Origin of the sequence: Streptomyces sp. NPDC090499, from assembly GCF_044769305.1 — a bacterium.
Taxonomy (GTDB): Bacteria; Actinomycetota; Actinomycetes; order Streptomycetales; family Streptomycetaceae; genus Streptomyces.
Window position 1 is genome coordinate 223,300 of the sequence record NZ_JBIVXP010000002.1, and the last position, 54,817, is coordinate 278,116.

Below are 54,817 nucleotides of genomic sequence, written 5' to 3' on the forward strand. Positions count from 1 at the left end.
AGCTAGGAGCCTGTGGCGGAAGTGATGACCGCGCCGCACCATCAACCGCCGCATACTCATGGCCGGTGCAACCGCCACGGCACCACTGACCCTCGGCGTCTTCTCCAACAGCGCAGGCGCGTCCGCCGCCCTCGCCACCACCGCGCCGGCCTCGGCCATGGACTCCGGTTCCCGGTCCGCCACCGATGTCGTCGCTCATCCGTTCCGTTCTCCGCGGGCAGGTGATCGTGTCGTAGGTGGTCCGCTGCGGATCTCCGGCACCGCGATCAGAGGCCGTGCTGAAAACGCTCCGTCCACCGGCCGAGTTCGGTCACGGTTTCGTGGATCGCGGTCAGCGCGTCGTGCCGGGCGTACTCCGCCACCAGCTCCGCGGCACGCTCTCGACAGGACGTCTCCGTCAGCACCCTCTCGACCGCCGCCCGCACGTCCTGCGCCTCCGGGCGCTGTGTGGCCGGATTGATCGCAGCGCCCACCCACGCGGCACGCGCCGTCACCTCGGCCCTGTCCTCCGCCCGGCCGGCCAGGACCATCGGCACGCCGTCGCCGAGTGCCTGCTGCACCCCGCCGAATCCGCCGTTGCTCACCAGGACGTCGGTATGCGGCAGCAGATCGTCGAAGGGGAAGAACTCAGCGACTCGGGCGTTCGTCGGCACCCTCTCCGGCTCGGCGTCACGCCCCGGCGTCGCGACCACCAGCACGTCCAGACCGGCCAGGGGATCGAGTGTCGGCTGGACCAGCTCGGTGAAGTCGACGTTCGCCGCGGTCCCTTGAGACACCACGACCACGCGGCGCGCTGACGCGACCTCGTCCCACCACGTCGGAAGGTCCGCCTTCCGGCCCGCCCCGGCAGGCAACGCGCCGATGTAGCGGATCGAGTCCGGCAGGTTGCCGTGCGGACAGTCCAGCCGCGCGATCGACAGCTGCAGGAACCGGTCCGGCAGGCGTGACATCCCGTGCATGACGAGCGGCGCCTGCTCCGTCGCCCCGCAGGAGGCGAGCACCTTCACCAGGTGGCGGGACGCCGGCCGGCGTCCCCGACGGCCTCTGTCTCGACGCCGATGCCCCCGCCTCGGGAATCGAGGAAAGCCATCGCCCAAGGCGGCTACGGCACCGCCGACGTCCTGGAGTCACGGGAGGTCGAGTGCCTGATCCCCGCGACGACGAAGTGCTCCTGCGGGCGCACGCGGCGGGCGTCGACCCGAGTGTCTGGCACCTCATGACCGGCCTGCCCTGTCTGGCCCGCCTCGGCTTCGGACTCCGCAAGCCCGGGACTCCGCTGCGGGGCTGCAATGGCGCTGGGCGCGAAGGTGACCCGCTTCAAGCGCGGCGACGAGTCCTCGGCACCTGCGACAGCTCCTTTGCCACATACACGCGCGCCAAGGCCGACCGGATCGTACCCAAGCCCGCCGGCTCCGGCTTCCCCCAGGCCGCTGACCTGGGGTTGCGATCTGGAGCGGGTGACGAGGTCCGAACTCGTCCTCTCAGCTTGGGAAGCGACGGCGCTCGGGGACGCGGACTGCTCTCCGCCGACGGCAGGTACCCCGTCCGCGGTGGTCGGAACGCCGTGTCATCTCCGGCGTTCTTCGGCGAGCCACTCGGCGAGGGCGGTGAGGGTGGTCTCGACGCTGACCGTCATGTGCCGACGGAGCGCATCCAGGTCCGCGCGGGTGGTGCCAAGCACCCGATCGAGGCGGAGCAGTCGCCAGGACTGCTGGACGACGGTTCCTCGGCCCTGCGGGGTGAGGGTCCATTCCCAGTGCACGATGCCGTTCTCCGCACCGCCGACGACGAAGCCGAAAGCTGCTCCGGGGTCGGCTCGCACGATCTGGGAGCGGCTGGTCCATACCCGGGCTTCCCTGCGGTTGCGGCCGCTGAACCATGCGCCGGTCCAGGGGCCGGAGTCCGGGTCGAAAGCGACGTCGCCGGCGTCGGGGCTGCAGCGGCTGATCGCGGACACGTCGCTGACGAATTCGTAGACGCGGGCGGGCGCGGCGTCGACCCAAGTGCGCCTGGTGAAGGCGAAGTCGGCCGCGTCCAGGGCCTCGATGGGGTCGTTTCCGGTGGTGGTGGTCATGACGGTCTCCTGGTGAGGGCGGGGTGCCGGATCCGGTGCCTCCCACTTCATCGGGGACACGGGCCGCGCAACCAGACCCGCCGTCGCCTATCCACGGCTGGGTCAGGCTCGGCCTCGCGAGGCGGCCCATACTCGGAGCCATGGACGGAAAGACGCAGCTCGGAGACTTCCTGCAGGCGCGGCGCTCCCAGCTGCGACCGGAGGACATCGGGGTGCCCACCTACGGGGAGCGCCGGCGGGTGCCGGGGCTTCGCCGCGAGGAGCTTGCGCTGCTGGCGGGGGTGAGTACCTCCTACTACACGCGGCTGGAGCAGGGACAGTCGCTCAGCGCGTCGCCCGAGGTTCTGGATGCGATCGCCGGGGCTCTTCGGCTGGACGAGTCCGAGCGGCGGTACCTGCACGACCTCGCCCGAGTCGACAGGCAACGCACCCGGGGCCGACGGCCGGCGCCGGAACGGGTACCGGAGGCGACATGTCAGTTCCTCGGCGTGCTGGGCGAGGTTCCCGCGATCGTGGTCGGCCGGCGTAGCGACGTGCTTGCGTGGAATCGTCTGGGCCATGCGCTGTTCGCCGGGCATCTGGACTTCGATGCCCCTGGACGGCCGACGCAGCGTCCCAACATGGCCCGGCTGGTCTTCCTCGACGGCCATGTCCGAGACCTGTACGCGGACTGGCCGAGCAAGGCCAGGGCCGTGGTCGGCAATCTGCGCCTGGTGGCGGCCCAGTACCCGCAGGACGCGGCACTGCACGCGCTCCTGGGCGAACTGTCCGCGAAAAGTGCCGAGTTCGCCTTGATGTGGGCCGACCACCGGGTCAAAGCCTGCGCCGTCGCCGACTACGAGATGCACCATCCGCTGGTCGGGCCGCTGACCGTCATCCAGCAGACCATGAGCAGCGGGCAGGGCCCCGCCGTCGTGGTCGCCACCACCGAGGCGGGCTCGCCTTCCCGGGCCGCTCTCGCCCTGCTCGCCCAGGCCACCGGCGAGGCCACCGTGCGGACCGACCTGTCCTCCGACACGGTGCGGCCACGACCCGGCACCGACAGGAGCTGACACCCACGCCGTCACCGGGCGTTGCGTCGACAAGCCGAAGCCCGTCCGCTCCCCGGCCTTGACCCGCATTACCTCAAGGCTCCCGCGGGACACCACCCCCGCAGGCACAACCCACGTACCCAGGCTCATGCGTCGGCATGTCGCTGCCCCATGCCTGAAAACAACCCGAAGACGAGAAAGAAGCCATGTTCAAGAAGCTCTTCATGTCCGCTGCGGAGGTCGGCGCTCTGGTCGCCGCCACTGCGACAGTGCTCAGCCCCGCTCCCGCCTCCGCCGCCTCCGCGCCGCTGAGCGACGCGCGGATCGCCGCGCACTTCGACCTGGCCCAGGGCCAGACCCCGGAGAACGTCGCCCTGGCCCCGGGCGGCCGCGCGTACGTCACCTTCGCCAAGGCCCGCCAGATCGCCGAGGTCTCCCCCGAGGGCACCGTCCGGATCCTGGCCACCCTGCCCAAGCCCGCCGACGGCGGCGTCCACACGCCCGCTCTGGGCTTCCCGCTGACCGTCGGCATCACCCGGGCCCACGACGGAACCCTGTACTTCCTGTACGCCACCGGCACCGCCGACCTCACCGGCGTGTGGAGGATGCGCCCCGGCGGCCGACCCGAGCGGATCGCCGCGCTGCCCACGGACGGCCTGCCCAACGGACTGGGCCTGGACGCGCACACTCACACCCTCTACGTCGCCGACTCCGTGCTCGGCACCATCTGGAAGGTACCCACCACCGGCGGCACCGCGACCGCCTGGTCCACCGCCCCCGAACTCGCCTCCAACGGCTTTCTCGGTGCCAACGGACTGAAGGTCCACAACGGCGCGGTCTGGGCCACCAACCTCGACCGGGGCACCGTCCTGCGCATCCCCGTCCTCCGCAATGGACGCGCCGGACAGGCACAGATCCGGGCCGACGGCATGCCGGGAATCGACGACTTCGCCTTCACCGGCCGAGGCGACCAGCTTCTGGCCGCCCTGGACGGGCCGAACGAGGTCACGCTCGTCCAGGGCGACGGCAGCCACGCCACCGTGCTGAGCCCGGCGGACGGTCTGCAGAGCCCCACGTCCATCGCCCTGCGCGGCGGCACCGTCTACGTACTGAGCGCCGCCTGGAACACCGCCAAGGACCCCAACCTGGTGCTCGCCCGCCTGGCCAGGTAGGGCAGCAGTACCAGGAGAGCCCGGGTGCACTGGCCTGCGCAGGGTGGCGGGGGCGGCGCAGTACAGCCCCTTGCTGGATGGGGCCCACGAGCGCGGCGTACCGGCCGAGCCGGCCTCGTTCGGTCTGGGGGTCGCCAGCGGTGACCGGAGCTCCGTTTCGCGGGGCGTCGGTGTCGAGCAGCCGTGCGTCGAGGTCGACGGAGATCCGGTCGCCGTCCCGCGCGCCGGCGAGCGGCCCGCCGTCCGCCACCTCGGCCATGACCCGACCGACGACCGGTCCGTGGGTGCGGCCGGAGAGCTCGCCGTCGGTGACGACGTGGCCTGCCCGCCCGGCCCGGCGCCGTTGAGGGCTGCCGCGAAACTGGCCGCGAACACGGTGCCCCGGCCACCGCGCGGCCCCATGCCGCGCAGCACGATCACGTCGCCGGGGCCGAGCGAACTCGCTCAGGGCGGCGATCGCCTCGTCCTCCCCGGCGAAGACGCGGGCCGGTCCCGAGAACTGCCTGCGGGCGGTGCCGACTCCGGCCACCCTGGCGGTGGCGCCGTCGGGCGCGAGGGTGCCCCGCAGGATCAGCAGACCCGGCTCCGGGTTCACCGGGTCCATGAAGGGACGCAACACCTCTCCGTCCGGGGCGGGTGCCTGTTCGGCGAGGTCGGCCACCGTATGCCCGGAGACGGTCAGGGCGTCACCGTTCAGGCGGTGCGTGCCTCTCCCCCGTGCGCCCAGGCGGGCGAAGAGGTCCCGCAGCCCAGTCCCGGTGCAACCCGCCCCGCTCGTTGTGACCCAGCTCTCATCTCCCCCGTGCAGCAGATGGAGGGGATTCCCCGTCGAGGAGGGGTGACAGGAAGGGAGGAGCGTGTGGATCTGGCAACCGAGTGGAAGCTGGGCGCCGAGCGCGGCGGGACGGAGTCGCTGGACATGGACTTTCCCGCTTTCGTCGCCGCCCGGTCCGCCGCCCTGTTCCGTGGCGCCCTCGTCTTGACGGGAAACCGCGAAGCCGCGGAGGACCTGCTCCAGGAAACCCTGGAACGGACCTGCCGCAAGTGGCGCACGATCGCCGCCAAGGACGCCCCCGACGCCTATGTGCGGCGGATCATGGTGAACCTGGCGAACGACCGCTGGCGAAGATTCCGCCGCACGACCCCGCACCCCGACAGCGGCGGCGACCGGGCCGCTCCTGGGGACGAGTACGGGCAGATAGACAGCAGGGACCAGCTCGTTCGCGCTCTTCAGCAGTTGCCGATGCGTATGCGCACGGTCGTGGTCCTGCGGTACTTCCACGACCTGTCGGACGCGGAGATCGCGGCCGATCTGAACATCTCGGCGAGTACCGTACGGTCCCAGCTCGCTCGTGGGATCGAGAAGCTGAGAAGCCAGTTCCCCGCGCTCTCCGGCCCTTCACCGCAGCGGCCCACGGAAGGAAACCGATGACTTCACACGATGCACGGCCTTCCGGCCGCCCCGGTTACACATCCTTCGAGGAAGAACTGGTGAACGCCATGAACGAATTCGCGAACTCCGCCGACGCGCCGTCCGTCGACACCGTCGGCATCGTGCGCAAGACCCGCCGCAGGCGCGTCACGGCCATCGCGGGTCTCGCCGCTGCCCTGATCGTGGCCGGCGGCGGCACCGCCCTGGCCACCGCCGTTACCAGCGGTTCCCACGCCGTGAAGCCCGCCGCCGCGACCACCGCGACCACCGCGGCCGGCAACGACGCCACCAACGTGCTGCTGAAGGACAGCAAGTTCCCTCTGGAGTTCGCGGGCCTCGACCTGGACTTCGCCAAGCAACTGCTGCTGAAGAGCCGGCTCAAGCTCGGCACGGTCAGCAAAGTGGACTGCGGCAAGGACGGCAAGCCGGGCTCGGTCCACGCGGTCGACCCGCACAGCCCGAAGACCGTGTCCATCGGCGCCACCATAAACCTGACCCTCTGCGCCGGCTGATCCCAGATACCCCGACTGTTCTCGCTCCGGTCGTGGGAGATCTCCGGAGATCTCCCACGACCGGAGCGGACACCGAACGGCCGCCCGAAGCCAGCCCACCTCGGTGGCCGTCGGCTTCGGTACGTCCTTCGCCGATCCGTCGGCCCGTTCGGGTACGAACGCGATCCCCCGGTGCGTCAGTGCTCTCTACGTGACCGTCATGGGCCGGATGACAGCGGTCTCCTCCGGGATATCCGCGCCCCTGGCCCATTCCGTGCCGGGTTCCTGGCACACCGCCCTGGCCTGGGGCGTCGCCTTCACCGTCGCGGCTCGCCTGGCAGGTCACCCTCTTCATGGGCCTGCGGTCCCTGGCCTTCTGCACCGCCGTCGCGTGGCTGCCCAGCATCCATCCGACCGCGGCACGAGCAGCACCGCGGCCGGATGGATGCTCTTCTACTACCAGGTGGTCTCGCCGGCCGCCGGCAGCCTGCTGCCCCTGCCCACCCGGGGCCGGTACGACCAGCGCTGGACCGCGGCCGGGGCTTCGGTCCTCGCGGCGGGTGGCATCACCCTTCTCGTCACCGCGCCCGCGCTGTCCGTCCTGGCATGCACCCTGCCCGGACTCGGCGGCGGCGCCTGCCTCGTCCTCGCGCCGGCCTTCCAGAGCCAGCGCGCCGGCAGCTCCGGCGAGGCCGCCGCGCTGGCAGGGATGGCACAGTTCCCGGCGCGGCCTTGACCGGTCGCGATGCGCGTTCGACGCCGCCGCGGCCCCGGACGGCGCGGCCGTACGATGTGCCAGGACGACCGTACGGCCCCGAAAGTGAGACCTCCGCATGGCGGCACCCTCCGCATCCGGCGAAGCCGGCGGTTCCGGTGGGGCGCGTGCGCCCAGGCCGCGGCGCGACCGCGAACTGAACCGCGGCAGGCTGCTGGCCGCCGCACGCGAGGTGTTCCGCGAGCACGGGCTGAAGGCGACCCTGGACGACGTCGCCCGCCATGCCGGGCTCGGGGTGGGGACGGCCTACCGCCACTTCCCCAACAAGCAGGCCCTGATCGACGAGTTGGTCGACGACATGTTCGCGCGCGTCGAGGAAGCCACCCGGGAGGGGGCCGAGGACGCCGACGCCTGGCGCGGGCTGACGGTCAGCCTGGAGCGGGTGGCCGAACTGCAGGCGCTCGACCGCGGCCTGCGCGAGGTCGTGCTCCACAGCGACCGCACGGTGCCGGCGGGGCTGCGCCACCGGGAGCGGATCAGGCGCAACGTCGATCTCGTGGTCGAGCGGGCCAAGGAGCAGGGCGTCCTGCGCCCGGACGCGGAGCCCTGGGACCTGGTCGTGATGCAGCAGATGCTGGCCGCGGTGACCGAGCGGAGCGGACGGCCGGACCTGTGGCGGCGCTATCTGAGGCTGTTGCTGGACGGGCTGCGGGTCGGTCCCGAGCCCACGGAGCCGCTTCCCTGCGGGGACTACAGCGAGCGGTTCGACGCGCCCGGACCGGACTGGATCGGCCCGCCGCCACCGGGTACGGACGCACCGGACGGACCGCGCGACCGAGGGTAGGTCCCCGGGTCCGACGCCGTGCGGCCGGCCGTCGGCCCTGCGGGCTGTGGCGGCGGCTGCGGCTGCGGCTGCGGCTGCGGTGAGCGGCGGCTTCCGAACGGGGTTCGGCAGCTGAGCGTCGGCCAAGCGCCGTGGACGGTCGTCAGCGCTTGCCCGGCGAGGTCGTGCAGTTCCGTGTCGGGGTTCTCGGATGTCGTGACCAGCATCTCCCACGCCGGGTGGCCGTGAGGGCCCCGCGCGCCGGGTCGATGTCCGGACGGGTGCGCATCGCACGGCGAAGGCGGACCGCCTCGGCCCGCGGACGCCCGTCGTCCGCCGCGGGCGGACCGGTGCCGTCGGATGCGGCCGGTCCGTCGGGGGCGGCGGAGAACAGTGCGTAGGTGTCCGTCAAGGTCAGCAGGCGCCGCACGGCGGGACTGACGGCGGTGACGGTGATCGTCTTCCCCGCGGCGACCGCCTGAGCACGGGCGTCCAGCAGTACGTTGAGTGCGCTGCAGTCCGCGAACGTCAGCTTGCCGAGGTCCAGGTCCACGCCCTCGGCGGACCTCGCAAGGGCGTCGAGCAGGGTGCCCCGCAGCTCGTGGCTGTTGTCGAGACAGAACTCGCCGCTCACGCCGACGGTCACACGGCCGCCGCCTTCGCTCGCGAACGGCACTTCCTCCGACGGTTCCAGCATGATCGCCTCCTCTGCACATGCCCCCTCAAGCGTCGTACGCTCCCCCTGACCCGTCAAGGTGTACGTGAACTTCAGTTCGTGTTTTTGCCTGCACGAAAACACGGTCGTACGATTTGGGCCATGGTGGCAGCCGACGGAGTTCCTGAGCCGCACAGCGGCTGGACGTTCGTGACGAGTCACGCGCGCGTCCTGGCGAGCATCGCCGACAATCACAGCGCGCGGATCCGGGACATCGCGGCCCGTTGCCGGCTCACCGAGCGAGCGGTCCAGAAGATCATCTCGGACCTGGAACGGGACGGCTATCTCTCCCACACCCGCAGCGGCCGCTCCAACCGTTACCGGATCGACCCGAGCAAGGTGCTGCGCCATCCCGCCGAGGCGGGCCTGACGGTGGCCTCCCTGCTGTCGATGCTGGTCAGGGACGAGGCCGAACGCCAGGGCGGGCCCGTACAGCCCGGGGCCGGACGTGCACAGCCGGGGCCGTCCGGGGTGGTCCAGTACGAGTCGCACGGCACCCGGGTGTTCGTGGTCCAGGGCGCCTACGACGCCGCCACGATCGCGCCGCTCACGGACGCGCTGCAGGCGGCCGCCGACACGTGCTCCCGGGTGGTGGTGGACACCCGCGGCGTCGGCTTCGCCGACTCGACCTTCTTGAATCTGCTGATCAGCACCCATCACACGACCGACCTGCGCGTGGTCGCGCCGCCGGCACAGCTGCGGCGCCTGCTGGAACTCACCGGCGCCGACAAGGCCCTCAAGGTGCAGGCGAGCCTGGCGGAGGCCATGGCGTGACCCGTTCCGCCACGGCCCGAACCAGCGCCCACGCCGAGGCGACCCGGCCCGTCGGACAACGCGGCCCCGCCAGAGAGCCGGTCGCCCTCGGCCCGTCCGCCGTGACGCTCCGGGATCAGGGAGTTGTCCGTCCGCCGCCGGACCGCGCCTACCCCAGGTCGAAGGTGTTGGGCAGGCCCAGCCGATAGCGCACCTCGTCGACCCGCTTCAGGGGCTCCAGCTCCGGTGGCCGGAACAGCTCCCAGACGCGACACCGTTCGGCGCCCGAACCGTCGGCGTCCAGGAGTGCGTTGACGGCGCGCCGGGCGGACTCGTTGGCGCCCTCCATGGTCGCGAGGTCCACGTCGGTGCGGATGTAGTCGCCCGCCAGGAAGAGGTTCGGCACCGCTGTCCTCGCCGACGGGCGGTGGTAGAGCGTGCCGGTGGGGTGGATGAGGAGTTGTTCGCGGTTGCGCGGGTCGGGGCCGCCCAGGCCCGTCACCGCCGGGTCCATGAACCAGCCGAGCCGGTCCTCGTCCCTGAGCGTCGTCCTGCCCGAGTCGTTCAGCCCGTCCTTCAGCTGGGCCCACAGTTCGGCGACGATCTCGTCCTTGGTGCACTCACGGGCGGTCTTGCCGTACAGGATGCCGGGCTTGTCCCACTCGGAGACGATCGTGGACAGGCACTCGTGGACCTGCCCGTCTCCGTAGTCGCGCGAGAAGTCCCGTACGTCCCAGAACTGCGCCTGGCCGATGCCGGTGACCGCCCAGGGCGAGTCGAGGCAGTTGATGTGGCCGTGCACGACCGGGGTGGGTGTGCGCAGGTAGAACATCACGCCGGTCATCCAGTCCGTCTTCAGCGCGTCGCACCGGCCGAGCTGCGGGTCGGCGGCGCGCAGGGCCGCGCCCCAGGTCGCGCGCGCGTGCTCGACCGGGAGGGCGCAGACGTAGTGGTCGGCGGTGACGGTGCGCTGCCGGCTGCCGTCGCGGGCCGCCACCCGTACGCCTGTCACCCGGCCGCCGTCGTACAGGATCTCCCGGACCTCGGTGCCGAGCACGAACTCGACGCCCAGGGAGCGCAGATGGGTCTCCCAGGGGTCGATCCAGGCCTCGCTGGTCGGGGCGTTCAGCACCCGGTCGACGTCCGCGTCGCCGTCCATGCCGCGGCCGAGCAGGCCCCACAGGATGAGGGCCTCGATGATGACGCGGCCGACGGTGCGGGTGGAGGCGACCTCGGCGCGGGTGGCGACGAGGTTGCGGGTCTGGCCGATGCCGAGGAGCACCTGGTACTCGCGGCTCATCTCGCCGGCCCGGATGAAGTCCCACCACGCGACCTTCTCCCACTGGTCCTCGCGGCGGGCGTCGCAACTGGTGAGGTGGACCAGGAGGCGGTCGGCGAAGTAGGCGGCCTCCTGGGCGGGCAGGCGGGTCCCGAGGTCCAGCACCGACAGGACCTGGTCGCGGATCCAGGACGGGGTGAGGTCGCCGGGCGCGGGCGGGGTGGTGACCCGGCGGAGCGGGAAGTGCAGGTCCGGGCGGCCCGAGTCGCGCGCGAACAACTCCTCCGTACCGTTGCGGAGGTTGCCGTGCACGCCGTTCGCGTTGCCGGGGAAGGGGATGCGGCGCATGGTGTCCGGCAGGTTCCGGTAGAAGCCGGGGAAGAAGCGGAAGCCGTGCTCGCCGGGGAGCGGCCTGCGGCCGCCCGTTCCGGTCCCGGGGACGTCCATCGAGCGGGCCTTGCCGCCGAGGGCGTCGTAGTACTCGTAGACCGTCACCTCGTAGCCGCGTTCGGCGAGTTCGTGAGCCGCGCTGAGGCCGGAGACTCCGCCGCCGAGGACGGCGACACGCTTGCCGGAGGCGGCGGCCGCACCACCGGCGGCCCCGAGGGCGCCGACCGCTCCGGCGACCACTCCCCCGCCCGCGGCCAGGAAACGCCTGCGGCTGTGCCCGCCGTGCCCCTGAGACTGCTGCGCGTGTTCTGTTGTCATGAGAACCGGAGAGTAGGGAGGGGCTCCGGCTGCCGGAAGCCCTCCTCGCTGTCACCTACAGCATCCTCACAAACGCAAAGAGACGGCGATGGCGGGCGGGCGTCCCGCACCGTGCTGCTGGACACCGGCAACCCGGTCACCGTGCCGGCCGGCGACCTCACCCGCGGCGGCACCTGCAACCTGTCCTTGCTGTGCGACAAGGGAGTCGACGGGCTGGTGGCCGCCGCCGGGACCCGTCGGCAGCTCCGCCACGGGCACCCTCCTCGGCCTCGGCCTCCCGCCCGCGGTGCCCTGGTCGGTCCTCGCCGCCGTACCGGCCCCGGCGGTGACGCTGCCGCCCCGAAGGCCGGCCGCCGTGGAGGCGGAGGCACCGCCGCGCGGGGCGACGGCCGGGGCGGTCGGTGGATCGGGGCGGGGCTCGGGACAATCATGAGCATGAACGACCGAATGTCCGACGCCGAGAACCGGCTGGCGAGGATCGAGGGGCTGCTGGAGAGCGGCGAGCGCGACGCGGTGCCCGCGTGGCGCAGGGCCACCCAGGGCGAGCCGCGGTGGGCGGTGACCGCCGTGATACTGGTGGCGATCGCCCTGCAGGTGATGCTGCCGCACCGGCTCGCCTTCCAGCCGTACTGGCTGCTGCCGGTCCTGGAGGTGGTGCTGCTGGCCGGTGTCATCGCCGGCAACCCCCGGCGGGTCGAGCCCCGCACCCGGTGGCTGCGGCTGCTGGGCCTGGTGCTGATGGGGGTGATCAGCCTGGCCAACGGCTGGTCGGCGGTCCGGCTGGTGGCGGGGCTCGTGAACGGCACCGAGGGCAGTGACGCCGGGCCGCTGCTGCTGACCGGCGGGGGCATCTGGCTGACGAACGTCATCGTGTTCGCCCTCTGGTACTGGGAGTGGGACCGCGGGGGGCCGATGGCGCGGGTCCTCGGCCGGCACCAGTACGCGGACTTCCTCTTCGTGCAGATGCAGAGTCCGGAGACCGCACCGCGGGACTGGGAGCCGGGCTTCCTCGACTACCTGTACCTGTCCTTCACCAACTCCACCGCGTTCAGCCCGACCGACGTGATGCCGTTGTCGCACTGGGCCAAGATGCTGATGATGCTGCAGTCCTCGGTCTCCCTGGTGACGGTGGTCCTGGTGGTGGCACGGGCCGTCAACATCCTGCACTGACGGCCGGTGCCCTAGGTTCGTCCCCATGAGCTCCACGAACGAAGACTCCCTGCGCCTGGTCACGGTCGAGCGCACCGGCACCGGCCGTTTCACCGCCACGAACGCCCGCGGCGGCACGATCGCCTTCGGGACCGGCGACGGCACCGCGTTCACCCCGGTGGAACTGCTGCTCGCCGCGATCGGGGGCTGTACGGCGGCGGACGTCGACGTGTCCACGAGCCGTCACGTCGAGCCGGCCTCGTTCACGGTCACCGTCACCGGCCACAAGGCGAGCGACGAGGGCGGAAACCGGATGACGGACCTCGCGGTCGCCTTCTCCGTCACCTTCCCGGAGGGCGCGGCCGGCGACCGCGCCCGCGCGATCCTGCCCCGGGCGGTCGCCGTCTCCCACGACCGGCTGTGCACGGTCAGCCGCACCATCGAAGCCGGGACGCCGGTCGCCGTGTCGGTCGAGGGGTGACACCCGCGCGGTGAGAACTGTCACCGGCTGATGGCCAAGGGGTTACCGTTCGACTCAACTCACTTTCCAGCGGGGCCAGTTGACACAGGTTGGCGCTAGCGTTCGACCTGCGGCCCCCAGGGGAGGGCCGTACGGCGGTCTGCTGGGGGGTGAGCGTGATGGGACGGGGAACGGTCCTGTCCGCGGCGGCGGTGGCACTGCTGCTCGCGGGCTGCACGAACGGCGGGCACGGCGACGGCCGGGCGACGCCGGAGAAGACGGCGGGCACGAGTGCCGCGGGGGGCGCGAGTCCCTCCCCGACCACGGCGAACCAGCCGTACACACTGGCCGAGTCCGCCGCGCCGAAGACGCGGGCCGAGGCCGTCGCGTTCGTCCGCGGGCTCACCGTGCAGCCCGACTACTTCGGTACCGGGTACCGCAGACGGGACCCGTACGAGCTGGGGCCGACCAGCTGGGCCGTGCTCGGCGCGGACTGCCTGTGGCGCCGGGACGCGCTCCCGTCGACCGTGCTGGCGAGCCTGACCAGGTCGTTCGTCCGGCAGGGCACGGGCGGCACGGGAGCGGTGTACGTGTCCCTCACGGTCACCGTGCACGCCTCGGTCCGCGAGGCCCGCCGGGACATGGCGTCCTCGCTGGAGGAGCCGCTGCGCTGCCCGCAGGAACGGCTCAACGCGACCGACACCGTGCAGAAGATGACCTCGCGCGGCGATCCGTTCGCCGAACAGCGCACCGCCACCACGGACGACGACCTCACCGAGTACGGCGAGTACGTCGTGGACGGTGACCCGAAGGCCCGTGACTTCGACTGGTACAAGCACCGCCTCGGCCCGGTGACCGTGGCGGCGACCGTGCGGCACGCCGCGGGTGAGAGCGAGAAGGAGCAGACGGCCCTCACCGAGGCCGCGCTGACGGGCGTCGGCTATGTGACGGCGAACGTGGACCGCTACGGCCGGGACCGGTCCTCGGCCGCCCCGTCCGCCGCTTCGTCCGCCTCCGAGTCCGCCTCCGAGTCCGCCACCCCGTCTGCCACCCCGTCCGCCGCCCCGTCCGCCGCCCCGTCCGCGACTTCGTCCACCGAGGTGAAGGGAGCGGGCGATGAGTGAGGCGCTGCGGCCCTCCGACCCGTCGTCGGTCGGGGGTTTCCGGCTGCTGCGGCGGCTCGGCGCCGGCGGTATGGGGGTGGTCTACCTGGGCCGTTCCGAGACGGGTGCGCTGGCCGCCGTGAAGGTGATCCGGGCGCAGGGCGCCGACGACGACGATTTCCGGGCCCGGTTCGCGCGGGAGGCCGAGCTGGCGGCCCGGGTCGACAGCCCCTGGGTGGTACCGGTGCTCGGCGCGGACGCCACGGCCCAGGAGCCGTGGCTGGCGACCGGGTTCGTGGCGGGTCCCTCGCTGGCGGAGGCGGTCGCCGCGCACGGACCGCTGCCGCCGCCGGCCGTACGCGTGCTGGGCTCGCTGCTCGGCGAGGCGCTGGCCGCCGTGCACGCGGCGGGGCTGGTGCACCGGGACGTGAAGCCGGGCAACGTACTGCTCGCGGTCGACGGGCCGCGGCTCATCGACTTCGGTATCGCGCGGGCCGCCGACGACACCGCCCTGACCGCCTCCGGCATGGTGGTCGGCACGCCGGGCTTCCTCGCCCCCGAGCAGGCGCGCGGCGAGGCGGCCGGCGCGGCGAGCGACGTCTTCGCGCTGGGCTGTGTGCTGGCGTACGCGGCCACGGGCCGCCCGCCGTTCGGCACCGGCGCCCCGGACGCGCTGCTCTACCGCACGGTGCACGACGAACCCGACCTCGACGGGGTCACCGGCGGACTCCGCGGGACGCTGGACGCCTGCCTCGCCAAGGACCCCGGCGAGCGGCCCGGCGCCGCGGACCTGCGGCTGCGGCTCGCCGAGGATTTCCGGCTCCGGCCGCCGACCGCCGACGCGGCGCAGTCGCCGTCGGCCTGGCTGCCGGACCCGGTCGCCCGCATGGTGGCGGCCCGGGCGGCGGAGAGCCTCGCCCTGCCGGACATCGAGCCCACGGTGCTCGACGACCCCGGCACCGGCCGGCCCGCCCGCCCCACCCGGCGGCGCCTGCTGCTGGCCGGGGGCGCGCTGCTGCTGGCGGGCGGCGGTACCTGGGCGGCGCTCTGGGCGGCGGGCCGCGACGACGGCTCGGGGAAGAAGACCACGGCCCGGCCGTCGTACGTGCTCGGAGTGCAGGTGACGAAGGCCGGGGCGGCGGCACCCCTGGCGCGGGCCTGCGAGCGGGCCGCGCGGCTGGCCGTCGCCGAACACAACGCGACCGCGGGCCGCGCCTTCGACCTGGGGGTACGGGTCCTGGACGATCACGGGACCGTCGACGGGGCCACCGCGGTCGCCCACGAACTGGCCGCGGACCGCGCCGTCGTGGCCGTGCTCGGCCCGGTCACCGAGCTGACGATGCGGGCGGCCTCGCGCGTCTACGGCTCGGCCAAGCTCACCCATGTCAGCAGCACCACCGGGCAGAACGACTACTACGTCTGGTCGCCGACCGTCTCCTTCCAGACCGGGGTCGGCCACCAGGCGGCGGGCACCGCGATCGCCCTGCATGCGCTGCTGAAGGGCCTGGCCGCCCCGGCGGGCATCGTCATCGACCGCTCCGGCGGCTCCGTCGAGCACGACCAGGGCAGTCTCCTGGTCAACCAGTGGCGGGAGTCGCTGCACGCCGAGGTGGTCCCGAAGGTCGTCGCCGAGGACACCGACGACGCCCCGGCCGCCGTCGCCGCCATCCTCTCCCGCAGGGTCCGCGACTTCGCCTACTTCGGCCCGCTGGACGCGACCGTCCGGGCGGCCCGGCAACTGTCCGCGGCGGGCTTCACCGGGCCGCGCTGGATGTCCCACCTCCTCTACGGCTCCGACTTCCCGAAGCTCGCGGGCGCGGCGGGCGAGGGCTGGTTCGCGGTCACGCCCGTCGTCGACGCGAGCGTTCTGAAGACCAAGGCGGCCGAGCAGTTCACGGCGGCCTGGCGGAAGCGGTACGGCGGCGTCCCGGACCCGTACGGCGCCGAGGCGTACGACAGCGTTCGGATGGTGCTGCGCGAGTTCACCGGAACCCTGCCGTCCGGCGGCGGCCGCCCCGACCGGCTCGCGCTCGCCCTGCGGCTCCACAAGGCCACCTACCGGGGCATCGCACGCACCTACACCTTCAACGACTACAACCAGTTCAACGCCGACGCCCGGACCATGGGCGGTGAGACCTACATCCACCAGGTCCACGACGGGCGGTTCGAGCAGATCGGGCCGATCCTGGCCGCGCGGACGAAGGGGTAGCGGAGTTGGAGCGGCTGCAGCCCGCCGACCCCTCGTTCGTCGGCGGTCACCGGCTGGTGGGGCGGCTCGGGGCCGGTGGCATGGGCGTGGTGTACCTGGCGCGGTCACCGCACGGCGCCTGGGTCGCACTGAAGGTGATCCGCGAGGAGTACGCCGGGGACCCCGGCTTCCGGGCCCGGTTCCGCCGCGAGACGGAGCTGGCGGCCCGGCTCACCAGCCGCTGGACGGTACCCGTGCTCACGGCCGACGCGGACGCCCGCGCGCCCTGGCTGGCCACCGCCTACGTGCCCGGCCTGCCGCTGTCCGAGGCCCTCGCGCTGCACGGCCCCTGGCCTCCCGGTCCGGTCCGGACGCTGGGCGCCGCCCTCGCCGCGGCCCTGGACGACGTGCACCGGGCCGGTCTCGTCCACCGGGACGTGAAACCGGCGAACGTCCTGCTCGCCGCCGACGGACCGCGCCTGATCGACTTCGGCATCGCCCGTGCGGTCGGCGCGACGGCACTCACCACGGACGGCTCGGTCATCGGCTCCCCCGGCTACCTGTCGCCGGAACAGGCCCGCGGCAAGCCCGTGGGACCGCACAGCGACGTCTTCTCCCTGGGCTGCGTGCTCGCCCGTACGGCCACCGGACGACCGCCGTTCGGCACCGGCGGCGCGGCGGCCGTCCTGTACCGGACGGTGCGCGAGGACCCGGACCTGACCGGCGTCCCCGAGGACCTCGCCCCGACGCTGCGCGCCTGTCTGGCGAAGAAACCGGGCGACCGCCCCACAATCGCCCGACTGCGTTCCTCTTTCCGTGAGTTCACGGCGGAGTCGTGGCTGCCGCCCGGCCTGCCCGCGCTGGTCGCGGACCGCGCCGCGCGCGTCCTCGACCTGCCGGTGCCGGAACACACCGCCCTCTCCGAGCTACCGCTCGCCGACGCGCCGTCCGCCCCGTCGCGGCGCCGGCTGCTGATCGCGTCGGCGGCGGCCGGCGTCAGCGCGGTCGGCGGCGGCAGCGCGTGGTGGCGGTGGGGCCGGTCCGGGACACCGGGTTCCGGCAAGGGCCCGCTGCCGGACCGTACGATCGCGCTGCTCGGCGACCTGTCCACCGCCGTCGTCCAGGCCCAGGCGCGCGGCGCGCAGCTGGCGGTCGACCAGCACAACGCCCGCTCCGACCGGACCTTCGACCTCGCCCTGCGCACCGCCGACGACCAGGGCACCGCGCTCGGTTCGGCCGCCGCGGCCGCCCGGCTCGTGGCCGCCCGCGAGGTCTACGCGGTGATCGGCGCCGGCACCAACACGGCCGTGCCCGCCGCCGTGCCGGTGTGCACCGAGGCGGGGGTGTGCCTGCTGGTCACCCGCGCCGACACCGACGCCATCGACAGCACCAACACGACCAGCTCGCTGAACCTGCGCAGCACCCGCACCGCGGGGCCCGGTGCCGTCGTGAAGTACCTCAACCTGGTGGCCCGGCCGGCCCGGACCGTCGTCGTGTACGACCTCACCGACGCCGCCGAGGGCGAGGCCACCGTCCGGGGCGTCACCGTCTACGGGATGCTGAAGGTGGGCACCGTCGAGGTGGCCGAGGTCGCCGCGGACGCCGGCTTCACCGACGTGGCCCACGGTCTCGCCGCCCACCCGGACACGGCCGTCCTCTTCGCGGGCGGTCTCCCGGCCCGCGCCGCCGCCTGTGCCGAGGCCCTGACCGGCACCGGGCACCGCGGGTTCCGCGGCGGCGACGAACACGTCCTCGGCACGCCCTTCCTGAAGGCAGGCACGGGCTGGTGGATCAGCACGGGGTACTGCGACCCGGCGGCCGACCCGAAGACCCGGGCGTTCGCCGCCGCCTACCGCACCCGCTACGGCAAGGCTCCGCCACCGTGGGCGGCCGAGGCGTACGACGCCGTCGGCTACGCCGCGCACGGGCTCGCGGCGCCCAGCAGCGACGAACGCGAGTCCCTGCGCGCGGAGTTGATGCGCAGCCCCTGGCAGGGCATCACCCGCAGGTACAGCTACGAGAGCCAGACCCAGTACCTGCAGACCGACCAGGACGGCGGCTGGTTCCTCTACCGCGTCGAGGGCGGCAGGGCCCGGTTCGTGGCCCGGCACGACGACATCGGCAACATCGGGAAGAAGAAGACGTCGTAGGCCTCCGGTGGGGTGGCAGGACCAAGCGCTTCGCCGGTCGTGCCGTTCGCTCACCGCGGGCCGGTGAGGGCTGGTCGCGCAGTTCCTCCCCCAGCGCCCCTGACCGGGCGCGGTCGCTCAGCCGGCCTCGACGGGTTCGCTCAGATGTCGTCCGATGCGCCGAGCCCGGTCAGGGCGCCCACCGGGTCCAGGTCGGGGGTGCCTCTGGGCCACCAGTCGTCGTGGCCCGGCTCCGACTCGTAGGCGTACCACAGGCCGTCGCGGCCGAAGCGGAGCTGGAGGTGGCCGGCGGGGTGGGTGAGGTGGTTGTGCCACGGCCGGAAGGCGGGGAGGTCGGCGGCGAGCAGCAGTGGCCGGGCCCGGTCGAAGCGGCCGGCCGGCGGGTCCCAGGGCTCCTCCAGCACGGCGAGCCCCTCCGCGCCGCCCTGCCGCCAGGCGGCGACCGCGCGCGCCAGGTCGCCCAGGGTACGGCCCACGGCGTCCGCGAGCGTGGCGTAGAGGGCGCGGGTGGAGGCGGTCAGGCCGGAACCCGGGCGGGCCGCGGCGAGCCGCACCGCGTCCTGCCAGAGGGTCAGGTCGCCGACCGGGTCGTGTCCGGTGGTGAGCAGGGCGTGGGCGCGGGCCCCCGCGTCGGTGGCCAGCTGGTCCAGTGCGAACGGGTCCGGGCCGCCGGGCACCCCCGGATACACCGGCGGCTGCTCGGGATGCGCCGGTGCCGGCAACGGAGGCGGCAGCGGCGGGAGCTGACGCGGTACGAGGGCCTCGGTGGCCCGGACGCCCGGCAGCGCGGCCGTGCGCCGCTCCCGGGCCGCACGGGCGGCGTTGCGCCGGGACAGCGCGTCCAGCACCTCGCGCTCCCCGCGGCCGCGCAGCAGGAGCAGCACGAACGGGTCCGCATCCAGCAGCCGCGCGGTCTGGTAGCAGAGGGCGGCCGCGTGCTTGCAGGGGTGGCCGAAGTCCGGGCAGCTGCACCGGGGTTCGAGCTCGCCGGGCCCCGGCAGCAGCTGAACCCCGCTGTCGGCGAGGGTCTGCGGCAGCTCCTTGTCGAGCAGCGCGGCGATGTCGGCGGGCCGGTCGGCGGCGGCCTCCAGCAGCCGCTCCCACTCGTCCTCGCCGAAGGTCCGCAGCCGCAGCTGCACGCGGTACGGCCGGGGCCGGCTGCCCTGCACGTAGGCCAGGACCAGTCCCGGCGTCACGGTGATGGCGTCCACGTGCCCGCGCTCGGCGTAACCCCGCCCGCGGGCCAGCCGCTTCGGGTCCAGTGCGCCCTCTTCGAGCGCCCGCACCCAGGCGTTGCCCCACCAGGTCGCGGCGAAGCCGGAGGCGGCGGACGCACGGGGCGGGAGGGAGGGGAAGGTGCGGCGGAGTTCGCTGTCGCGGTGCGGGGTGGCCATGGTGCGCGGGAGGCGGGCCGCCGGCTCGGGCTCGGGGTGGTCAGTGGCAGCCGTGGCGTCCTGGGGGCCGGGCTCAGGAGTCTCGGGCGTGGGCTCGGGCGCAGGCGTGGGCTCGGGCGCGGGCATGGGCTCGGGCGCAGGCATGGGCTCGGGCGCAGGCATGGGCGCAGGCGCAGGCGCGGGCGTGGGCTCGGGCGCGGGCGTGGGCTCGGGCGCGGGATGAGTCGCCGCGGCCGCCTGGTGCGGCTCGGCCTCCTCCCTCGGCATCCGGAACGCGGTCGCGAGGAACTGCTTCAGGTCACGGGCGGTGCGGACGGGGGCCGGGGCCGACGAAGGGGAGGACGAGGGCGAGGTCGGGGGCGGGAGCAGTCGCCGTACCGGGCGGGTCGGTGGCTCCTGCGCGGCTTCCGCCGCGGCCGCCTCCTCGGCCCGCCTCGCTTCCGCGCGCGCGGCCCGCAACGCCGCCCGTGCGCCGTCACCGGGACGACTGCCCGGCCGGACGGCAGCGGAGACACTGGTGTCGGTGTGGCCGCTCCGGTCGGTCTGGCCGCTCCGGTCGGTCCGGTCGGCTCGCCCGGCCCGCTCTGCGGCGACACTCGCCTCGGACTCGGACTCGGACTCGGACTCGGGGGCGGGGGCGGACTCGGGCTCGGCGTCCCGCTGCTCCGCCTCCTTCCCCGCGGCGGCCACCCGCAGCGCCAGCCGCGCGGCGTCCCCCGGCCTCGGCACCCGTTCGCCCTCTTCCCCGTCCGGGGCCACCCCGTCGCCACCGGTCTCCGTCTCGCGCGCCCGCGCCGCCCGCAGCGCACGCCGTGCCGCGTCCCCCGGCCGCTGCTCGTCCGCGCCGCTCATGACGTCCTCCGCAACGACACCAGGTCGGACAGCTCACGGTCCGTCAGCTCGGTCAGGGCGGCCTCGCCGGAGCCGAGGATCGCGTCGGCGAGGGCGCGCTTGGCCTCCAGCATCTCGGCAATGCGGTCCTCGACGGTGCCCTCGGTGACCAGGCGGTGCACCTGGACCGGCTGGGTCTGGCCGATGCGGTACGCGCGGTCGGTGGCCTGTTCCTCCACCGCCGGGTTCCACCAGCGGTCGAAGTGCACGACATGGCCGGCCCGGGTGAGGTTGAGGCCGGTGCCCGCGGCCTTCAGGGAGAGCACGAGGACCGGGGTCGCGCCGCTCTGGAAGCGGTCCACCATGCGCTCCCGCTCCGGCACCGGGGTGCCGCCGTGCAGCAGGTCGACCGGGACCGCGCGGGCCTGGAGGTGCGCGGTGATCATGCGGGCCATGCCGACGTACTGCGTGAAGACGAGCGCCGAGCCGTCCTCGGCGAGCACGGTGTCCAGCAACTCGTCGAGCAGGTTGAGTTTGCCGGAGCGGGCGGCCAGTCCCTCGGTGCGGGGCTCCTCCTTCAGGTACAGCCCGGGGTGGTCGCAGATCTGCTTGAGGGCGCCGAGGAGCTTGAGCACCAGGCCGCGGCGGGCGATGCCGTCGGCCGTCTCGATGGCGAGCAGCGACTCGCGTACCACCGCCTCGTACAGCGCGGCCTGTTCGCGGGTGAGGGGGACGGGGTGGTCGGTCTCGGTCTTGGGCGGGAGTTCGGGAACGATCCCGGGGTCGGACTTCTTGCGGCGCAGGAGGAAGGGGCGGACGAGGCGGGCCAGCCGGGCCACCGCCTCCTCGTCCTCACCGTTCTCGACGGCACGCGCGTGCCGGGCGCGGAAGGACTTGAGGGGGCCGAGGAGGCCGGGGGTGGTCCAGTCGAGGAGGGCCCACAGCTCGGAGAGGTTGTTCTCCACGGGGGTGCCGGTGAGCGCCACGCGCGCGGGGGTCGGGATGGTGCGCAGGGCTTTCGCGGTGGCCGAGTAGGGGTTCTTGACGTGCTGTGCCTCGTCGGCGACGACCATGCCCCAGGGCTGTTCGGCGAGCCGGGTCGCGGTGGCGCGCATGGTGCCGTACGTGGTGAGGACGAAGCCGCCGTCGAGGCCGTCCAGGGTGCGGTCGGGGCCGTGGAAGCGGCGGACCGGGACGCCGGGTGCGAACCGGGCGATCTCCCGCTGCCAGTTGCCGAGCAGCGAGGCCGGGCAGACCACCAGGGTCGGCTCGGTGCGGGCCCGCTTGAGGTGCAGGGCGATGACGGTGATCGTCTTGCCGAGGCCCATGTCGTCGGCGAGGCAGCCGCCGAGGCCGAGGGAGGTCATCAGGTCGAGCCAGGCCAGGCCCCGGAGCTGGTAGTCGCGCAGGGTGGCCTGCAGGCCGGCGGGCGGCTCGGCCGGCTGGATGCCGGCGGTGAGGCGGTCGCGCAGGGCGGCGAGGGCGCCGACGGGGACCGCCTCGACCCGCTCGCCGTCCACCTCGGCCTCGCCGGTGAGCGCCACGGAGAGCGCGTCGACCGGGTCGAGCACGCCCAGTTCGCGCCTGCGTGCCTTGCGGACGAGGGCGGGATCGACGAGCACCCAGCGGTCCCGCAGCCGCACGACCGGGCGGTGGGCCTCGGCGAGGGCGTCCATCTCGGCGTCGCTGAGCGGGTCGCCGCCGATCGCCAGCTGCCAGCGGAACTGGAGCAGTTCCTCGCTCTCGAAGAAGCCGGTGCCGTCGGTGGCCGAGCCGGGGGCGGGCCGGACCACGGCCGCCGCGGTCAGGTCCTGGGCCAGGTCCCGGGGCCAGTGCACGGCGACCCCGGCCGCCGCGAGCCGGGTCGCCGCCACCCCGAGCAGCTGCCCCAGCTCCTCCTCGGAGAGCGCGAGCACGTCGGGTACGTCCTGCTCCGCCAGGCGGGCCAGCGGCGGCCACACCCGCGCCGCACGGCGCACGGCCAGCGCCGCGTCCACGCGCGCGCGGGGGCCGAAGGCGGCCTCGGAGGCCCCCGACCACAGCGCCGTCGCGTCGGTCACCAGGGTCGGGTCGGCCAGGCTGTGCACCTGGACGATCGCGGCTCCGGCGCGGCGCGCGCCCTCGCCGTCGTCGAACAGGTCGTAGGCCGACAGGTCCAGGCGCAGCGAGATCCGGACGCCGGCGTCCATGCCGGCGGCGACCTCCGCGGCCCACTCCCGGGCGTCGGGCAGCCGCTGGGCTTCGCGGGCGGCGAAGGGCCGGCCCGTGGTGTGCGGGGCGGCCGGGGTGCGGGGCAGGGTGTCGGCGACCGCGTCCAGGAACGAGCGGACCAGCGCCTCCGGCCGGGGCAGCAGGAGCGGACCCGGGCCGGGCAGCGGGACGGCGTGGCCCTCGACGGGCAGGGCGGCGGCCACCGCGCGCAGGTGGGCGATGTCGGCGGGCTCCAGGGGGCCGGCCCGCCAGGCGTCGTGTCCTCCCGGGGTGAGGCCGGGCAGCAGCCGGCCGCGGGCGGTGAGCCGCAGGGCGTGCAGGGCGGCGGCGCCCCAGCAGGCGGTGGCGGGGTGGGCGGCCGGGTCGCGGCGGGCCCGGACGAGCACCGGGAGGGCGGCGGCGAGCGGCAGGGTGAGCGCGGGCACCTGCCGGCGGCGGACCCCGGTGGCACCGTGCCGTCGTACGACCGTGAGCTCCTCGGTCGCGGCGGCGGGCAGCGGGTCTCCGGCGGGGTCCCAGAAGGCGATCCGGCCCTGGCGCGGGAGGCCGGCGGGCAGGTAGACCGCCGCCAGGCGCACCGGTACGTCCGGGTCGGCCTCGGCCGTCGTGCCGCTCATACGTTCTGCCACCTCCCGCCCGCCTGTCGGATCAGACGTCTTCGACTGTACGGGCGGGGTCTGACAATCGGCCCCGGCGGCCTGCCGGGTGCACCGCTACGGGACGGTGCGGGAGACGACGTAGATCATCGGATAGTTCGGGTCGGCGGTGTTCACGACCAGGTCCTGGGTGGGTGCCGGGTTCTTCTGCCTGTGCGTGAGGCCCGACCAGGGTCCGGGACCGGTGAACTTCCAGCCGGTGATCTTCTGGTCGCGGGAGCTGATGCTGATGTCGTCCTTCTTCAGCGCGTCCCGGTTGATGCCCATGCCCTCCAGGAAGCTGTCCAGTCCGGCACTGTTGGTGCGGAACTGGACGTAGAGGCGGCTGGTCTTCCAGTTGTTCGTCTCGTAGTACGCGATCCGGTCGGCCGGGTGCGGGACCGGCACCTGGTAGAGGCGCCGCTGCACCTTCGACGGCCAGCCCTCGGCGAGGCCGGTCGCGGAGTACTTGGACTCCTTGTCCTTGCCGCTGTTGCGGCTCTGGTTGGCGGAGATCACCAGATAGCCGGCCGGCACGCCGATGAGCAGCACGATGATCAGCAGCGTCAGCGCCCGGCGCTTGGCCTTGTGCCCCGGGGTCTCGGGCGGGCGCTGCGGTTCCTCCGGGGACGCGGCCTGCCGGGGCAGCGAAGCGGTCATGCGGTGTCCCGGGTACGGCGGGCCTCCGCGAACCGCTCGTAGCGCTCGTACCGCTCGACCCGGCGCCGCTTGGCGCGCCGGAACCGGCGGGCGACCAGGCGGGCGAGGTCGGCGGCGCCGACCATGCCGGCCTCGGGGCCGAGCTGGGCGCGGGCGATCCGGGCCTCGGGGCGGTAGCCGCGGCCGGTCAGCTGACGCTTGAAGGCGTCCCGCGCGGGGCCGATCAGCAGGTCGTCGGCGGCGCTGACGCCACCGCCGATCACGAAGCAGGAAGGGTCGAGGGCGGCGGCGAGGTTGGCGATGCCGACGCCGAGCCACTGGCCGATGTCCTGGAGCAGTTCGACGCACATCGCGTCGCCCTCGCGGGCCAGCTCGGTGATCATCGGGCCGGAGATCTCGCCGATGTTGCCCTTGACGTGCTCGATGATCCCGTACGCCACCGGGGAGTCGGCCGCGGCCAGTTCCTTGGCCTCGCGGACCAGCGCGTTGCCGGAGCTGTACTGCTCCCAGCAGCCGCGGTTGCCGCACGGGCAGCGGTGGCCGCCGGGCACCACCTGCATGTGGCCGAACTCGCCGGCGACGCCGTACTTGCCGCGCTTGACCTGGCCGTCCTCCAGGATCGCGCCGCCGATGCCGGTGCCGAGCGTGATCATGACGAGGTGGTCCTCGCCGCGTCCGGCGCCGAACCGCCACTCGGCCCAGGCGGCGGCGTTGGCGTCGTTGTCGACCAGGACGGGCACGGCGAGCCGGCCGGCGAGGCGGTCGCGCAGCGGCTCGTTCCGCCAGGACAGGTGGGGGGCGAACAGCACGCGGTTGCGGTCGGCGTCGACCCAGCCGGCGGCGCCGATGCCGACGGCGTGCACGTCGTGCCGGTCGGAGAGGTCCAGGACCAGTTCGACGATCGTGTCCTCGACGACCTTCGGGCTCTTGGACTTGTCCGGGGTCTCCGTGCGGAGCTTCTCCAGGATGTTGCCGTCGGCGTCCACGACGCCCGCCATGACCTTGGTGCCGCCGATGTCGATGCCGACCGTCGGCACGCGGGGGGCCGTCAGGTGGGACCGGCGCTCCCTGGTGCCGACGGTGCGCAGGACCGGGGCTCGGCGGGAGCCGATGGGGGCGGTGAGGTCGCGGTAGGTGCTCATCGGGCTCGATTCTGCCGTACGCGCGCGTGCCGTGCCGTTCGGGGGAGATAAGGAAGGGGTGCGGCGCCGTCGCCGGGTGCGGGCCGTCCGTGGCCGGTCGCGCAGTTCCCCGCGGCCCCTTCAGGGGTGTTGCAGTGCCGCTCCCCCGACATGGTCATCTTGTCCGGACATTAGAACCAGAACCTCGGTGCGTTCAGGACCGTACGAGCAGCTGGAACTCGAAGGAGTAGCGGCTCGGGCGGTAGATGTGGTCGCCGAACTCGACCGCGCGGCCGGTGTCGTCGTAGGTGGTGCGCTGCATGGTGAGCAGCGGGGCGCCCTCCGGCTCGCCGAGCCGGTCCGCCTCGGCGGCCGTGGCGCCGCGCGCGCCGATGGACTGGCGGGCGCTGTGCAGGGTGATCCCGGCGGTCCGCATCAGGCGGTAGAGGCCGGTCGCCTCCAGCTGGGCGGTGTCCGGGTCGAGCAGGCCGGGGGGCAGGTAGTTGGTCAGGTACGCCATGGGCTCGCCGTGTGCCAGCCGCAGCCGCTCGACGCGGTGCACGTCGGCGGCCTCGGCGACCCCGAGCGCGGCCGCGACCTCCGCGGACGCCGGGACGACGGTGTTGACCAGCACCTTCGTCGCGGGGCGCTGGCCGGCCGCCTCCAGGTCGTCGTAGAGGCTGCTCAGTTCCAGCGGGCGCTTGACCTGGCTGTGCACGACCTGGGTGCCGACACCCCGGCGGCGGACGAGCAGGCCCTTGTCCACGAGGGACTGGATGGCCTGGCGGACCGTCGGACGGGACAGACCGAGCCGTGCGGCGAGCTCGATCTCGTTGCCCAGCAGGCTGCCGGGGGTGAGCGAGCCGTGCTCGATCGCCGCTTCCAGCTGCTGGGCGAGCTGGAAGTACAACGGGACCGGGGAACTCCGGTCCACACTGAGGGCGAGTGTCACGGTCGGGTCCACATCTGGTTTCGGCACGGGGCCGAGCGTATCTCCGTGACGGGTTGACGGGAAGTTGTGTAGTTCGATTGTCCGGACATACGGATTGACAGCGCGCGGGGTGCACCAGCACCTTGTTCCCATGCGCATCGGGGTCATCGGGACGGGCCGCATCGGCACCATTCACGCGAACACGCTCAGCCGTAATCGCGAGGTCGGATCGCTGATCCTCACGGACGTGGATCCGCAGCGGGCCCAGGATCTGGCGCACCGGCTCGGTGAGACGGCGGCACCCGGGACGGACGAGATCTTCAGGTGGGGCGTGGACGCCGTGGTGATCACCGCCGCGACCTCGGCCCACGCCGACCTGATCGGCCGGGCGGCCCGCTCCGGGCTGCCGGTCTTCTGCGAGAAGCCGATCGCCCTCGACCTGCCGGGCACGCTGCAGGCCCTGGCGGAGGTGGAGAAGGCCGGGACGGTGCTGCAGATGGGCTTCCAGCGGCGCTTCGACAAGGGGTACGCCGGTGCGCGGGAGGCGGTGCGCTCGGGGCGGCTCGGTCGGCTGCACACCGTACGGGCGCTGACCTCCGACCAGTCCCCGCCCCCGCCGGAGTGGCTGCCGCTGTCCGGCGGGCTGTTCCGGGACACGCTGATCCACGACTTCGACGTGCTGCGCTGGGTGACCGGCAGCGAGGTCGTGGACGTGTACGCGACCGGTTCGGACGCGGGGCCCGCGATGTTCCGTGAGGCCGGTGACGTCGACACGGGCGCGGCGGTGCTCACCCTGGCCGACGGCACGCTGGCCACGGCGACGGCGACCCGGCTGAACGGCGCCGGGTACGACGTCCGGATGGAGCTGGCCGGCGAGCGGGACACCGTGGTGGTCGGCCTGGACGACCGTACGCCGGTGGCCTCCACCGAGCCGACCGGGCCGCCGCCCGCGGACAAGCCGTGGCCCGGTTTCCTGGAGCGGTTCGGGCCCGCCTACGAGGCCGAGCTGTGCGCCTTCGTCGACGTGGTGCGGGGGCAGCTGGCCAACCCCTGCGACGGGCGCGAGGCGCTGCAGGCGCTGCGGATCGCGGAGGCCTGCGACATCTCCCGGCACGAGCGCAGACCGGTGGCGCTCGCGGAGATCCCGGACCGCCTCGCCTGACCGGCGGCGGCCGCCCGGCGGCGGCTGCTGCTTCCCGACGGCGGCTGCTTCCCGACGGCGGCTACTGCTACTGCTACTGCCCGGCGGCTACCAGCGCGCCGGGAGGCTGCGCACCCCCCTCATCAGGGTGCCCGGCAGCCACTGCCCGTGCGGGCCGTCCAGGGCGAGGTCCGGGGCGCGCTGCAGGAGGGTGCGCAGGGCGATCCGCCCCTCCAGACGGGCCAGGGGTGCGCCGAGGCAGTAGTGGATGCCGTGGCCGAAGGCGAGGTGGCCGCGGTGGTCGCGGCGGATGTCGAAGCGGTCGGGCTCGGGATAGCGGCCACCGTCGCGGTCGGCGCCGGCGAGGCTGATCATCACCGGGTCGCCCCGGCCGATGGCGGTGCCGGCGATCTCCAGGGGCTCGGCGGCGTACCGGTACGTGGCGTTCTCCACCGGTCCCTCCCAGCGCAGGGTCTCCTCGACCGCGCCGTCCAGGAGGCTCATGTCCGCGCGCAGGGCGGCGAGTTGGTCGGGATGGGTGAGCAGGGCGAGGACGCCGTTGCCGATGAGGTTGACGGTGGTCTCGTGGCCGGCGATCAGCAGCACGAAGGCCATGCCGCGCAGTTCCCCGGCGGAGAGCCGGTCGCCGTCCTCGGCGGTGGTGCGGATCAGGTCGCTGAGCAGGTCGCCGCTCGGGCCCGCGCACCGCTTGTCCTCGATGAGCTCGGCGAGGTAGTCGGCGAGCGCGACGAAGGCGTCGTACTCGCTGCCCGGGTGGCTGGACGCGACCACCTCGTTGGACAGCTTCCGGAACCGTGCGCGGTCGAGTTCGGGGACGCCGAGCAGTTCGCTGATCACCGTGATGGGCAGCGGGTAGGCGAGGGCGTCGACGAGGTCGGCGCGGCCGCGCGGGAGCATCTCGTCGAGCAGGTGGTCGGTGATCTCCTGGATCCTCGGTTCGAGACCGGCCACCCGGCGGGCGGTGAACGCGCGGGTGATCAGGCCGCGCAGCCTGGTGTGCTGGGGCGGGTCGGCGACCAGCAGGTACTTGCCGATGAGCTCCTCGTCGAGGAACTGGAAGCCGATCTTCTCGGTGTCCTTGGCCAGCCTGGGGTCGGCGAGCGCCGTGCGTGCCTCCTCGTACCCCACGACCAGCCAGGTCTCGTGGTACTGGTCGGGAAGGGGCCAGCGCACCCGGTGCACCGGGCCGCGCTCGCGCAGCCGCGCGTACACCGTGTGCGGGTCCGTGCGCAGACCGTCGCCGTACACACCGAGGTCGGTCACCTGCATGCTCTGCTCCCCCTTCAGGAGGTCCCCGAGGCCGTCCCGTACCCGGAGAACGCACGGGCCTCCCCACAGGTGCCCGGAGGCTTCCTGTTCCTCCTATTCCTCCAGGAGTCCCGCGTCGTACGCGAGCAGGGCGATCTGGACGCGGTTGTTGAGGCCGAGTTTGGCCAGGATGCGGGAGACGTGGGTCTTGACGGTGGCGACGCTCATGAAGAGGCCGGTGGCGATCTCGGCGTTGGCGAGGCCCCGGCCGACCGCGACGGCGACCTCGCGCTCGCGGTCGTTGAGGGCGGCGAGCCGGTCACGCGCGCGTGCCTGCCGGGTGTCGGCGCGGGTGCCGGCCGCGTGGGCCATCAGCTGCCGGGTGACGGCGGGCGACAGCACGGGTTCGCCGGCCGCGACCCGGCGCACCGCGGCGACGATCTCGGCGGGCGGGGTGTCCTTGAGGACGAACCCGGCGGCTCCCGCACGCAGGGCGTGCAACACCTGTTCGTCGGCGTGGAACGTGGTCAGGACGACGACCTGCGGGGGCTCGGCACGCGCGCGCAGCCGCTCGGTGGCGGTGAGTCCGTCCACCAACGGCATCCGGATGTCCATCAGGACGACGTCCGGGCGGGTGCGGTCCACGAGCGCCTCGACCTCGTCGCCGTCGGCGCCCTCCCCGACGATCTCGATGTCCCCGGCCCCGCCCATCATGAGGGCGAGCCCCGCCCGCACCAGCGGATCGTCGTCGACGAGCAGCAGTCTGATCGCGGTCATGGCTCCTACGTAATCACGCGGGTACGGCATCGCGTGGCCGGTCATCCGGTCGTCACACGGCCGGGGAGGCGGCGGCCCAGGGCAGCCAGGCCCGCACCTCGAAGCCGCCGTCGCCGACGGGCCGGTGCTCCAGCCGTCCCCCGGCCAGCGTGGCGCGTTCGGCCAGGCCGATCAGCCCCTGGCCGGAGCCGGGGACGGGCGGGGCCTCGGTCGCGGGGGCGGGGTTGTGCACGGTGATGTCCAGGCCGTCGCCCGGGGCGCCGGTGACGCGGACGGTGACCTCGGCGCCGGGGGCGTGCTTGCGGGCGTTGGTGAGGCCCTCCTGGGCGATCCGGTAGGCGGTGCGGCCGACGGAGGCGGGGACGGCGGCCGGGTCGCCGACGTGGTTGTCCAGCACCACCTTCATGCCGGCTCCCCGTGACTCGGCGACCAGCGACTCCAGCGCGGCCAGGGTCGGCTGCGGCCGGCCGCCCGCCTCGTCGCCGTCGGCGGCGCGCAGCACGCCGATGATCTCCCGCAGGTCCTGGAGGGCCTCGTGGGCGCTCTCCCGGATGACCCCGGCCGCGCGGGTGATCTCCTCCCGGGGCGCGTCGGGCCGGAACTCCAGCGCTCCGGCGTGCACGCTGAGCAGGGTCAGCCGGTGGGCGAGGACGTCGTGCATCTCGCGGGCGATGGCCTCCCGGGCCAGTCGCTGGGCCCGCTCGGCGCGCAGCCCGGCCTCGGTCTCGGCGCGCCGGGCCCGGTCGCGGAGGCTGACCATCAGCTGCCGCTTGGAGCGCACGAACATGCCGAGGCTGACCACGAGGAGGGTGAACAGCACGACGAGGATGACGACGGCCAGGTAGGGCAGGTCGGGGTCGGGGCGCAGCCAGTAGAAGAGCGGGACCAGCGCGAGGTTGACGGCGGTGATCCAGGCGACGTGCCGGAACGGGCGGTGCACGGCGAGCGTGAACAGCGCGACCATGGAGGCGCCGCCCGCGGTGTCGGAGGCGAAGCTGACCGGGATCATGGCGAGGGCCAGGCCCGTCGGCCAGCGGCGGCGCAGCCAGACCGCGGCGCAGGCCAGACCGCCGATCAGCTGGTCGGCGACGGCGAGGCCGTGCGGGACGTTCGGGTCCTGGCGCATGGTGTTGGCGGCGGCCGCGCCGAGCACGACGGCCAGCAGGAAGCAGCTGAAGTCGACGAGCCAGTCACGCGCGGTGCGCCGGGGCCGGCGGCCGGCCGGACCGGCGTCGGGGTCGAGTTCATGGATCACGGCGGAGGGGAACAGCCACCGCCGCCCCTCGAACGTCCGTATAGAGATGTCACCGCTCACGGTCGACAAATCTACGCAGGACCGGCCCGTGACACCTACTCGTGCACGGGATCGTCGACCAAAGTTGGGTCCGTGTGGACTTTCGGTGCGCCACGCGCGCGTGCGGAGGGCCTTCCGGCGGGCGCGGCTCGCCCCACGGCCGATGGTGCGGGGGGAGGCCGCGGGGCGAGGGTCGTGCCGTGAAACGGTTGTTGGAACTGCTCGGATTCCTCGCGCTGGCACAGGGTGTGGTGGGGCTGCTGCACGAGTTCACCGACTGGCGGGTGGGGCTCCTGCAGCGGCTCGGCTTCCTCGACGCCTACGGCGTCTACGCGAGCGTCGCGCTGATCGTGCTGGCGTGCGCGCTGTTCGCCGCCGCGGGGAGCCGGAGGTCCGGTGGCGGGTGAGCCGCGGCAAGATATATGCAGATGCCTATAGTGAGCGGAAATAAAATACCCGCGCATGCAATTATGACTCCTGTGTCACGCGGGAGGACCGCCTCCGACGGTCCGCCCGCACGGCATCCACCGATGGACCTCCCAAGGAGTCGCGTGTTGAACCCGCTCTTCACCCCCTTCGACCTCAAGTCGCTGACGATCCCCAACCGGATCTGGATGGCGGCGATGTGCCAGTACAGCGCGGAGCCGGACGGCACGGCGGCCGGCGTCCCCACGGACTGGCACTTCACCCACCTGGCCGCGCGCGCCGCGGGCGGCACCGGCCTGATCATCACCGAGGCCGCGGCCGTCAGCCCCGAGGGCCGGATCTCCCCCTACGACCTCGGCATCTGGAACGACGAGCAGGTCGCCGCCTTCCGGCGCATCACGGCCTTCCTCACGTCGCAGGGCACGGTCCCCGGGATCCAGCTGGCACACGCGGGGCGCAAGGCGTCGACCGAGCGCACCTGGGTCGACCGCGGGCGCCCGATCGCCCCGGACGAGCCGCACGGCTGGACGCCGGTGGGCCCCAGCCCGGTGCCCTTCGACGAGACGTCCACGGTGCCCGAGGAACTGACCACGGACGGCATCCGCGAGATCGTCCGGCAGTTCGCCGACGCCGCCGTACGCGCTCGTGCGGCCGGTTTCCAGGTCGCCGAGATCCACGGTGCCCACGGCTACCTGATCCACCAGTTCCTCTCCCCGCAGAGCAACCGTCGCAGCGACGAGTACGGCGGTTCCTTCGAGGGCCGGATCCGCTTCGCCCTGGAGGTCGTCGACGCCGTGCGCGCCGTGTGGCCCGCGGAGCTGCCGGTGTTCTTCCGCATCTCCGCGACCGACTGGCTGTCGGAGAACCTCGAGGACGGCCGGACGGGCTGGACCGCCGACGACACCGTCCGCTTCGCCGGGGAACTGCGGGCGCACGGCGTCGACCTGATGGACATCTCCACCGGCGGCATCGTCCCCGACGCGAAGATCACGAGCGGTCCGGGTTACCAGGTCCCCTTCGCCGACCGCGTCCGCAACGAGACCGGCATGCCCGTCGCCGCCGTGGGCATGATCACCGAGCCCGCGCAGGCCGACAAGGTCGTCGCCTCCGGCAGCGCCGACGCGGTCTTGCTGGGCCGGGAACTCCTGCGCAACCCGTACTGGGCCCGGCACGCCGCGGACCGGCTCGGCGGCAGCGTCGACACGCCCGTCCAGTACCACCGGGCCTGACACCGGCCCACCGGCGCGGCCGCGGCGACGGCGCCGAAGGCGTCACCGTTCGCCCGCCCCGCGCTCCGGCCGGACACTTGGAAGCGAGCGCACCGCTCACACTTTCGCCGTTCCCCGTCGCGGACCGCATCCCAGCCGCCCGGCCCCGGGACCTCTCCGGGGCCGTGACGCCCCGCCCGCGGAACGCGGCCGACACTCCGGAAGCGATGCGATCGACATGATTGTCGCGATCACCTGTGCCGTGCTCGCCGCCGCCAGCAACGCGTGGGGCACGGTCCTGCAGCGGCGTGCCGCCACGGCCACGCCCGAATCACGCTCCCCCCTCGCCCTCGTCGGGAGCCTGCTGCGCAATCCCGTCTGGCTCGGCGGGATCCTCGGCGTGATCGGCTCGGCCCTGTTCCAGGCACTCGCGCTCAACTTCGGGACCCTGGCCGCCGTCCAGCCGGTCTTCATCCTCGAACTGCCGCTCGCGCTCGTCTTCGGCAGTCTCGTGTTCCGGGTCCAGGTCTCCCGGAAGGCGTGGTGGTGCGTCGCCGCCATCTTCGCGGGGCTGGCGATCAGCCTCTTCTCGGCCGCCCCCTCCGGCGGACGCGCCCAGGTCCCCGGCGTGTGGTGGATACCCGCGATCGCCGCCACGGGCGCGGTCGGGGCCGCGCTCGTCCTCGTCGGCCTGCGGCGCCCGCACGGCCTGGCGCGCGCGGCCTGCCTGGCCGCGGCAGCCGCCGTCGGCAACGCGCTCACGGCAGCCCTGGTGAAGTCCGCGATGCACATCCTGTCCCGGCACGGAGCCACCGCGTTCTTCCTCGCCTGGCAGACCTACGGCTTCGCACTGGTCGGCTCGTTCTCCATCATCCTGCTGGGTTACGCCATGCAGGGCGGCCCCCTCATCGCCTCCCAGCCGGCGCTCACCCTCGGCGACGCCGTGGTCAGCTTCTGCCTCGGAGTCACCCTCTACGCAGAGTCGCCCCGCCACGGCATGTGGATCGCACCGGCCCTCTTCGGCGTCGCCCTCCTCTCGTACGGCGTCGTCACCCTCTCCCGCACCCGCTGCCTGGCGAAGTGCGTCGACCGGGACGCGGAGGAGGACAACCGCAGTGCGGAACGTCGAGCGGCAACGGCGATGTAGCCGGGACGGCATGAACCGGCGTCTGCCGACTCCCGGGCCGGAGATGCGGCATGATGTGCGCATGTCCACGTACCGAAAGGCCGGTGCCGCGTAGGCGGCCCGGCGCGCTGCGCGCCGAACGGTTGTTCCGTGCCGGGTGGGCCTTGCCCCCGGAGCGGATCCACGGGCTCTCCGCCCGCACCAGCACCGCCGTGGACCGAGTGGAGAGGCTCTCGGGCGACTACTACGTCCACCCCGGCGCCACCGACCGTGCGCTGCGCCGGTACCGGGCGTTTCTGCAGCCCCCCGGACGACGGCCCCGGTATCCGCAGGATGCGGAGTGCTCGTGCCGCGGCTGCTCCTTCGACGACGTGCGGCACGCCCGCGACGTGCTTGCCCAGGTTCTGCGGCAGTTGCCTCCCCGGCCCCGCGCCCAGCTGGAACGCCAGGTGCGCACCCTGGACGCCAGGTACCTCGCGCGCACGCTGCCCGATCCGTTCGCCGCTGACCGGCAGTGGCGTTCCGACCTGTGGTGGCGGCGCCGCCTGACCGGCTGAGGGGTTATTGAAGGCGCCCGAGCCCAGGTTAACTTCGCGAAAACGAACGGGACTTGACGGGAAATTCTTCCAGCTTGTCATTGACATGCCACACTCTACGCGCGTCATCATGGGGTCATGAGATTCCCCCCACGAATCACCCGCATCGGCGCCGCAGGCGCCCTGCTGTCCGCCCTCCTCGTGGGCGGCACCGTCTCCGCCGCAACGGCGGACGCCGCTGTCAGTTCGGTCGGCAGTATCTGCTACAGCGACCTGCCGTCGCAGGCGTACACCACGCTCGACCTGATCGCGTCGGGCGGTCCGTTCCCGTACTCGCAGGACGGGACCGTCTTCCGTAACCAGGAGGGCGTGCTGCCGAGCGAGCCCACCGGCTACTACCACGAGTACACCGTGAAGACCCCGGGCTCCTCCACCCGCGGCGCGCGCCGCATCATCACGGGCGAGGAGTACGAGGAGGACTACTACACCTCCGACCACTACGTGACGTTCAGCCTCATCGACTTCGACTGCTGATCCACCCGTCGGTCGATTCCAGGAACGGTGCGCCCCGCAGGGATTCCGGCCCCTGTCCGGCCGGAGCTGTGCCCCTCACCCCCCACGGTGAGGGGCACAGCTCCGGGGCATGCCGGCCCCGTCACCGACCCGTCGGGGGGGAGTTCGAGGTGCAGCCGGCGCCGCCGCCCTGTGACCCCTCGGGTCTCAGCCGTACTGTCGCCGGTGTCGTCCACCGGAACGAGCTGTGATCGTCTCTCGCGATGACGACGTCGGTGTTGGCAGCGTGTCCGGTTCGGGCCTCCTCGCCGGGCCGGGCGCACTATCATCGCGCGTATGAGGGTCCGTCACAATGTTCGCGCGGTCCTGCTGGAAGGCGATCGACTGGTGTTCCTGCGCCGGAGATGGCCGGGGTGCTCGCCCTATTGCACGACGGTCGGTGGCGGCGTCGAACCCTACGACGCCGGCCTTGAAGCGGCCCTTCGCCGCGAAGTCATGGAAGAACTCGGCGCCACGATCGGCCCTGCCACCGAGTTCCTGACCTTGACCGAGCCGGATGACAAGGTCACCGTCGTGCGGCACTACTTCCGCGCCGAGGTGCTGGACATGGATCCGGCCCGTCGGGGTGGTCCCGAGCTGGACGATGCCGATACCGGAGACTTCTCGCCGGTCCGGGTCGCGCCGGACGCGTCCGCCGTGGCGGCGCTCGAACTCCAGCCACCCGAACTCGTCCGCTACCTGTGCGAACATGCAAGGACGTGGATCGCCTGAGGGACAGTGCTGCCCGGCTGCGCCCGCGAAGGGATACCCACTCCGTCCGTGGCGGCTGCCACACGGTGGTCACCGGGACGGTGCTGCCCGTCCCGGTCGATCTGGTCCTGTGCGGATCGATGCTCGGCTCTTCCCGTTGGCTTCGAGCCGGAAGTGCCGGGTGACCGCGATCGGGGAATCGTCCGGAGCCGCGGCCGACGCCTCCTGACCCGTGGGTCTCTGTTGACGCCTTCGACGGCCGGCCAGGGGCACGCTGCTGGAGGTTCACGCTCCGGGTGCCGATCTCGGAAGCGGTCGGCTCGGGCTTGCTCCCCTCCTCGACCCGGACCAGGCCTGCACAACGCCCTCTTGGTTCTCGGTGGTCAGAACCTCCACCAGGGCTTCGACAGCGGCCACGGCATCCGGCGTGGCCAGCACGAGGACCGGATCAGGGGTCTGCAACAGGAATCCGCTCCAGACCCGGAAAACAGCGCTGCCGTCCGCCCCCTCCTTTGCGAAGGAGATACAGCCCGGCAGATATCTCGCGTCGTTGCGCCCTCCCGGCACCCAGGGCGGCGGACCGTCCGCGAACCGGAGGTAGTTGTGACTGGTGGACGGATACCACTGGCTCAACGCGCTTGCCCGTGCGGCCAGCACCAGTTCCTCCGCCACCGGCGGCACCCACGAGTCCGTGCCCCGCAGCGACTCATCGTGAGCTTGCGCGCAGAGCAGCCGCCAATCCCAGTCGTCGTCCAGCGACCATTCGGCGTCCTCTCCCATGTGCTGAGTCTCACCGAACTCCTGAGCGCGGGAAACCCCCAACGGGAAGCCGGGCGGGCGCGGTTGGCGTTCCGGCGGCTACGGGTGCCCGCAGCCGCCGCACCGGGGGTGATCCCGTTCGCCCGTACCGGAGGAGGATTCAGTGCGGGAGCGCCCGCGGCGGACGCTGGTTCTGCTCGGCGATGTACGAGCCGTATTCGGGGCGGCCCGCGACGTCGTACGACTGGACGGAGACGCCCGCCCTGGTGATCAGCCCGCCGGTGTGCCGGAACTTCGTCGGCAGGGCGCCCTCCTGGAAGAACCGGCGGCCGGAGCCGAGCACGACCGGGAAGGTCACGAGGTGGAGGGTGTCGACGAGGCCGAGGTCCAGCAGGGAGCGGACCAGGGCGCCGCTGCCGTGCGCCTGCAGCTCGCCGTCGGTGCGCTCCTTGAGGGCGGTGACCTCCTTGGCGAGGTCGCCGGTGAGGACCGTGGTGCCGGACCAGGCGGGGTCGGTCAGGGTCGCGGACGGCACGTACTTCGGGAGTGCGTTGAGCCGGGACGCGATCGGGTTGCCGGGGTCGGTGATCTTCGGCCAGTAGGACGCGAAGATGTCGTACGTACGGCGGCCGAGCAGGAAGGCGCCGGCCCGCTCGAAGACCTCGGCGACGAACCGGCCGAAGTCCTCGTCCCCGTACGTGAAGCTCCAGCCGCCGTGGGTGAAGCCCCCGCTGGGGTCCTCCTCGGGGCCGCCGGGCGCCTGGTGGACGCCGTCGAGGGTGACGAACATGGTGGAGACGAGCTTGCCCATCGCGGTGCCTGCTTCCTGGGGGTGCGGTGCGTTGTCATCAGCTCAGACCCCCGGGGCACCGGCAACTCATCGGCCGGCCGGTCTCCGGTGTGCCCTCATCCCGCGTGCGTGGAGAACATTCCGCCGGTCGGGCCCTGCTTGTCGCCGCCCTGGGCCTTCTTCAGGGCGTTGGCGAGGCTCTCGATCGTGAGGGACTGCAGGATCACCCGGCCGTTGCCCTCCAGGGTGGCCAGGGAGAGGCCCTCGCCGCCGAAGACCGCGTTCATGAGGCCCTGGCGGTTGAGGCCGCCGACGCGCTGGACGCCGTACTGGATGCCCTCCTCGAAGGCGACGACGCAGCCCGTGTCGACCTCGATACGGCCGCCGAAGTCGGCGGGGTTGAGGTCGATGAAGTTGCCCGCGCCGGCGATGATCACGGTGCCGTGGCCGGTGAACTTCTCCAGGATGAAGCCCTCGCCGCCGCTCATGCCGGTGCGCCCGCCCTGGAAGGCGATGCCGAACTCGACGGTGGACTCGGCCGCGACGAAGGCGTCCTTCTCGGCGAACCACGCACGCGTGCCGTTCAGCTCCAGCGCACGCATCTCGCCGGGGAGCACGCCGGCGAAGCCGACGGTGCCCTCGCCGCCCTGTGCGCTGAAGTACTGGAACGCCAGCGACTCACCGGCGAGCATGCGCTGGCCGACCTGCATGGCGGTGCCCATGGCCTGGCGCAGCATGCCGCCCATCCCGCCACCGCCGCCGCCCTGCTGCTGACCGCCGCCGTTCGGGCCGCTCAGCCGGGTCTCCATGGTCACGTTCGTCGTCTTGAACAGGAACTTGCCGGCCTCGCAGTACACGGTCTGGCCGGGGTGCAGATTGACGACCGCCATCTGCATGGCGTTGCCGACGATCTCTTGCTGAAGGGTCACGAGAGAAGAACGTAGCCGACGCTCCGCCGGTTCCCTCCGCCCGCCCACCCGGGCGACGCGAGACTTCTCCCGCACCGCGGCGAACGCTCCGGTCCCCGCGCGACAAGTACGGGGTGGGGCCGCTGTTCATGCGGCGACGACGGGAGGTCCGGTGGAAACGGACGAGCATCTACTCACCCGCTCGATACGGGAGCCGGAGGCGTTCGAGCTGCTGGTGGTACGGCATGCGGGGGCGCTGCACGGTTACCTCGCGCGCCGGGCACCGCGAGCCGCGGACGATCTGCTGGCGGAGGTGTGGCTGCAGGCCTTCACCGGCCGCGGTACGTACGACGCGGCCCGCGGCACCTTGCGCACCTGGCTCTTCGGGGTGGCCAGGAACGTGCTGGCCGCGCACTGGCGCCGCGCCGAACTCGACGGACGGGCGCTTCCCCCGGACGAGGAGAGCAGCGACCCGTGGCGGGCGGTCGACCAGCGGCTGGATGCCGCGGCGGTCGCGCCGCTGATCCGCGACACCCTGGCCGGCCTGCCGCACGTGGAGCGCGAACTGCTGCTGCTCGTCGCCTGGGAGCAGCTCACGCCCTCGGAGGCCGCGGCCGTGGTCGGCATCCCCGCGGGCACGGCCCGCTCCCGGCTGCACCGTGCCCGTACCCGGCTGCGCACCGCGCTCGGCTCGGCCCCTTCGCTTCCCCTGACAGGAGATCTCGTATGACCGAGCACGAGCAGCACGGACCGGACGTCCTCGACTTCCCCGGCGCGGACCGGCTGCGGGCCGCGGGCGATGTCGCCCCGCCGGGCCCCGCGGTCGTCGGCGACGCACTCACCGCTGTGCGCGCGGCCGCGGCGGACCGCGCCACGGTGGTGCCCTTCGCGTCCCGGCCGCGCCACCGTGGGCGGCGGATGGTGGTCTCCGCCGCGGCGGTCGCGGCCGTCGCGGCGGGCGCCGCCGTCTACCCCACCGTCGGTTTCGGGGGCAACCCGCCGGCCGCCGCGGCCGACGCGGCAGACTTCCTGCACCGCATGGCGGACACCGCGGGCGCCGGGTCGCCCTCCGACGCCCCGTACTGGAAGGTCGAGACGCGTACGTCGGTGTCCTCCTCGGCTCCCGGTGGGGTGCCGTGGACCAGGACCAGGACCGAGACCGAGTGGCTCGGCCGGAACAGTTTCCTGCGCACCTCCTCCGGCGACGGCGGGGTCGTGGAGTTCACCGGTCTGGCGAACGGGTGGGCCCTGTCGCCCGACGGCGGTGCCCGGTCCACGACCGGCTACCGTGTCGCACAGCCGGGCCGGCACGAGCTGACGTCATGGAACGTCGGCGGCCTGCCCCCGGCCCGTCGCAAGGCCGTCACCTGGGACGACCTGAAGACCCTGCCGACCGAGCCGACGGCACTCAGGGCGAGGCTCCTCGACGGTTCCGGCGGCCCCGAGGCCGACCGGCGGCTCTTCAACGGCGTCGAGGCCCTGCTGGCCGACGCACCGGCCGGCCCCCGTCTGCGGGCCGCGCTCTTCGAGGTCCTCGCCGGCATCCCGCACGTGCGGCTGGCCGGGAGTGTCAAGGACAGCGCGGGACGCAGCGGCACCGCCGTCGAGCTGGGCACGGGGTCCGGGAGCAGCCGGATGATCATCGATCCCGGGACCTCCGAGCTCCTGGAGGCCAGGACGGTCGCGCGGTCCGCCGCCGGGAGCGACGCCGGAACCGTGCGCACCACGTACCTCTCCGCCGGGCCGTCCGCGGACGCTCCTCGTCCCCGCACGCGGTCCGGGACGTCCACGGCGGAGGCCGCACCCCGATCCGACGACTGATTCCGGATCAGGCGACCCGCACGAGGCGACCCGCGGGAGCCGAGGGCTCTCGTGGAGGCGGGTCGGGGCGGGGGCGGGCGGAGCGGGGTCAGGACAGTTCGCGGTGCCTCGTGGTCAGGGCCGCCGCTCCCGCTTCCGTCGGGGTGCCGAACAGCCGCAGGCGGGAGATCCCGCCGTCCGGGAAGATGTCCACGCGCGCGTGGGTGCCCACGGCCGGGGAGGCCAGGACGAAGCGGTGGTCGGTGTCCGGCTGGAGGCGGGTCCGCGGCAGGACCTCGCGCCACTCGCCGTCCGCGCCGTCCCGCACCGACACGGACGCCCAGCCCGCGCTGTTGCCCTTCAGGTACGCCGTGTCGATCTCGATCGCCCGGATCTGGGACTGGGTGACCAGGCGGTAGCGGATCCAGTCGTTGCCCTGGTCGCGGCGGCGGCGCGTCTCCCAGCCGTCGTCCATCTTGCGGGAGCGGCCGGGCCGGATGGTGTTGGTCGCGGGTGAGTAGAACAGGTTGGAGGCGTCCTCCACCCGGCCGCCGTGCTCCAGGGCGGCCACGTCGAAGGTGCCGAGCACGGCGAGCCACTCGGGGTCGGGCACGACCTCGCCGTACACGCGCACGCGCGCGATGCCGCCGTCGGGGTGCTGGTTGACGCGGAGGTGGGTGAAGCGCTGTTCGACGGAGACGGTGAAGCCGTTCGCCGCGTGGCCGCCGACGGGGGTGCGGGGGACGAGGGTCGTCCACTTCACGTCGTCGCCGAGCAGTTCCTCCGGGGACGGCGAGCCCGCGACCGACGTGCCCTCGACGGACACCGCCTGCGGGTAGTTGCCGCGGAAGTGGGCGGTGTCGACGACGATCCCGCGGACGACGCCGGCGGCGCCGAGCCGGACCAGGGCCCAGTCGTGGTCCTCGGCGGTGGGCCAGGGGTGGTCGGCCGAGACCCCGCGGCGGCGGCGCGTCTCCCAGCCGTCCATGATCTTGCCCTTGTGCCCGAAGTGCTCGGGGTCGAACTCGGCCCGCTCCGGCACCAGCAGGTTCTCCCGCTGGGCGAAGAACTCGTCGTTGGCGGCGACGACCCCGGCCCCGAGCTGCCGGTCGGCGAGGTCGGCGTACTGGGTGAAGGGGAAGTCGGCGGTGCGGTAGTCCGCGTACGGGTCGCCGCCGGAGTAGGGGTGCGCGTCGCCGGTGAAGCTCGGGATCGCCGTCAAAGGTGTTCCTTTCGGTGTCGGCCGCCGCGGGTGCGGGAGGAGGGGAAGCGGGTCAGGGGGTGCGGGTGAGGAGGTGGCCCTTCGGGGGCGTGAACTCGCCGTCCGCGACGATGCGTTCGCCGCGCAGCCAGGTGGACCTCACCACGCCGTACAGGGTCTTGCCCGCGTACGCGGTGACCCGGTTGCGGTGCTGCAGGCCCGCCGGGTCCACGGTGAAGGTCTCGTCGGGCGCGAGGACGGCGAAGTCGGCGTCACGGCCGGGCGCGATGGCGCCCTTGCGGTCGTCGAGGCCGGCGAGCGCGGCCGTGCGGGCCGACATCCAGCGGACCACGTCCTCGAGACCGTGGCCGTGCCTGCGGGCTTCCGTCCACACGGCGGCGAGGCTGAGCTGGAGGCCGGAGATGCCGCCCCAGGCGGTCGCGAAGTCGCTCGTCTTCAGGTCGGCCGTGGAGGGCGAGTGGTCGGTGACCACGCAGTCGACGGTGCCGTCGGCCAGCGCCTGCCAGAGCAGGTCCTGGTTGGCGGCCTCCCGGATGGGCGGGCAGCACTTGAACTCGCTGGCGCCGTCCGGGACCTCCTCGGCGGTGAGGGTGAGGTAGTGCGGGCAGGTCTCGACGGTGAGGCGGACGCCGTCCGCCTTGGCCGCCGCGATCAGCGGCAGCGCGTCGGAGGAGGACAGGTGCAGGACGTGCACGCGCGCGTGCAGACGTTTCGCCTGGGCGATCAGCTGGGCGATCGCCGTGTCCTCGGCGTCGCGCGGACGGGAGGCGAGGAAGTCGGCGTACTTCGGGCCGCCGTGCTGCGGGGCGGCCGCCAGGTGGTGCGGGTCCTCGGCGTGCACGATCAGCAGGCCGTCGAAGGAGGCGATCTCCGCCAGGGACCGGGCCAGCTGCTCCTGGTCGAGGTGCGGGAACTCGTCCACGCCGGACGGCGAGAGGAACGCCTTGAAGCCGAAGACGCCTGCCTCGTGCAGCGGGCGGAGGTCCTTGACGTTGTCGGGCAGCGCGCCGCCCCAGAAGCCGACGTCGATGTGCGCCTTGTCGGCGGCGACCTGCTGCTTGACGCGGAGGTTCTCGACGGTCGTGGTCGGCGGGAGGGAGTTGAGCGGCATGTCGACCAGGGTGGTGATGCCGCCGGCCGCCGCCGCGCGGGTGGCCGTCCAGAAGCCCTCCCACTCGGTGCGGCCGGGGTCGTTCACGTGCACATGGGTGTCGACCAGGCCGGGCAGCAGGACGTCGTCGCCGAAGTCCTCCAGGCGGGCGCCCTGCGGGACGGGGGCGTCGTAGGGCAGTACGGCCGTGATCGTCCCGGCGGAGACGGCGACCGAGGCGGCCCGTGTCCCCTCCGGGGTGATGACGCGCGTCGAGCGCAGCACCAGTTCAGCGTCGGACACCCGGACCCCTCTCTCTGCCGCCGTTTTACTTCCGCGAAACGGGATTTACACCCACGCAACGGAATTCAACGTTCTGTTGAAGGAGTCTTCACTCCCACTCCCGCGCCGTCAAGGGCACACTGCATCCCGGGGCCCCGACAGGCGTCCACTCTGGACGTTTCCACGAAGCGGAATTACACTTCCGGCAAGCAGAACGTAGCTACGTACGACCAGGGAGTCAACCGGCTGCCGGGTAGGCTTCTGCCCTTCCCGCCAGCCCCGAAAGGAACGCGCCGTGCCGACGTCCAGCGCCAGCACCACCGACTCCGCCAAGTCCGGCGGCGGCGTCCAGTCCCTAGAGCGCGCCTTCGATCTGCTGGAGCGGATGGCGGACGCGGGCGGCGAGGTGGGCCTCAGCGAGCTGTCCGCGAGCAGCGGGCTGCCGCTGCCGACGATCCACCGGCTGATGCGGACCCTGGTCGCCTGCGGCTATGTACGGCAGCAGCCGAACCGGCGGTACGCGCTCGGCCCGCGGCTGATCCGGCTCGGCGAGTCGGCGTCCCGGCTGCTCGGCACCTGGGCACGGCCCTACCTCGCGCGGCTGGTCGAGGAGACCGGGGAGACGGCGAACATGGCGCTGCTCGACGGGGACGAGATCGTCTACGTGGCGCAGGTGCCGTCGAAGCACTCGATGCGGATGTTCACCGAGGTGGGGCGGCGGGTGCTGCCGCACTCCACGGGCGTGGGGAAGGCGTTGCTGGCGAACGTGCCGGACGCCGAGGTGCGGGCACTGCTCGGGCGGACCGGGATGCCGGCCGCGACCGAGAAGACGATCACCACTCCGGAGGGTTTCCTGGCCGCCCTGGCGGAGGTGCGGCAGCTCGGGTACGCCGTGGACGACAACGAGCAGGAGGTGGGGGTGCGGTGCCTGGCGGTGTCCGTGCCGGACTCGCCGACGGCGGCGGCCATTTCGATCTCCGGGCCCGCGGGACGGGTGACGGAGGCGGCGGTCGAGACGATCGTGCCGGTGCTGCAGCAGGTGGCTGTGGAGTTGTCCCGGGCGTTGGTGAGCTCAGGAGCCTGAGGGGTAGGGCCCGCCTCGCCGTGGGCGGGCGCGGGTCGCACTGTGGCCGGTCGCGCAGTTCCCCGCGCCCCTGGGCAAGTGACCTTGGCGGCGTTTCAACGTCTCGTCTCTCCGAACAGGTCCACCGCCTGCCGCACCTCCGACAGGCCCCGCGACAGTGCGCTCATCGAACCGATCGCGCCCGCGATCAGTAACAGGGAGCGGCGCAGGCGCGGGATCTCCGGCATGCCGCCCGTCGCCATCGCGGCCAGGGCCGCCAGTTCGTCCTCGGCTATCGCGCGGTCCGGGAACTCGGCCGGATGCGCGGCCAGTTCGCGGCGCAGCCGGGAGACCGCCGTGCGCAGTTCCGTCACTCTCGGATCCTCGTCACTGCCGGTCACTGGCCTCTGTCCCAAGCTCCGCAACACAGCTCTCCCCCCCTCGCCAGGTGCCCCTGAACGATGGTCGGGCGCCCGGGGACGCGGGTCAGTAAACGCCCTCCCGCGCGGAAAGCGCTACAGCGCGGACCGAATTTCAGCCCTTCGGAACCGGCCGCCCGCTCCGGCGTCGGGTATGCAGGACGCATGACGGACACGCATGACCAGATCGCCGGGCTGCTGCTCGCCGCCGGCGGTGGCAGACGGCTCGGCGGGCGGCCCAAGGCGCTCCTGACGCACCGGGGGCGGCCGCTGGTGGAGCACGCGGCCGGGGTACTGCGGGCGGGCGGCTGCGGGCCGGTGCACGTGGTCCTGGGGGCCCGCGCGGACGAGGTGCGGGAACGGGCCGAACTCGGGGCCTGCGTGGTCGTGGAGAACCCGGACTGGGCCGAGGGCATGGGGTCCTCGCTGCGGGTGGGGCTGGAGTCGCTCGCCGGGGCGGGGGTGCGGGCCGCCCTGGTGTCACTCGTGGACCAGCCCGGGATCGGGGACGCGGCGGTGGCGCGGGTGCTCGGCGGGTACCGGGACGAGGAGTCACTGGTGTCGGCGGCGTACGACGGGGTGCGCGGCCATCCCGTCCTGTTCGGCTCGGCCCACTGGGCGGGGATCGCCGCGACCGCGACCGGGGACCGGGGCGCCCGCGCCTACCTCAGGGCCCACGAGGAGGCGATCACGCTCGTCGAGTGCGGGGACGTGGCCGAGCCGTACGACATCGACACGGAAGCGGACCTGGGCCACCTTGAGTGAACGGGGTGGCACTGAGCGCCACCTTCGCTCGACCCGGAGAATCTCGACATCAACAAACCATTGAACTTCCACGATGAGGAAACTAGTATCCACTGTTCAGAAGCACCGGTCCCCCGGATCGGATGCGCTTCGCTCTACCCGGAACGACTGGCACCCGGTGCCACCGCTGAAGGAAGTGACAGCTCATGTCCGCACCAGCGCCGTCTCCGCCGGCCATTGTCGACGCCGCACCCCTGCCCCGGCAGGAGGAGGTCCTCACCGACGCGGCGCTCGCCTTCGTGGCCGAGCTGCACCGGCGGTTCTCGCCGCGCCGTGCCGAACTCCTCGCCCGCCGCGCCGAGCGCCGCGCCGAGATCGCCCGCACCTCGACCCTGGACTTCCTGCCGGAGACCGCCGCCGTCCGCGCGGACGACTCCTGGAAGGTGGCCCCCTCCCCCGCGGCGCTGAACGACCGCCGGGTCGAGATCACCGGTCCCACCGACCGCAAGATGACCATCAACGCCCTCAACTCGGGCGCCCGGATCTGGCTCGCCGACTTCGAGGACGCCTCCGCCCCGACCTGGGAGAACGTCGTCCTGGGCCAGCTGAACCTCATGGACGCCTACACCCGGACCATCGACTTCACGGACCCGGCGAGCGGCAAGTCGTACGCCCTGCGCCCCGACGAGGAACTGGCGACGGTCGTCATGCGGCCGCGCGGCTGGCACCTGAACGAGCGGCACGTCGAGGTCGACGGCGAGCAGGTGCCCGGCGCCTTCGTCGACTTCGGGCTCTACTTCTTCCACAACGCGCAGCGGCTGCTCGATCTCGGCAAGGGACCGTACTTCTACCTCCCGAAGACCGAGTCGTACCTCGAAGCCCGGCTCTGGAACGACGTGTTCGTCTTCGCGCAGGAATACGTCGGCATCCCGCAGGGCACCGTCCGCGCCACCGTGCTGATCGAGACGATCACGGCCGCGTACGAGATGGAGGAGATCCTCTACGAACTCCGCGACCACGCCTCGGGGTTGAACGCCGGGCGCTGGGACTACCTCTTCTCCATCGTCAAGAACTTCCGTGACGGCGGGCCCCGGTTCGTCCTCCCGGACCGCAACGCGGTCACCATGACGGCCCCGTTCATGCGGGCGTACACCGAACTCCTCGTCCGCACCTGCCACAAGCGCGGCGCGCACGCGATCGGCGGCATGGCGGCCTTCATCCCGTCCCGCCGGGACGCCGAGGTCAACAAGGTCGCCTTCGAGAAGGTTCGCGCCGACAAGGACCGCGAGGCGAACGACGGTTTCGACGGCTCCTGGGTCGCGCACCCCGACCTGGTCCCGATCGCCATGGAGTCCTTCGACCGGGTCCTCGGCGACCGGCCGAACCAGAAGGACCGGCTGCGCGAGGACGTCCACGTCGAGGCCGCCGACCTGATCGCGGTCGACTCGCTGGAGGCGAAGCCGACCTACGCCGGTCTGGTCAACGCCGTGCAGGTGGGCATCCGTTACATCGAGGCGTGGCTGCGCGGGCTCGGCGCGGTGGCCATCTTCAACCTCATGGAGGACGCGGCCACCGCGGAGATCTCGCGCTCGCAGATCTGGCAGTGGATCAACGCCGGTGTCGAGTTCGAGAACGGCGAGAAGGCCACGCCGGAGCTGGCCCGCAGGATCGCCGCCGAGGAACTCGACGCCGTCCGCGCGGAGATCGGCGCCGAGGCGTTCGCGGCCGGCCACTGGCAGCAGGCCCACGACCTGCTGCTCACCGTCGCCCTCGACGAGAACTACGCGGACTTCCTGACCCTGCCCGCGTACCAGCAGCTGCGCGGCTGACCTGGCCTAGTCCTGCGCAGCCTTGTCCGAGTGGCCCAGGGACCTCCCCGGGGCCACTCGGTCGCGTACGGCCTGCTTCACGGCCGTCGGCTCCGGGAAGCCCTGTTCACGCCGGTCCCACACCACCTCGTCACCGACCCGCACGACGAAGACGCCGCCCCTGCCCGGCTTCAGCGCCAGCTCCGTCAGCTCGGTCTCGAAGGTGGTCAGCAGCTCCTGCGCCAGCCAGGCCGCCCGCGGCAGCCAGCGGCACTGGGTGCAGTACTCGATCTCGACGCGCCGGCCGTCAGTCATCCGAGGTGCACCGACCAGTCCTGTTGGGCCGCGGGCTTGCCGTGCAGGTCGGGAACCCGCTGCAGCCAGGCCGGGCGTCCCTGCCGGGTCCTGGCCGTGCGGGCGGCCTCCTCGGCCGCGAGCTGGTCGCGGCCCGGGAAGTCGGTGGGGAGCCACTCGGCGGAGGCCCGCGCCCGGGCCAGCAGGTAGCCGACATAGGCCTCGCGCATCTCGTCGGGCGTGCCGAAGTCGGTGAGCCAGGCGTCCGGGACCTCGGCGAGGACGTCCCGGAGCAGCTGCTCGGTCACCCTGGGCGCGAGTTCGGCGTCGGCGGCCCGGGTGTCGGGGCCGTACCGGCCGAGGGCGTGATGACGGAAGTCGTACGCCTTCTCCGGTGCCGAGGTGTCCCAGCGATGGTGGAAGACGAGCGCGGCACCGTGGTCGATGAGCCACAGGCGCGGGGGTGCGATGCCGAAGGTCGGCCAGACCATGAGGTTGGAGCTGTGCACCGTACGGTCGACATTGACGGTGAGCGCGTCCAGCCAGATGATCCGGCCGGCCTCCAGCGGGTCCACCGGGAAGACCTCGGCGATCTCCGGAGTGAAGTCCTTGGCGCCGGGCAGGAAGTCCATCCCGAGGTTCACCCCGGCGCTGGCCGCGTGCAGCTCGCGTACCTCCTGGTGCGGCTCGTGCCCCGCGACCGCCGGGTCGAAGTGCACCAGGACCAGCTCGGGAAACCGCAGTCCCAGGGCCCGCGCCAGCTCCCCCACGATCACCTCGGCGACCAGTGCCTGCCGGCCCTGCGCGGAGCCGGTGAACTTGACGACGTACGTCCCCAGGTCGTCGGCCTCGACGAGCCCTGGGAGCGAGCCGCCCTCACGCAGGGAGGTGAGGTAGCGGGTTGCGATGACTTCTCTCAGCATTTCCCCAGGCCATTCAGCGTTCCAGCCGTGCAGTCGACAGCGGAGGACGACGAGGGCAGGGCCCTGGTCCTCCCGTCTCCTCCAGGCAGCTCGTCGATGGCGGCGTGCCCGTTGCTTCCGGCCCCCGGCATGAAGTGAGCATAGTAACCGAGCGTGATGACCGGCGAAAAGAGCGCCCGCGCCGTTCCTCGTGACATCTCCCACCCCGTGCGGTCCTCACCCCGTTCGGTCGTGTTCGCGTCGCGCCGCGGTGTCACTGCCGTCCCACTGGTAACGGTCCGTGCCGGGCAGCCCCACGAATTGCAGCACCCGCTCGACGAACTCGTCCCGCAACTGGGCGAGTGTCTCGGGCACGTTGTAGTACGTGGGGATCATGGGGTACACGGTGGCTCCCGCCTCGGTGACGGCCACCATGTTGCGCAGGTGGATGAGGTTCAGCGGCGCTTCGCGCAGGCAGAGGACGAGCCGGCGCCGCTGCTTCAGCATCACGTCCGCAGCTCGCTCGACGAGGCTCTCCGCCTGCCCGTGAGCGATGCGCCCGAGGACACCGGCCGCACACGGCAGGATGATCATTGTGTCGCTCGGGTAGCTGCCGCTGGTCACCGGCCCGGACATGTCGGCCGGATCCAGGAAGCGAACCTTCGGCGACGTCGCCTCCAGTGCCTGGACCACCGCGTCCGGATCGTCTCCGGTCTTGAATTCGAAGGCCACGAGTTTGGCCCCGTTGGCCGACACCAGCAGGTCGACATGGCCGACCCGGTCGTCCCGCTGAAGTGCGCCGAGCAAAGTCCTGGCCACCCCGGTGCCACCCGCGCCCGTGACGGCGACCGTCACGTTCTGCTGGGTCACGATGATCCCCTTTCGTGGCTCGCCGGACGGGCGCTCGCCTGCGACTCACCGGGCCGGCTCACACGCTCATCGCTACCTCGCCCGGTGACCGCCAAATCCTGGTGGTCACTCGACCGGCGGCTTCACCTCGCTCTCCCGGGTCCCGCCTGTTCAGGGCTGCCGCAGCGGGGGGACGACGGGAAGCTCGACCGCGTTGCGGATGTCGTCGATGGTCATCTTGAAGCTGTCCGGGTAGGCGTCGCGCCGGGTGCGGCGGGCAGGCTCGGAGGTGCGCCAGGTGTACATGCACTGCCGGCAGCCGTAGATCTCCCAGACCCCGGCGACGGGGGAGGTGTGGATCCGGTCCAGCTTGTCGTGGCCGCAGCGCGGGCAGTCGGCGGGTGTGACGTTCTCCGTGGTCCTGGTGGCCATGGTGGCGGGACCTCCGTTCGGATTTCAGGGGGCCGGTGGTCACTGCTTGGCGAGCTGCTGCAGCTTGGTGAGCCACTCGCCCGTCTCGGGCAGGTCGTGTACCTGGTTGCCGTAGTTGCCGCGGTTGTCGGGCCTGGCCGGGGTGGTGGCGTCGATGATGAGCTTGGCGCCGGTGCCGGGGTTGTCCGACTAAGGAGGGGCTGGAGGGTGCGCAGGGCACCCTGATCCTCTTCCAGCTCGGCTTCCTCGACCCGGCCACCATCGCCGCGGCCGGCATCGACCCACCCTTTCCGTGGGGCACGCTGCTGCCCTCCCGGGGGGAGGCCGAGCCGGTCCAGCGGACGCTCCAGCTGCTCATGGAGGCGTACAAGGAGACCGGCACGCTGCGGCTGGACGCGCAGATCGAACTCGTCCGGCATCTGCTGGCGGCGCTGGTGCTGCGGCTCTCACACCTGTACGTCCGCGAGCGGGGTGCGTCCAGGACCGGCGAAGCGTTCCGCGCGTTCCACGCGGCGGTCGAGCGCGACCTCGCCGAGAGCCACACGGTCGCCGACTACGCCCGGGCGCTCGGGTACAGCCCGCGGACGCTCACCCGCGCCTGCATCGCGGCGACGGGACACAGCGCCAAGCGGTACCTGGACGACCGGATCGTCCTGGAAGCCAGGCGCCTCCTCGTCCACACCGAGCTGCCGACCTCGGCAGTCGCCGGACGACTCGGCTTCCCCTCCCCCACCACCTTCTCGAAGTTCTTCAAGCACCACACCGGCGAAACCCCCACCGCCTACCGGTCGCACGCCGCGGGGCAAAGTCGCGAAAGCACCGCCGTCCGCCCGGAGAGCGGGCCCGGCGGCTTGTGACGCGTGCGATCGCAAGGCGGAGGGGCGTCCTGCCTGATCTCGCCGGGCCCGAAGGCAGCCAGGGGGCGTGGCCGGTGAGACCGACGGCGAGGGCGTCTTTCACCGGCTGATTTCGTCGGTCGGCGCCCCTGCCGCTCCGCCGGTTTCAGGCCAGGGGGTTCGGCAACGGCAGATAGCGTGCGTCGGCCCCGTCCGCGCCGGTCCAGCGCAGCAGGAGGTTGGTCTTGCCGGGCAGGGTGGGGGAGGCCAGCAGCCCGGCCGCCTCCGGGAGCGGCTGCCGGGCCAGTTCCCGCCGGGCCGCGGGCCACGGGTCGAACCCGGGGTGCCGCTCGGCGAGCGCGGCGGCGACCTCGGTCAGGTGGTTGACGACGAGGCAGTACACCAGCCGCTCCCACCCGGCGGCCCGGTCCACGTCGGCCCGCAGCTTGACCCCTTCGGCGTCCCGGTACAGCGCCTGCACCGGCGTGCCGCCGGCGTCGACGGCGACCAGGGTGTTCTGCAGATGCGCTTCGAGGACGACGCCGTGCTCGGCGAAGGCGGTCAGGGCCGGGGGTACGACCGCCCGCAGATACGCCTCCCACCAGGCGCCGGGGTCCGCCGCCGCGGCCAGCGGATCGCCGTCGAAGCCCTCGACCAGCCCGGCGGCGAGCAGCGGGGTGGCCCCCGGCAGCAGCGGCCCGCGCAGCCCGTCCCGGACCAGTACGGCGAGTTCCTCGAAGGCGAAGCGGGCGGTGCGGTAGCCGCGGTCGCCGAGCCAGCCCGCGGGCCCGCCCATGGCCCGGAACGCGGCGCTGACGGCCGCGTTGGTACGGCCCAGTTTCCTCAGGTCGTGGGCCCAGAGGCGGCGGATGTCGTTGGTGATCCGGACGTCCAGGCTGAACTTCAGGAAGAGGTCCCGCTCCGGCTCGTACACGGTGCGGATCGCGGCCGTCGGCCAGGCCGTGAAGCCGGTCTCGCCGAGACGCAGCAGCCGGCCGTCGGCGAAAGCCGGGGCGAGGTCGCGGCCGACCAGGTCGAGCTGCCAGGGGTGGGCGGGCAGCAGCCGGTAGCCAGGCGGTACGGCGGCCAGGGCGTCCAGCGCGGCCGTGTCGCCCTCCTCCACCACCTCGTCCTCCCGGACCGCGAGCAGCAGCAGCGGGAACCGGGCGTGCGCCTCGGGCGCGTACGGCAGCCAGCCGGTGACCGGGCCGCCGCCGCGCGCCTTGGGTGCGGGGTGGTAGGGATGGCCGGTGATGAGGGACTGCTCCGAGCGCAGGTACGGGTCGTCGGGCGCCGTCGCCCGCGCGCGTGCCGTGAGCAGCGCGGCGACCGTGTCCCGGCTGTCGAGCATCTCGGCCGGCAGGTCGCCGTTGGACAGCCCGGTGTGGGTGCGCAGTTCCTCGGCGACGAGTTTCACGAGTTCGGCGTGGCCCAGCCGGTGCCAGGTGCCGTCCGCGTACACCTCGGGCGCGGTCGGCCGACGTTCGCCGCGCACCCGCAGCAGCCGTCCGCCGCCGGGCAGCCGGTGGACCCGCCACGGCCCTTCCCCGGCGTCCGGGAGCGGCCGGGCCACCTCCCGCAGCAGGCAGTTGAGCAGGGGCGCGGCAGCATACGCGTCGGCGCGTGCGCCGACCGCGTCGCTGAGGGTCATGAGATCCACGCGTTCCATTCGTTCGCTACGTCCACACAGTCCGTTCCTGATCAGTATGTCGCTCGTCACCGGCCATCATGACCGTCGTACCCGTCCCCGAGGAGCCCTCCCGTGCACCGTCCCTCCCCCATCGAGACCCGGCTGGCCGCGGAGCTGGCCGAGGTGCGGCCGGACCTCGTCGGCCGGTACACGGCCGAGTTGCCCGGTGCGCGGGCGGCGGTGCTGACCCGGCTGTGGCGGGCGCTGGCGCACGAGCCGCTGCCGTGGGTGGCCCACCGGGTGCGCGGCGCGCACAGCCTCGCCGTGCGGCTGGCCGACGGGCGGGCGCTGCACGGGCCGCGGGCGGATCCGTACGCCACGGACGCGTACGTGACCGCGGTACGTCTGGACGGGGTGGCGTACGACGATCCGGCGCGGCTGATGACGGATCTGGGGTGGCCGCACTCGGCCGGGCTCGCGGCCGAACTGGCGAACAGTGCCGCCTCGCTGGCGCTCTCCCGGGCCGATCGGGAGGTTTCGCCGAAGGAGTGGGCGGACCGCGACTGGGAGTGGGAGCAGCGGGTCGTCGACGGGCATCCCTTCCACCCCAACTGCCGCTCCCGGCCCGGCTTCTCGGCGGCGGAACAGCTCGCGTACGGGCCGGAGCACCGGCCGGTCGTACCGCTGGAGACGGTCCCGGTCGCGGCCGGGGACTGTCTGCTGACCGGTGACTGGCCGGACGAACTCCGGGACGGGGAACGTCTGTTGATTCCGGTGCACCCCTGGCAGCACGCCCACGTCCTCAAGGGCGGCTCGGCCGGGCCCTGGCAGGACGCGCACCCGCTGATGTCCCTGCGCACACTCGCCCTTGCCGACGAGACACACGTGAAGACCGCGCTCAGTGCCCGGCTGACCTCGTCCGTGCGGGACATATCGGCGTACTCGGTGGGCGCGGCGTCGACGTTGTCGGCGTTCGCCACCGGCCTGGCGGACCGCGCGGACGGGCTCCTGCACATCACCCGCACGCTGGGCGCGGTGACCGCCGGCTCCCCCGACCTGGCGGCGCTGCTGCGCGAGTCGCCGCAGGCGTACGCGGCACCGGGCGAGCGGGTCCTCCCGGTGGCCGCGCTGGCCACCACCGCGCTCGCCGCATCGCCGTCCTGGCTGGCCGAGTTCACCCGGCTCGCGCTGACGGTGGGGCTGCGGCTGCTGGACCTGGGCGTGGCCCTGGAGGCACACGGCCAGAACCTCCTGGTCGTGCTCTCCGGGACCGGCGCCCCGCTGCGCCTGGTCTACCGCGACCTGGCCGACATCCGGCTCAGTCCGGCCCGCCTCCGCCGCCACGGCATCACCCCGCCCGGTCTGACGGGCCGCCTGGTGACGGACGACGAGACGACCCTGCGCCGCAAGCTGTTCGGCTCCCTGGTCGCGGGCGCCCTCGCGGGCACCGCGGGTTCGGGACCGGCCCTGGCGGCGGCTCTGGAGGCGGCCGTTCGGCACCTGCCCGCCACTGCCGACCTGACGGCACTCCGCGAAGGACCGCTGCCCACCAAGGCGCTGACCCTGATGCGGCTCTCCCCTGAGGTGCCCGGGGACCAGTGGACGACCCTGCCGAACCCGCTCGCCGCCCTCCGTTGACCTGCCGGTCACTCTCTTTCAGCGGTCCGGACCTCGTTTTGGAGCCCGGCGCCTTTGATCAATAGGATCCGCCGATGATCAGAACACATCGGCCGGCGGCAGGAGTCTGTGCTCTGCTCGCCGCCCTGGCGGCCGGGATCGCGTTCCCCGGCCATGCGGTCGCCGACGAGACCGAACAGGCCGCTCCCAAGGTGGAGCTCGTACTGGACGTCAGCGGTTCCATGCGGACGGCGGACATCGACGGCGGGACGCGCATGGCCGCGGCCAAGCAGGCGTTCAACGAGGTGCTGGACGCGACGCCCGAGGGGGTCCAGCTCGGCATCCGCACCCTGGGCGCCAACTACCGCGGCAACGACCGCAAGGAGGGCTGCAAGGACACCGCGCAGCTGTACCCGGTCGGCACGCTGGACCGCACCGAGGCGAAGACCGCCGTCGCCACCCTCTCGCCGACCGGCTGGACGCCGATCGGCCCCGCGCTGCTCAAGGCGGCCGACGACCTCCAGGGCGGTGCCGGGACCCGCCGGATCGTCCTGATCAGCGACGGCGAGGACACCTGCCAGCCGCTGGACCCGTGCGAGGTGGCCCGCGAGATCGCCGCCAAGGGCGTCGGGCTGACCATCGACACCCTCGGCCTGGTGCCGGACGCCAAGACCCGCGACCAGCTCAGCTGCATCGCGGACGCGACCGGTGGCACCTACACCTCCGTCCAGCACAAGGAGGAACTGACCGACCGGGTCGGCCAGTTGGTGGACCGGGCGGCGGACCCCGTGGTCACGCCGGTGGCCACCGAGGGGACGGACCAGTGCTCGTCCGCGCCCGCGCTGAAGTCGGGGCTGTTCACCGACCGCGAGGAGTTCGGGCAGCAGCGCTGGTACAAGGTGGACGTCAACCCCGGCCAGGAGCTGCGCGCTTCGGTGAGCGTCGCGGCCGACCGGGCCGTCAACGCCGACTACGGCGTGCTGCTGCGCGCGGTGACCGTGCACGGGCGGGAGATCGTGCGCGGCGAGGCGTCGGGCCTCGGGCGTACGGACGTCATCTCGACCGGGCTGCGATACCCGAAGGCGGAGAGCGACGACGACGAGGACACCACCCCGGAGACCGTCTGCCTCCAGGTGACCAACTCCTTCTCGGCCGCGTCCGGGGTGAAGACCAGCCCCGGTCTGCCGGTGGAGCTGACGGTGGACGTGGTGGACGGGCCGTCGAAGGCGAGCGACGTCGCCTCCTTCGGTCTGGGCCGCGGCTGGTGGCTGCTCGGCGCGCTGGTGCTGACCGGCTTCCTCGCGGGTCTGCTGTGGGGCTGGGTGTCGCGCTGGCGGGTCGCGGTCTGGAGGACCAACTGATGTCGATCACACGTGTGTTGAGTGCCGCCCTGCTGGTGGTTGGGCTGGCGGCGGGACCGGCGGCCGCGGATTCCTCCCCCTCCCCCAGCGCCTCGCAGGACAGCGGCGCGCCCACCCAGGCGGGCACGTCCTTCCGTACCGCGGCCGAGATCGACCAGGGACAGCAGGCGACGGCCAGCGGGTCGACGGGCGACTACCTGTACTGGTCCTTCCCGGCCGACGCCGGCCAGCGACCCGACGTCAGGGCGACGGTGAAGCTGCCTGACTCGCACGCCGGGCAGACCTGGCAGCTCGACGTGTACGACGGGCTGCGGCGCCGGCAGGCCTGCCAGTACGGCGCGCAGACCCGCACGGCCGCGCAGGGCGCCGCCTCGGTGGAGCTGGCGTGCGTGATGCGCACCGTGCGCGCCTGGTCGGAGCCGTGGGCCGACGACCCGCTGCCCGGCACGTACTACATCCGGCTGACGGTGGTGGACCTGACCTCGGCCGACCTCGGCCAGCCGGTGAGCGCCGAGGTGAAGGTGGACTCCAAGGACATCGGCGGCTCGGCGGCGGTGGACGGCTCGCTGGCCGAGCCGCTGGTGCCGGGGATCGCGGTCAAGTCCTCCTCGGGCGACAGCAGTTCCGCGTCCGACGACAGCTCCTCGTCCACGAGGTCGGCGGTGCTGTCCAGCATCGAGCCCGACGACGGCTGGTCCTCCGGCTGGTGGAGCGACCGCTGGGTGTGGACCGGGATCGGCGGCGTGCTGGCCGCGCTGGCGGGGATCGGCGGGTACGCGCTGACCCGGGGGTCGGGCCGGCCGAGGAGTGTGCCGCCGGGCATGTGATCCGACACGGATTCCGGTGACTGGGCCCCCGTTCGCGGCGGCCCAGTCGCCGTTTTCAGGCGTCCCGCAGCTCCTTGGCCAGCGCCCCGTCCCCGGTCACCGTCACCCGTCCGTCCCG

General features: G+C 73.0%; 53 protein-coding genes and 2 pseudogenes (2 of these 55 running past the window's edge). 30 read left to right on the forward strand and 25 right to left on the reverse strand.

Going from position 1 to position 54,817, the window contains the following annotated elements:
- Nucleotides 1–6: the final stretch of a helix-turn-helix transcriptional regulator gene (locus tag ACIQVL_RS09395; RefSeq protein ID WP_403474916.1), read on the forward strand. 930 nt of this gene lie to the left of the window's left edge; only the last 6 of its 936 coding nucleotides appear in the window; the start codon falls outside the window, past its left edge; the stop codon is at nt 4–6.
- A gap of 260 nt (nt 7–266) precedes the next feature.
- Here the strand turns inward: ACIQVL_RS09395 and ACIQVL_RS09400 are convergent, their stop codons facing one another.
- Together ACIQVL_RS09400 and ACIQVL_RS09405 are read right to left on the reverse strand one after the other, a co-directional pair.
- Nucleotides 267–1,007, reverse strand: coding sequence for a glycosyltransferase (locus ACIQVL_RS09400; protein ID WP_403474917.1), 741 nt, complete (start codon nt 1,005–1,007; stop codon nt 267–269).
- A 560-nt stretch (nt 1,008–1,567) separates the two neighbouring features.
- Nucleotides 1,568–2,074 carry an SRPBCC family protein gene (locus ACIQVL_RS09405; RefSeq protein WP_403429868.1) on the reverse strand — a complete coding sequence of 169 codons (507 nt, stop codon included), beginning with the start codon at nt 2,072–2,074 and terminating at the stop codon, nt 1,568–1,570.
- A 140-nt stretch (nt 2,075–2,214) separates the two neighbouring features.
- On the opposite strand from ACIQVL_RS09405, the gene ACIQVL_RS09410 reads away from it, so the two are divergent.
- Both ACIQVL_RS09410 and ACIQVL_RS09415 read left to right on the forward strand, forming a co-directional pair.
- Nucleotides 2,215–3,126 (forward strand): helix-turn-helix domain-containing protein, encoded by a 912-nt coding sequence (locus ACIQVL_RS09410; RefSeq protein WP_403474918.1) that lies wholly within the window; start codon nt 2,215–2,217, stop codon nt 3,124–3,126.
- Nucleotides 3,127–3,311: 185 nt separating this feature from the next.
- Entirely contained in the window at nt 3,312–4,277 is a 966-nt protein-coding gene (locus tag ACIQVL_RS09415) for a hypothetical protein (RefSeq protein WP_403474919.1), read from the forward strand.
- 76 nt (nt 4,278–4,353) lie between these two features.
- Here the strand turns inward: ACIQVL_RS09415 and ACIQVL_RS09420 are convergent.
- Nucleotides 4,354–5,142 (reverse strand): annotated as a pseudogene (locus tag ACIQVL_RS09420) (dihydroxy-acid dehydratase); the annotation flags it as partial.
- Between ACIQVL_RS09420 and ACIQVL_RS09425 the strand changes: the two are divergent.
- The 4 genes from ACIQVL_RS09425 to ACIQVL_RS09440 all read left to right on the forward strand — a co-directional run bounded on the left by ACIQVL_RS09425 (nt 5,137) and on the right by ACIQVL_RS09440 (nt 7,759).
- Nucleotides 5,137–5,709: a SigE family RNA polymerase sigma factor gene (locus ACIQVL_RS09425; protein WP_403429874.1), complete on the forward strand. Its 573-nt coding sequence runs from the start codon at nt 5,137–5,139 to the stop codon at nt 5,707–5,709. The pseudogene ACIQVL_RS09420 and the gene ACIQVL_RS09425 overlap by 6 nt on opposite strands.
- Nucleotides 5,710–5,777: 68 nt before the next feature.
- Complete coding sequence (locus ACIQVL_RS09430) at nt 5,778–6,221, forward strand: hypothetical protein (protein WP_403474920.1); 444 nt, start codon at nt 5,778–5,780, stop codon at nt 6,219–6,221.
- A gap of 370 nt (nt 6,222–6,591) precedes the next feature.
- Nucleotides 6,592–6,936 (forward strand): hypothetical protein, encoded by a 345-nt coding sequence (locus ACIQVL_RS09435; protein WP_403429877.1) that lies wholly within the window; start codon nt 6,592–6,594, stop codon nt 6,934–6,936.
- Between the two features lie 97 nt (nt 6,937–7,033).
- Nucleotides 7,034–7,759 carry a TetR/AcrR family transcriptional regulator gene (locus ACIQVL_RS09440; protein ID WP_403474921.1) on the forward strand — a complete coding sequence of 242 codons (726 nt, stop codon included), beginning with the start codon at nt 7,034–7,036 and terminating at the stop codon, nt 7,757–7,759.
- 142 nt (nt 7,760–7,901) lie between these two features.
- Here ACIQVL_RS09440 and ACIQVL_RS09445 read toward each other — a convergent pair whose 3' ends face one another.
- Entirely contained in the window at nt 7,902–8,435 is a 534-nt protein-coding gene (locus ACIQVL_RS09445; RefSeq protein WP_403429879.1) for an STAS domain-containing protein, read from the reverse strand.
- Nucleotides 8,436–8,555: 120 nt separating this feature from the next.
- Between ACIQVL_RS09445 and ACIQVL_RS09450 the strand changes: the two are divergent.
- Both ACIQVL_RS09450 and ACIQVL_RS09455 read left to right on the forward strand, forming a co-directional pair.
- A pseudogene (locus tag ACIQVL_RS09450) lies at nt 8,556–8,882 on the forward strand (helix-turn-helix transcriptional regulator); the annotation flags it as partial.
- Nucleotides 8,883–8,924: 42 nt separating this feature from the next.
- Entirely contained in the window at nt 8,925–9,227 is a 303-nt protein-coding gene (locus ACIQVL_RS09455) for an STAS domain-containing protein (protein ID WP_403430570.1), read from the forward strand.
- Nucleotides 9,228–9,375: 148 nt separating this feature from the next.
- Here the strand turns inward: ACIQVL_RS09455 and ACIQVL_RS09460 are convergent, their stop codons facing one another.
- Nucleotides 9,376–11,193 (reverse strand): FAD-dependent oxidoreductase, encoded by a 1,818-nt coding sequence (locus ACIQVL_RS09460; protein WP_403474922.1) that lies wholly within the window; start codon nt 11,191–11,193, stop codon nt 9,376–9,378.
- A gap of 435 nt (nt 11,194–11,628) precedes the next feature.
- Here ACIQVL_RS09460 and ACIQVL_RS09465 point away from each other — a divergent pair, with 435 nt between their 5' ends.
- The 5 genes from ACIQVL_RS09465 to ACIQVL_RS09485 all read left to right on the forward strand — a co-directional run bounded on the left by ACIQVL_RS09465 (nt 11,629) and on the right by ACIQVL_RS09485 (nt 18,243).
- On the forward strand, nt 11,629–12,363 hold the full coding sequence (locus tag ACIQVL_RS09465; protein ID WP_403429883.1) for a hypothetical protein: 735 nt from the start codon (nt 11,629–11,631) through the stop codon (nt 12,361–12,363).
- Between the two features lie 25 nt (nt 12,364–12,388).
- Nucleotides 12,389–12,823: an OsmC family protein gene (locus tag ACIQVL_RS09470; RefSeq protein ID WP_403429885.1), complete on the forward strand. Its 435-nt coding sequence runs from the start codon at nt 12,389–12,391 to the stop codon at nt 12,821–12,823.
- Between the two features lie 158 nt (nt 12,824–12,981).
- On the forward strand, nt 12,982–13,926 hold the full coding sequence (locus ACIQVL_RS09475) for a hypothetical protein (protein WP_403474923.1): 945 nt from the start codon (nt 12,982–12,984) through the stop codon (nt 13,924–13,926).
- Nucleotides 13,919–16,114: a bifunctional serine/threonine-protein kinase/ABC transporter substrate-binding protein gene (locus tag ACIQVL_RS09480; protein WP_403474924.1), complete on the forward strand. Its 2,196-nt coding sequence runs from the start codon at nt 13,919–13,921 to the stop codon at nt 16,112–16,114. Before ACIQVL_RS09475 ends, ACIQVL_RS09480 begins: the two co-directional genes overlap by 8 nt.
- Nucleotides 16,115–16,119: 5 nt before the next feature.
- Nucleotides 16,120–18,243: a bifunctional serine/threonine-protein kinase/ABC transporter substrate-binding protein gene (locus ACIQVL_RS09485; protein ID WP_403474925.1), complete on the forward strand. Its 2,124-nt coding sequence runs from the start codon at nt 16,120–16,122 to the stop codon at nt 18,241–18,243.
- A gap of 140 nt (nt 18,244–18,383) precedes the next feature.
- On the opposite strand, the gene ACIQVL_RS09490 is transcribed toward ACIQVL_RS09485, so the two are convergent.
- The 5 genes from ACIQVL_RS09490 to ACIQVL_RS09510 all read right to left on the reverse strand — a co-directional run bounded on the left by ACIQVL_RS09490 (nt 18,384) and on the right by ACIQVL_RS09510 (nt 26,047).
- Entirely contained in the window at nt 18,384–20,489 is a 2,106-nt protein-coding gene (locus ACIQVL_RS09490) for an SWIM zinc finger family protein (protein ID WP_403474926.1), read from the reverse strand.
- Nucleotides 20,486–23,296, reverse strand: a complete 2,811-nt coding sequence (locus ACIQVL_RS09495; protein ID WP_403474927.1) for an SNF2-related protein — start codon at nt 23,294–23,296, stop codon at nt 20,486–20,488. Before ACIQVL_RS09495 ends, ACIQVL_RS09490 begins: the two co-directional genes overlap by 4 nt.
- A gap of 96 nt (nt 23,297–23,392) precedes the next feature.
- Nucleotides 23,393–23,974 (reverse strand): sugar kinase, encoded by a 582-nt coding sequence (locus ACIQVL_RS09500; RefSeq protein ID WP_403429895.1) that lies wholly within the window; start codon nt 23,972–23,974, stop codon nt 23,393–23,395.
- Nucleotides 23,971–25,116, reverse strand: coding sequence for an ROK family glucokinase (locus ACIQVL_RS09505; protein ID WP_390641185.1), 1,146 nt, complete (start codon nt 25,114–25,116; stop codon nt 23,971–23,973). Before ACIQVL_RS09505 ends, ACIQVL_RS09500 begins: the two co-directional genes overlap by 4 nt.
- A 193-nt stretch (nt 25,117–25,309) precedes the next feature.
- Nucleotides 25,310–26,047 carry a GntR family transcriptional regulator gene (locus ACIQVL_RS09510; RefSeq protein WP_403430572.1) on the reverse strand — a complete coding sequence of 246 codons (738 nt, stop codon included), beginning with the start codon at nt 26,045–26,047 and terminating at the stop codon, nt 25,310–25,312.
- A 130-nt stretch (nt 26,048–26,177) separates the two neighbouring features.
- Between ACIQVL_RS09510 and ACIQVL_RS09515 the strand changes: the two genes are divergently transcribed.
- Nucleotides 26,178–27,188 carry a Gfo/Idh/MocA family oxidoreductase gene (locus ACIQVL_RS09515; protein WP_403429897.1) on the forward strand — a complete coding sequence of 337 codons (1,011 nt, stop codon included), beginning with the start codon at nt 26,178–26,180 and terminating at the stop codon, nt 27,186–27,188.
- Nucleotides 27,189–27,275: 87 nt separating this feature from the next.
- On the opposite strand, the gene ACIQVL_RS09520 is transcribed toward ACIQVL_RS09515, so the two are convergent.
- The 3 genes from ACIQVL_RS09520 to ACIQVL_RS09530 all read right to left on the reverse strand — a co-directional run bounded on the left by ACIQVL_RS09520 (nt 27,276) and on the right by ACIQVL_RS09530 (nt 30,537).
- Entirely contained in the window at nt 27,276–28,457 is a 1,182-nt protein-coding gene (locus ACIQVL_RS09520) for a cytochrome P450 (RefSeq protein ID WP_403474928.1), read from the reverse strand.
- Between the two features lie 93 nt (nt 28,458–28,550).
- Complete coding sequence (locus tag ACIQVL_RS09525) at nt 28,551–29,213, reverse strand: response regulator (RefSeq protein WP_403429900.1); 663 nt, start codon at nt 29,211–29,213, stop codon at nt 28,551–28,553.
- A gap of 52 nt (nt 29,214–29,265) precedes the next feature.
- On the reverse strand, nt 29,266–30,537 hold the full coding sequence (locus tag ACIQVL_RS09530; protein ID WP_403429902.1) for a histidine kinase: 1,272 nt from the start codon (nt 30,535–30,537) through the stop codon (nt 29,266–29,268).
- 170 nt (nt 30,538–30,707) lie between these two features.
- Between ACIQVL_RS09530 and ACIQVL_RS09535 the strand changes: the two genes are divergently transcribed.
- From ACIQVL_RS09535 to ACIQVL_RS09560, 6 genes are all read left to right on the forward strand, one after another.
- Nucleotides 30,708–30,914, forward strand: a complete 207-nt coding sequence (locus ACIQVL_RS09535; RefSeq protein ID WP_403474929.1) for a hypothetical protein — start codon at nt 30,708–30,710, stop codon at nt 30,912–30,914.
- 147 nt (nt 30,915–31,061) lie between these two features.
- The gene (locus tag ACIQVL_RS09540) at nt 31,062–32,162 is read left to right on the forward strand and encodes an NADH:flavin oxidoreductase/NADH oxidase (protein ID WP_403474930.1); all 1,101 of its coding nucleotides are present in this window, start codon (nt 31,062–31,064) and stop codon (nt 32,160–32,162) included.
- Nucleotides 32,163–32,379: 217 nt separating this feature from the next.
- Entirely contained in the window at nt 32,380–33,288 is a 909-nt protein-coding gene (locus ACIQVL_RS09545; protein WP_403429906.1) for a DMT family transporter, read from the forward strand.
- Between the two features lie 83 nt (nt 33,289–33,371).
- The gene (locus ACIQVL_RS09550) at nt 33,372–33,824 is read left to right on the forward strand and encodes a hypothetical protein (RefSeq protein WP_403474931.1); all 453 of its coding nucleotides are present in this window, start codon (nt 33,372–33,374) and stop codon (nt 33,822–33,824) included.
- Nucleotides 33,825–33,941: 117 nt separating this feature from the next.
- Nucleotides 33,942–34,337, forward strand: a complete 396-nt coding sequence (locus ACIQVL_RS09555) for a ribonuclease domain-containing protein (protein WP_403474932.1) — start codon at nt 33,942–33,944, stop codon at nt 34,335–34,337.
- A gap of 315 nt (nt 34,338–34,652) precedes the next feature.
- Nucleotides 34,653–35,087, forward strand: a complete 435-nt coding sequence (locus ACIQVL_RS09560; protein ID WP_403474933.1) for an NUDIX domain-containing protein — start codon at nt 34,653–34,655, stop codon at nt 35,085–35,087.
- Between the two features lie 264 nt (nt 35,088–35,351).
- Here the strand turns inward: ACIQVL_RS09560 and ACIQVL_RS09565 are convergent, their stop codons facing one another.
- The 3 genes from ACIQVL_RS09565 to ACIQVL_RS09575 all read right to left on the reverse strand — a co-directional run bounded on the left by ACIQVL_RS09565 (nt 35,352) and on the right by ACIQVL_RS09575 (nt 37,544).
- A complete protein-coding gene (locus ACIQVL_RS09565) occupies nt 35,352–35,846 on the reverse strand; it encodes a hypothetical protein (protein WP_403474934.1) in 495 nt (164 codons plus the stop codon).
- Between the two features lie 139 nt (nt 35,847–35,985).
- Nucleotides 35,986–36,636, reverse strand: a complete 651-nt coding sequence (locus ACIQVL_RS09570) for a dihydrofolate reductase family protein (RefSeq protein ID WP_403474935.1) — start codon at nt 36,634–36,636, stop codon at nt 35,986–35,988.
- A 95-nt stretch (nt 36,637–36,731) separates the two neighbouring features.
- Nucleotides 36,732–37,544, reverse strand: coding sequence for an AIM24 family protein (locus ACIQVL_RS09575; protein WP_403474936.1), 813 nt, complete (start codon nt 37,542–37,544; stop codon nt 36,732–36,734).
- Between the two features lie 151 nt (nt 37,545–37,695).
- Here ACIQVL_RS09575 and ACIQVL_RS09580 point away from each other — a divergent pair, with 151 nt between their 5' ends.
- Both ACIQVL_RS09580 and ACIQVL_RS09585 read left to right on the forward strand, forming a co-directional pair.
- The gene (locus ACIQVL_RS09580; protein ID WP_403474937.1) at nt 37,696–38,253 is read left to right on the forward strand and encodes an RNA polymerase sigma factor; all 558 of its coding nucleotides are present in this window, start codon (nt 37,696–37,698) and stop codon (nt 38,251–38,253) included.
- Nucleotides 38,250–39,344, forward strand: a complete 1,095-nt coding sequence (locus ACIQVL_RS09585) for a CU044_5270 family protein (RefSeq protein WP_403474938.1) — start codon at nt 38,250–38,252, stop codon at nt 39,342–39,344. The genes ACIQVL_RS09580 and ACIQVL_RS09585 overlap by 4 nt, the downstream gene beginning before the upstream one ends.
- Before the next feature lie 88 nt (nt 39,345–39,432).
- Here the strand turns inward: ACIQVL_RS09585 and alc are convergent, their stop codons facing one another.
- Nucleotides 39,433–40,545, reverse strand: coding sequence for an allantoicase (alc, locus tag ACIQVL_RS09590; protein ID WP_403429919.1), 1,113 nt, complete (start codon nt 40,543–40,545; stop codon nt 39,433–39,435).
- Between the two features lie 52 nt (nt 40,546–40,597).
- On the reverse strand, nt 40,598–41,938 hold the full coding sequence (gene allB, locus ACIQVL_RS09595; protein ID WP_403474939.1) for an allantoinase AllB: 1,341 nt from the start codon (nt 41,936–41,938) through the stop codon (nt 40,598–40,600).
- 274 nt (nt 41,939–42,212) lie between these two features.
- Here allB and ACIQVL_RS09600 point away from each other — a divergent pair, with 274 nt between their 5' ends.
- Nucleotides 42,213–43,001 carry an IclR family transcriptional regulator gene (locus ACIQVL_RS09600; protein ID WP_403429922.1) on the forward strand — a complete coding sequence of 263 codons (789 nt, stop codon included), beginning with the start codon at nt 42,213–42,215 and terminating at the stop codon, nt 42,999–43,001.
- A 95-nt stretch (nt 43,002–43,096) separates the two neighbouring features.
- Here ACIQVL_RS09600 and ACIQVL_RS09605 read toward each other — a convergent pair whose 3' ends face one another.
- Entirely contained in the window at nt 43,097–43,408 is a 312-nt protein-coding gene (locus ACIQVL_RS09605) for a DUF5955 family protein (RefSeq protein WP_403429924.1), read from the reverse strand.
- A 156-nt stretch (nt 43,409–43,564) separates the two neighbouring features.
- Here ACIQVL_RS09605 and ACIQVL_RS09610 point away from each other — a divergent pair, with 156 nt between their 5' ends.
- Both ACIQVL_RS09610 and aceB read left to right on the forward strand, forming a co-directional pair.
- Nucleotides 43,565–44,164: an NTP transferase domain-containing protein gene (locus tag ACIQVL_RS09610; RefSeq protein WP_403429925.1), complete on the forward strand. Its 600-nt coding sequence runs from the start codon at nt 43,565–43,567 to the stop codon at nt 44,162–44,164.
- A gap of 185 nt (nt 44,165–44,349) precedes the next feature.
- Nucleotides 44,350–45,972: a malate synthase A gene (gene aceB / locus ACIQVL_RS09615; RefSeq protein WP_403474940.1), complete on the forward strand. Its 1,623-nt coding sequence runs from the start codon at nt 44,350–44,352 to the stop codon at nt 45,970–45,972.
- A gap of 6 nt (nt 45,973–45,978) precedes the next feature.
- Here the strand turns inward: aceB and ACIQVL_RS09620 are convergent, their stop codons facing one another.
- From ACIQVL_RS09620 to ACIQVL_RS09635, 4 genes are all read right to left on the reverse strand, one after another.
- Nucleotides 45,979–46,266 (reverse strand): SelT/SelW/SelH family protein, encoded by a 288-nt coding sequence (locus ACIQVL_RS09620; RefSeq protein WP_403429929.1) that lies wholly within the window; start codon nt 46,264–46,266, stop codon nt 45,979–45,981.
- Entirely contained in the window at nt 46,263–47,168 is a 906-nt protein-coding gene (locus tag ACIQVL_RS09625) for a HipA family kinase (protein WP_403429931.1), read from the reverse strand. The genes ACIQVL_RS09620 and ACIQVL_RS09625 overlap by 4 nt, the downstream gene beginning before the upstream one ends.
- A 216-nt stretch (nt 47,169–47,384) precedes the next feature.
- Nucleotides 47,385–48,017 (reverse strand): UbiX family flavin prenyltransferase, encoded by a 633-nt coding sequence (locus ACIQVL_RS09630; protein ID WP_403429933.1) that lies wholly within the window; start codon nt 48,015–48,017, stop codon nt 47,385–47,387.
- Between the two features lie 150 nt (nt 48,018–48,167).
- Nucleotides 48,168–48,428, reverse strand: coding sequence for a non-oxidative hydroxyarylic acid decarboxylases subunit D (locus ACIQVL_RS09635; RefSeq protein ID WP_403474941.1), 261 nt, complete (start codon nt 48,426–48,428; stop codon nt 48,168–48,170).
- 356 nt (nt 48,429–48,784) lie between these two features.
- Here ACIQVL_RS09635 and ACIQVL_RS09640 point away from each other — a divergent pair, with 356 nt between their 5' ends.
- Nucleotides 48,785–49,285, forward strand: a complete 501-nt coding sequence (locus ACIQVL_RS09640; protein WP_403429936.1) for a helix-turn-helix transcriptional regulator — start codon at nt 48,785–48,787, stop codon at nt 49,283–49,285.
- Between the two features lie 145 nt (nt 49,286–49,430).
- Here ACIQVL_RS09640 and ACIQVL_RS09645 read toward each other — a convergent pair whose 3' ends face one another.
- Nucleotides 49,431–50,933: an IucA/IucC family protein gene (locus ACIQVL_RS09645; RefSeq protein WP_403474942.1), complete on the reverse strand. Its 1,503-nt coding sequence runs from the start codon at nt 50,931–50,933 to the stop codon at nt 49,431–49,433.
- Between the two features lie 93 nt (nt 50,934–51,026).
- Between ACIQVL_RS09645 and ACIQVL_RS09650 the strand changes: the two genes are divergently transcribed.
- From ACIQVL_RS09650 to ACIQVL_RS09660, 3 genes are all read left to right on the forward strand, one after another.
- The gene (locus ACIQVL_RS09650; RefSeq protein WP_403429940.1) at nt 51,027–52,532 is read left to right on the forward strand and encodes an IucA/IucC family protein; all 1,506 of its coding nucleotides are present in this window, start codon (nt 51,027–51,029) and stop codon (nt 52,530–52,532) included.
- Nucleotides 52,533–52,606: 74 nt separating this feature from the next.
- A complete protein-coding gene (locus ACIQVL_RS09655; RefSeq protein WP_403429941.1) occupies nt 52,607–53,872 on the forward strand; it encodes a VWA domain-containing protein in 1,266 nt (421 codons plus the stop codon).
- Entirely contained in the window at nt 53,872–54,699 is an 828-nt protein-coding gene (locus ACIQVL_RS09660) for a hypothetical protein (RefSeq protein WP_403474943.1), read from the forward strand. The genes ACIQVL_RS09655 and ACIQVL_RS09660 overlap by 1 nt, the downstream gene beginning before the upstream one ends.
- Before the next feature lie 55 nt (nt 54,700–54,754).
- On the opposite strand, the gene ACIQVL_RS09665 is transcribed toward ACIQVL_RS09660, so the two are convergent.
- Nucleotides 54,755–54,817 carry the 3' portion of a winged helix-turn-helix transcriptional regulator gene (locus ACIQVL_RS09665; RefSeq protein ID WP_403474944.1) on the reverse strand. The gene runs 564 nt beyond the window's last position, so 63 of the gene's 627 nt are visible here — the last part of the coding sequence; its start codon lies beyond the right edge, outside the window; it ends in the stop codon at nt 54,755–54,757.

What these genes read in the sequence shown, in the direction of transcription:
- ACIQVL_RS09405 (WP_403429868.1), bottom strand. Translation starts at nt 2,074, where the DNA reads ATGACCACCACCACCGGAAACGACCCCATCGAGGCCCTGGACGCGGCC.
- ACIQVL_RS09410 (WP_403474918.1), top strand. Translation starts at nt 2,215, where the DNA reads ATGGACGGAAAGACGCAGCTCGGAGACTTCCTGCAGGCGCGGCGCTCC.
- ACIQVL_RS09415 (WP_403474919.1), top strand. Translation starts at nt 3,312, where the DNA reads ATGTTCAAGAAGCTCTTCATGTCCGCTGCGGAGGTCGGCGCTCTGGTC.
- ACIQVL_RS09430 (WP_403474920.1), top strand. Translation starts at nt 5,778, where the DNA reads ATGAACGAATTCGCGAACTCCGCCGACGCGCCGTCCGTCGACACCGTC.
- ACIQVL_RS09440 (WP_403474921.1), top strand. Translation starts at nt 7,034, where the DNA reads ATGGCGGCACCCTCCGCATCCGGCGAAGCCGGCGGTTCCGGTGGGGCG.
- ACIQVL_RS09445 (WP_403429879.1), bottom strand. Translation starts at nt 8,435, where the DNA reads ATGCTGGAACCGTCGGAGGAAGTGCCGTTCGCGAGCGAAGGCGGCGGC.
- ACIQVL_RS09460 (WP_403474922.1), bottom strand. Translation starts at nt 11,193, where the DNA reads ATGACAACAGAACACGCGCAGCAGTCTCAGGGGCACGGCGGGCACAGC.
- ACIQVL_RS09465 (WP_403429883.1), top strand. Translation starts at nt 11,629, where the DNA reads ATGAACGACCGAATGTCCGACGCCGAGAACCGGCTGGCGAGGATCGAG.
- ACIQVL_RS09470 (WP_403429885.1), top strand. Translation starts at nt 12,389, where the DNA reads ATGAGCTCCACGAACGAAGACTCCCTGCGCCTGGTCACGGTCGAGCGC.
- ACIQVL_RS09475 (WP_403474923.1), top strand. Translation starts at nt 12,982, where the DNA reads ATGGGACGGGGAACGGTCCTGTCCGCGGCGGCGGTGGCACTGCTGCTC.
- ACIQVL_RS09480 (WP_403474924.1), top strand. Translation starts at nt 13,919, where the DNA reads ATGAGTGAGGCGCTGCGGCCCTCCGACCCGTCGTCGGTCGGGGGTTTC.
- ACIQVL_RS09490 (WP_403474926.1), bottom strand. Translation starts at nt 20,489, where the DNA reads ATGAGCGGCGCGGACGAGCAGCGGCCGGGGGACGCGGCACGGCGTGCG.
- ACIQVL_RS09495 (WP_403474927.1), bottom strand. Translation starts at nt 23,296, where the DNA reads ATGAGCGGCACGACGGCCGAGGCCGACCCGGACGTACCGGTGCGCCTG.
- ACIQVL_RS09500 (WP_403429895.1), bottom strand. Translation starts at nt 23,974, where the DNA reads ATGACCGCTTCGCTGCCCCGGCAGGCCGCGTCCCCGGAGGAACCGCAG.
- ACIQVL_RS09505 (WP_390641185.1), bottom strand. Translation starts at nt 25,116, where the DNA reads ATGAGCACCTACCGCGACCTCACCGCCCCCATCGGCTCCCGCCGAGCC.
- ACIQVL_RS09515 (WP_403429897.1), top strand. Translation starts at nt 26,178, where the DNA reads ATGCGCATCGGGGTCATCGGGACGGGCCGCATCGGCACCATTCACGCG.
- ACIQVL_RS09520 (WP_403474928.1), bottom strand. Translation starts at nt 28,457, where the DNA reads ATGCAGGTGACCGACCTCGGTGTGTACGGCGACGGTCTGCGCACGGAC.
- ACIQVL_RS09525 (WP_403429900.1), bottom strand. Translation starts at nt 29,213, where the DNA reads ATGACCGCGATCAGACTGCTGCTCGTCGACGACGATCCGCTGGTGCGG.
- ACIQVL_RS09545 (WP_403429906.1), top strand. Translation starts at nt 32,380, where the DNA reads ATGATTGTCGCGATCACCTGTGCCGTGCTCGCCGCCGCCAGCAACGCG.
- ACIQVL_RS09555 (WP_403474932.1), top strand. Translation starts at nt 33,942, where the DNA reads ATGAGATTCCCCCCACGAATCACCCGCATCGGCGCCGCAGGCGCCCTG.
- ACIQVL_RS09560 (WP_403474933.1), top strand. Translation starts at nt 34,653, where the DNA reads ATGAGGGTCCGTCACAATGTTCGCGCGGTCCTGCTGGAAGGCGATCGA.
- ACIQVL_RS09565 (WP_403474934.1), bottom strand. Translation starts at nt 35,846, where the DNA reads ATGGGAGAGGACGCCGAATGGTCGCTGGACGACGACTGGGATTGGCGG.
- ACIQVL_RS09570 (WP_403474935.1), bottom strand. Translation starts at nt 36,636, where the DNA reads ATGGGCAAGCTCGTCTCCACCATGTTCGTCACCCTCGACGGCGTCCAC.
- ACIQVL_RS09585 (WP_403474938.1), top strand. Translation starts at nt 38,250, where the DNA reads ATGACCGAGCACGAGCAGCACGGACCGGACGTCCTCGACTTCCCCGGC.
- ACIQVL_RS09610 (WP_403429925.1), top strand. Translation starts at nt 43,565, where the DNA reads ATGACGGACACGCATGACCAGATCGCCGGGCTGCTGCTCGCCGCCGGC.
- aceB (WP_403474940.1), top strand. Translation starts at nt 44,350, where the DNA reads ATGTCCGCACCAGCGCCGTCTCCGCCGGCCATTGTCGACGCCGCACCC.
- ACIQVL_RS09620 (WP_403429929.1), bottom strand. Translation starts at nt 46,266, where the DNA reads ATGACTGACGGCCGGCGCGTCGAGATCGAGTACTGCACCCAGTGCCGC.
- ACIQVL_RS09625 (WP_403429931.1), bottom strand. Translation starts at nt 47,168, where the DNA reads ATGCTGAGAGAAGTCATCGCAACCCGCTACCTCACCTCCCTGCGTGAG.
- ACIQVL_RS09635 (WP_403474941.1), bottom strand. Translation starts at nt 48,428, where the DNA reads ATGGCCACCAGGACCACGGAGAACGTCACACCCGCCGACTGCCCGCGC.
- ACIQVL_RS09640 (WP_403429936.1), top strand. Translation starts at nt 48,785, where the DNA reads ATGGAGGCGTACAAGGAGACCGGCACGCTGCGGCTGGACGCGCAGATC.
- ACIQVL_RS09645 (WP_403474942.1), bottom strand. Translation starts at nt 50,933, where the DNA reads ATGGAACGCGTGGATCTCATGACCCTCAGCGACGCGGTCGGCGCACGC.
- ACIQVL_RS09655 (WP_403429941.1), top strand. Translation starts at nt 52,607, where the DNA reads ATGATCAGAACACATCGGCCGGCGGCAGGAGTCTGTGCTCTGCTCGCC.
- ACIQVL_RS09660 (WP_403474943.1), top strand. Translation starts at nt 53,872, where the DNA reads ATGTCGATCACACGTGTGTTGAGTGCCGCCCTGCTGGTGGTTGGGCTG.